Origin of the sequence: Mesotoga sp. H07.pep.5.3 (assembly GCF_002752615.1) — a bacterium.
Classification (GTDB): domain Bacteria; phylum Thermotogota; class Thermotogae; order Petrotogales; family Kosmotogaceae; genus Mesotoga; species Mesotoga prima.
Genome location: NZ_AYTV01000004.1, coordinates 57672 through 115342 on the forward strand (window position 1 = coordinate 57672; position 57671 = coordinate 115342).

Annotated in this window: 59 protein-coding genes (2 of these 59 cut by a window edge); 13 read left to right on the forward strand and 46 right to left on the reverse strand. The window is 43.5% G+C overall.

Translation table 11 applies throughout. The features are described from left to right. The 29 genes from V513_RS02465 to V513_RS02600 form a co-directional block, all read right to left on the reverse strand. Positions 1 to 587 carry the 5' portion of a PseG/SpsG family protein gene (locus V513_RS02465; protein WP_099771556.1) on the reverse strand. The gene continues 421 nt to the left of window position 1, outside the view, so only the first 587 of its 1008 coding nucleotides appear in the window; its start codon is at positions 585 to 587; its stop codon lies off the left edge, out of view. Continuing rightward, positions 584 to 1099: a GNAT family N-acetyltransferase gene (locus V513_RS02470; RefSeq protein WP_180274808.1), complete on the reverse strand. Its 516-nt coding sequence runs from the start codon at positions 1097 to 1099 to the stop codon at positions 584 to 586. Before V513_RS02470 ends, V513_RS02465 begins: the two co-directional genes overlap by 4 nt. Then, positions 1092 to 1772 (reverse strand): PIG-L deacetylase family protein, encoded by a 681-nt coding sequence (locus V513_RS02475; protein ID WP_099771558.1) that lies wholly within the window; start codon positions 1770 to 1772, stop codon positions 1092 to 1094. Before V513_RS02475 ends, V513_RS02470 begins: the two co-directional genes overlap by 8 nt. Then, complete coding sequence (locus tag V513_RS02480; RefSeq protein WP_099771559.1) at positions 1769 to 2476, reverse strand: methionyl-tRNA formyltransferase; 708 nt, start codon at positions 2474 to 2476, stop codon at positions 1769 to 1771. Before V513_RS02480 ends, V513_RS02475 begins: the two co-directional genes overlap by 4 nt. Beyond that, positions 2469 to 3527 (reverse strand): pseudaminic acid synthase, encoded by a 1059-nt coding sequence (gene pseI / locus V513_RS02485; protein WP_099771560.1) that lies wholly within the window; start codon positions 3525 to 3527, stop codon positions 2469 to 2471. Before pseI ends, V513_RS02480 begins: the two co-directional genes overlap by 8 nt. A 1-nt stretch (position 3528) precedes the next feature. After that, positions 3529 to 4665 carry a UDP-4-amino-4,6-dideoxy-N-acetyl-beta-L-altrosamine transaminase gene (pseC, locus tag V513_RS02490; protein ID WP_099771561.1) on the reverse strand — a complete coding sequence of 379 codons (1137 nt, stop codon included), beginning with the start codon at positions 4663 to 4665 and terminating at the stop codon, positions 3529 to 3531. 10 nt (positions 4666 to 4675) lie between these two features. Next, a complete protein-coding gene (locus tag V513_RS02495) occupies positions 4676 to 5617 on the reverse strand; it encodes a dTDP-glucose 4,6-dehydratase (RefSeq protein ID WP_099771562.1) in 942 nt (313 codons plus the stop codon). Continuing rightward, on the reverse strand, positions 5617 to 6657 hold the full coding sequence (locus V513_RS02500; protein WP_099771563.1) for a polysaccharide biosynthesis protein: 1041 nt from the start codon (positions 6655 to 6657) through the stop codon (positions 5617 to 5619). Before V513_RS02500 ends, V513_RS02495 begins: the two co-directional genes overlap by 1 nt. A gap of 1 nt (position 6658) precedes the next feature. Next, on the reverse strand, positions 6659 to 8119 hold the full coding sequence (locus tag V513_RS02505; RefSeq protein ID WP_099771564.1) for a lipopolysaccharide biosynthesis protein: 1461 nt from the start codon (positions 8117 to 8119) through the stop codon (positions 6659 to 6661). A 50-nt stretch (positions 8120 to 8169) separates the two neighbouring features. Further along, positions 8170 to 9513: a surface carbohydrate biosynthesis protein gene (locus tag V513_RS02510; protein WP_099771565.1), complete on the reverse strand. Its 1344-nt coding sequence runs from the start codon at positions 9511 to 9513 to the stop codon at positions 8170 to 8172. Between the two features lie 18 nt (positions 9514 to 9531). Then, on the reverse strand, positions 9532 to 10443 hold the full coding sequence (locus V513_RS02515) for a glycosyltransferase family 2 protein (RefSeq protein WP_099771566.1): 912 nt from the start codon (positions 10441 to 10443) through the stop codon (positions 9532 to 9534). Next, the gene (locus V513_RS02520) at positions 10444 to 11808 is read right to left on the reverse strand and encodes an O-antigen ligase family protein (RefSeq protein ID WP_099771567.1); all 1365 of its coding nucleotides are present in this window, start codon (positions 11806 to 11808) and stop codon (positions 10444 to 10446) included. It abuts the gene before it with no gap. 73 nt (positions 11809 to 11881) lie between these two features. Continuing rightward, positions 11882 to 13204: a UDP-glucose dehydrogenase family protein gene (locus V513_RS02525; protein ID WP_099771568.1), complete on the reverse strand. Its 1323-nt coding sequence runs from the start codon at positions 13202 to 13204 to the stop codon at positions 11882 to 11884. Positions 13205 to 13222: 18 nt separating this feature from the next. Continuing rightward, positions 13223 to 14314: a glycosyltransferase family 4 protein gene (locus tag V513_RS02530; protein WP_180274809.1), complete on the reverse strand. Its 1092-nt coding sequence runs from the start codon at positions 14312 to 14314 to the stop codon at positions 13223 to 13225. Between the two features lie 175 nt (positions 14315 to 14489). Next, positions 14490 to 14807, reverse strand: coding sequence for a hypothetical protein (locus V513_RS02535; RefSeq protein ID WP_143752413.1), 318 nt, complete (start codon positions 14805 to 14807; stop codon positions 14490 to 14492). Continuing rightward, positions 14746 to 15615, reverse strand: coding sequence for a hypothetical protein (locus tag V513_RS02540; RefSeq protein WP_099771571.1), 870 nt, complete (start codon positions 15613 to 15615; stop codon positions 14746 to 14748). Before V513_RS02540 ends, V513_RS02535 begins: the two co-directional genes overlap by 62 nt. Positions 15616 to 15739: 124 nt before the next feature. Then, positions 15740 to 16972 carry a glycosyltransferase family 4 protein gene (locus V513_RS02545; RefSeq protein WP_099771572.1) on the reverse strand — a complete coding sequence of 411 codons (1233 nt, stop codon included), beginning with the start codon at positions 16970 to 16972 and terminating at the stop codon, positions 15740 to 15742. A 46-nt stretch (positions 16973 to 17018) separates the two neighbouring features. Then, positions 17019 to 17996, reverse strand: a complete 978-nt coding sequence (gene fcl, locus V513_RS02550; protein WP_099771636.1) for a GDP-L-fucose synthase — start codon at positions 17994 to 17996, stop codon at positions 17019 to 17021. A 29-nt stretch (positions 17997 to 18025) separates the two neighbouring features. Beyond that, the gene (locus tag V513_RS02555) at positions 18026 to 18391 is read right to left on the reverse strand and encodes a four helix bundle protein (RefSeq protein ID WP_099771573.1); all 366 of its coding nucleotides are present in this window, start codon (positions 18389 to 18391) and stop codon (positions 18026 to 18028) included. Between the two features lie 94 nt (positions 18392 to 18485). Continuing rightward, positions 18486 to 19559: a GDP-mannose 4,6-dehydratase gene (gene gmd / locus V513_RS02560; RefSeq protein ID WP_099771637.1), complete on the reverse strand. Its 1074-nt coding sequence runs from the start codon at positions 19557 to 19559 to the stop codon at positions 18486 to 18488. A gap of 22 nt (positions 19560 to 19581) precedes the next feature. Beyond that, positions 19582 to 20751 (reverse strand): glycosyltransferase family 4 protein, encoded by a 1170-nt coding sequence (locus V513_RS02565; RefSeq protein ID WP_099771574.1) that lies wholly within the window; start codon positions 20749 to 20751, stop codon positions 19582 to 19584. Continuing rightward, on the reverse strand, positions 20741 to 21577 hold the full coding sequence (locus V513_RS02570; RefSeq protein ID WP_099771575.1) for an NAD-dependent epimerase/dehydratase family protein: 837 nt from the start codon (positions 21575 to 21577) through the stop codon (positions 20741 to 20743). Before V513_RS02570 ends, V513_RS02565 begins: the two co-directional genes overlap by 11 nt. Positions 21578 to 21618: 41 nt before the next feature. After that, a complete protein-coding gene (locus V513_RS02575; RefSeq protein WP_099771576.1) occupies positions 21619 to 22614 on the reverse strand; it encodes an NAD-dependent epimerase/dehydratase family protein in 996 nt (331 codons plus the stop codon). A 1-nt stretch (position 22615) separates the two neighbouring features. Continuing rightward, complete coding sequence (locus V513_RS02580; protein WP_099771638.1) at positions 22616 to 24043, reverse strand: nucleotide sugar dehydrogenase; 1428 nt, start codon at positions 24041 to 24043, stop codon at positions 22616 to 22618. Continuing rightward, the gene (locus tag V513_RS02585; RefSeq protein WP_099771577.1) at positions 24043 to 24750 is read right to left on the reverse strand and encodes a sugar phosphate nucleotidyltransferase; all 708 of its coding nucleotides are present in this window, start codon (positions 24748 to 24750) and stop codon (positions 24043 to 24045) included. The genes V513_RS02580 and V513_RS02585 overlap by 1 nt, the downstream gene beginning before the upstream one ends. Beyond that, positions 24750 to 25565, reverse strand: a complete 816-nt coding sequence (locus tag V513_RS02590; RefSeq protein WP_180274810.1) for an NAD-dependent epimerase/dehydratase family protein — start codon at positions 25563 to 25565, stop codon at positions 24750 to 24752. The genes V513_RS02585 and V513_RS02590 overlap by 1 nt, the downstream gene beginning before the upstream one ends. Then, positions 25565 to 26851, reverse strand: coding sequence for a sugar transferase (locus tag V513_RS02595; RefSeq protein WP_099771579.1), 1287 nt, complete (start codon positions 26849 to 26851; stop codon positions 25565 to 25567). Before V513_RS02595 ends, V513_RS02590 begins: the two co-directional genes overlap by 1 nt. 428 nt (positions 26852 to 27279) lie before the next feature. Continuing rightward, positions 27280 to 27405 (reverse strand): hypothetical protein, encoded by a 126-nt coding sequence (locus tag V513_RS14090; protein ID WP_257211900.1) that lies wholly within the window; start codon positions 27403 to 27405, stop codon positions 27280 to 27282. Positions 27406 to 27485: 80 nt separating this feature from the next. After that, a complete protein-coding gene (locus V513_RS02600) occupies positions 27486 to 27734 on the reverse strand; it encodes a hypothetical protein (RefSeq protein WP_257211901.1) in 249 nt (82 codons plus the stop codon). Positions 27735 to 28098: 364 nt separating this feature from the next. Here V513_RS02600 and V513_RS13945 point away from each other — a divergent pair, with 364 nt between their 5' ends. The 8 genes from V513_RS13945 to V513_RS02635 all read left to right on the forward strand — a co-directional run bounded on the left by V513_RS13945 (position 28099) and on the right by V513_RS02635 (position 35361). Then, positions 28099 to 28455 (forward strand): four helix bundle protein, encoded by a 357-nt coding sequence (locus V513_RS13945; protein ID WP_218962684.1) that lies wholly within the window; start codon positions 28099 to 28101, stop codon positions 28453 to 28455. 187 nt (positions 28456 to 28642) lie between these two features. After that, positions 28643 to 28999 (forward strand): four helix bundle protein, encoded by a 357-nt coding sequence (locus tag V513_RS02605; protein WP_099771580.1) that lies wholly within the window; start codon positions 28643 to 28645, stop codon positions 28997 to 28999. 878 nt (positions 29000 to 29877) lie between these two features. Next, on the forward strand, positions 29878 to 30126 hold the full coding sequence (locus V513_RS02610; protein WP_099771581.1) for a type II toxin-antitoxin system Phd/YefM family antitoxin: 249 nt from the start codon (positions 29878 to 29880) through the stop codon (positions 30124 to 30126). Positions 30127 to 30222: 96 nt separating this feature from the next. Then, positions 30223 to 30438 carry a toxin-antitoxin system toxin component, PIN family protein gene (locus tag V513_RS02615; RefSeq protein ID WP_257211902.1) on the forward strand — a complete coding sequence of 72 codons (216 nt, stop codon included), beginning with the start codon at positions 30223 to 30225 and terminating at the stop codon, positions 30436 to 30438. A gap of 1294 nt (positions 30439 to 31732) precedes the next feature. Further along, positions 31733 to 32218 carry a DUF6036 family nucleotidyltransferase gene (locus tag V513_RS02620; protein WP_257211903.1) on the forward strand — a complete coding sequence of 162 codons (486 nt, stop codon included), beginning with the start codon at positions 31733 to 31735 and terminating at the stop codon, positions 32216 to 32218. A gap of 70 nt (positions 32219 to 32288) precedes the next feature. After that, positions 32289 to 33149 (forward strand): hypothetical protein, encoded by an 861-nt coding sequence (locus V513_RS02625; protein WP_099771582.1) that lies wholly within the window; start codon positions 32289 to 32291, stop codon positions 33147 to 33149. A gap of 638 nt (positions 33150 to 33787) precedes the next feature. Then, a complete protein-coding gene (locus V513_RS02630) occupies positions 33788 to 34723 on the forward strand; it encodes an AAA family ATPase (protein WP_099771583.1) in 936 nt (311 codons plus the stop codon). A 92-nt stretch (positions 34724 to 34815) separates the two neighbouring features. After that, positions 34816 to 35361 carry a DUF4435 domain-containing protein gene (locus V513_RS02635; RefSeq protein WP_257211907.1) on the forward strand — a complete coding sequence of 182 codons (546 nt, stop codon included), beginning with the start codon at positions 34816 to 34818 and terminating at the stop codon, positions 35359 to 35361. Between the two features lie 1522 nt (positions 35362 to 36883). Here the strand turns inward: V513_RS02635 and V513_RS02650 are convergent. The 9 genes from V513_RS02650 to V513_RS02690 form a co-directional block, all read right to left on the reverse strand. Further along, positions 36884 to 37414, reverse strand: coding sequence for a hypothetical protein (locus tag V513_RS02650; RefSeq protein ID WP_180274812.1), 531 nt, complete (start codon positions 37412 to 37414; stop codon positions 36884 to 36886). Further along, positions 37389 to 38426 carry an AAA family ATPase gene (locus V513_RS02655; protein ID WP_218962685.1) on the reverse strand — a complete coding sequence of 346 codons (1038 nt, stop codon included), beginning with the start codon at positions 38424 to 38426 and terminating at the stop codon, positions 37389 to 37391. Before V513_RS02655 ends, V513_RS02650 begins: the two co-directional genes overlap by 26 nt. 623 nt (positions 38427 to 39049) lie before the next feature. Beyond that, positions 39050 to 39910: a nucleotidyl transferase AbiEii/AbiGii toxin family protein gene (locus tag V513_RS02660; protein ID WP_099771588.1), complete on the reverse strand. Its 861-nt coding sequence runs from the start codon at positions 39908 to 39910 to the stop codon at positions 39050 to 39052. Next, on the reverse strand, positions 39907 to 40503 hold the full coding sequence (locus tag V513_RS02665) for a type IV toxin-antitoxin system AbiEi family antitoxin domain-containing protein (RefSeq protein WP_099771589.1): 597 nt from the start codon (positions 40501 to 40503) through the stop codon (positions 39907 to 39909). Before V513_RS02665 ends, V513_RS02660 begins: the two co-directional genes overlap by 4 nt. A 973-nt stretch (positions 40504 to 41476) precedes the next feature. Beyond that, entirely contained in the window at positions 41477 to 41845 is a 369-nt protein-coding gene (locus tag V513_RS02670) for a hypothetical protein (RefSeq protein WP_218962686.1), read from the reverse strand. Continuing rightward, entirely contained in the window at positions 41838 to 42587 is a 750-nt protein-coding gene (locus tag V513_RS02675) for an ImmA/IrrE family metallo-endopeptidase (RefSeq protein WP_099771590.1), read from the reverse strand. Before V513_RS02675 ends, V513_RS02670 begins: the two co-directional genes overlap by 8 nt. Next, positions 42580 to 42930, reverse strand: coding sequence for a helix-turn-helix domain-containing protein (locus V513_RS02680; protein WP_099771591.1), 351 nt, complete (start codon positions 42928 to 42930; stop codon positions 42580 to 42582). The genes V513_RS02675 and V513_RS02680 overlap by 8 nt, the downstream gene beginning before the upstream one ends. A 1097-nt stretch (positions 42931 to 44027) precedes the next feature. Continuing rightward, entirely contained in the window at positions 44028 to 44195 is a 168-nt protein-coding gene (locus V513_RS14315; protein ID WP_218962687.1) for a type II toxin-antitoxin system HicA family toxin, read from the reverse strand. Beyond that, the gene (locus tag V513_RS02690; protein ID WP_099771592.1) at positions 44192 to 44401 is read right to left on the reverse strand and encodes a 2-oxoisovalerate dehydrogenase; all 210 of its coding nucleotides are present in this window, start codon (positions 44399 to 44401) and stop codon (positions 44192 to 44194) included. The genes V513_RS14315 and V513_RS02690 overlap by 4 nt, the downstream gene beginning before the upstream one ends. 1015 nt (positions 44402 to 45416) lie before the next feature. On the opposite strand from V513_RS02690, the gene V513_RS02695 reads away from it, so the two are divergent. The 4 genes from V513_RS02695 (at position 45417) to V513_RS02710 (ending at position 48493) form a co-directional block, all read left to right on the forward strand. Further along, positions 45417 to 46496 carry an AAA family ATPase gene (locus tag V513_RS02695; RefSeq protein ID WP_099771593.1) on the forward strand — a complete coding sequence of 360 codons (1080 nt, stop codon included), beginning with the start codon at positions 45417 to 45419 and terminating at the stop codon, positions 46494 to 46496. Positions 46497 to 47056: 560 nt separating this feature from the next. Further along, positions 47057 to 47413, forward strand: coding sequence for a helix-turn-helix transcriptional regulator (locus V513_RS02700; protein ID WP_099771594.1), 357 nt, complete (start codon positions 47057 to 47059; stop codon positions 47411 to 47413). Next, positions 47367 to 48095, forward strand: coding sequence for an ImmA/IrrE family metallo-endopeptidase (locus V513_RS02705; RefSeq protein WP_180274813.1), 729 nt, complete (start codon positions 47367 to 47369; stop codon positions 48093 to 48095). Before V513_RS02700 ends, V513_RS02705 begins: the two co-directional genes overlap by 47 nt. After that, the gene (locus V513_RS02710; protein ID WP_099771596.1) at positions 48095 to 48493 is read left to right on the forward strand and encodes a hypothetical protein; all 399 of its coding nucleotides are present in this window, start codon (positions 48095 to 48097) and stop codon (positions 48491 to 48493) included. Before V513_RS02705 ends, V513_RS02710 begins: the two co-directional genes overlap by 1 nt. Before the next feature lie 1396 nt (positions 48494 to 49889). Here the strand turns inward: V513_RS02710 and V513_RS02725 are convergent. The 5 genes from V513_RS02725 to V513_RS02745 form a co-directional block, all read right to left on the reverse strand. Continuing rightward, entirely contained in the window at positions 49890 to 50072 is a 183-nt protein-coding gene (locus tag V513_RS02725) for a HepT-like ribonuclease domain-containing protein (protein WP_218962688.1), read from the reverse strand. 151 nt (positions 50073 to 50223) lie between these two features. Beyond that, positions 50224 to 50523: a nucleotidyltransferase family protein gene (locus V513_RS02730; protein ID WP_099771599.1), complete on the reverse strand. Its 300-nt coding sequence runs from the start codon at positions 50521 to 50523 to the stop codon at positions 50224 to 50226. Positions 50524 to 50785: 262 nt separating this feature from the next. Further along, positions 50786 to 51148, reverse strand: coding sequence for a type II toxin-antitoxin system PemK/MazF family toxin (locus V513_RS02735; RefSeq protein WP_257211904.1), 363 nt, complete (start codon positions 51146 to 51148; stop codon positions 50786 to 50788). Next, positions 51126 to 51377, reverse strand: a complete 252-nt coding sequence (locus V513_RS02740) for a hypothetical protein (RefSeq protein WP_099771601.1) — start codon at positions 51375 to 51377, stop codon at positions 51126 to 51128. Before V513_RS02740 ends, V513_RS02735 begins: the two co-directional genes overlap by 23 nt. 925 nt (positions 51378 to 52302) lie before the next feature. Beyond that, complete coding sequence (locus V513_RS02745; RefSeq protein WP_099771602.1) at positions 52303 to 53511, reverse strand: ATP-binding protein; 1209 nt, start codon at positions 53509 to 53511, stop codon at positions 52303 to 52305. Positions 53512 to 53988: 477 nt separating this feature from the next. On the opposite strand from V513_RS02745, the gene V513_RS14095 reads away from it, so the two are divergent. Continuing rightward, complete coding sequence (locus V513_RS14095; protein ID WP_099771603.1) at positions 53989 to 54303, forward strand: hypothetical protein; 315 nt, start codon at positions 53989 to 53991, stop codon at positions 54301 to 54303. A 155-nt stretch (positions 54304 to 54458) separates the two neighbouring features. Here V513_RS14095 and V513_RS02755 read toward each other — a convergent pair whose 3' ends face one another. From V513_RS02755 to V513_RS02765, 3 genes are all read right to left on the reverse strand, one after another. Next, positions 54459 to 54884: a HepT-like ribonuclease domain-containing protein gene (locus V513_RS02755; RefSeq protein ID WP_257211905.1), complete on the reverse strand. Its 426-nt coding sequence runs from the start codon at positions 54882 to 54884 to the stop codon at positions 54459 to 54461. Beyond that, positions 54877 to 55179: a nucleotidyltransferase family protein gene (locus tag V513_RS02760; RefSeq protein ID WP_099771604.1), complete on the reverse strand. Its 303-nt coding sequence runs from the start codon at positions 55177 to 55179 to the stop codon at positions 54877 to 54879. The genes V513_RS02755 and V513_RS02760 overlap by 8 nt, the downstream gene beginning before the upstream one ends. Positions 55180 to 57319: 2140 nt before the next feature. Further along, positions 57320 to 57671, reverse strand: partial view of a hypothetical protein gene (locus V513_RS02765; protein ID WP_099771605.1) — the end only. It continues 1364 nt past the right edge of the window; 352 of the gene's 1716 nt are visible here — the last part of the coding sequence; the start codon falls outside the window, past its right edge; its stop codon occupies positions 57320 to 57322.

A 57671-nucleotide genomic window follows, 5' to 3' on the forward strand; every position in this document is an offset into this window, starting at 1 on the left:
CCAGGGCCTACTATAACTCTCTTTTTCAGAGGCAATTTCTCTAAGGCCTCCAGGAATTTTGGAATCAGATCGAAGAAATCCGCTCCACCAGTGGTTATAAGTAGACTCTTCTCGATCTCATCGGAGCTTTCAGGATTCCAGTACTCACTTTTCATCACAAGATATTCCGGGCCTAGCAAGAATCTTGTCCTTTCCTTCTTGGAAAGATAGTTCAAATCTCTGGCATGAATATTGCCGTTGATGAGAATATCTGCGGAAATCTCCCCATAAATGTCGTTGTTGTCATCAAACTGAACGAGAAAATGCTCTTTTGCCAATCCTTCAATATAACTTGAATCAGCAAGATACGAATCAACAACCACAACGTCGGGATCAATAGTTCTTATTCTCTCTATATCTTTGTAGTTGAAGCTTTCTGAGCACATAAAAGCAAATCCATATTCGGAGATCTTATTTTCAGCTTCTGCATTCGCAAGAAAGACACTGTCAATACCGTACGATTCTAGCGCTTCTGCAAGAGAGAGACATCTGAATAGGTGACCGAACCCGATGCCTTTTCCAGCGTTAGTTGAAAAAGCAATTTTCATGTTTCCCTGTTTATCCAATGTTCTTTAAAAACACTCATTCTAACTACATCTTTGAAAGCCCCTTTCTTAAAAATCTCATCTCTAAAAACACCCTCGACAAGAAACCCTAGTTTTTTATACAAGGAGATTGCTTTGTTGTTATCCGAAAATACATGCAGATAAATTTTTCGAATAGGTAAATTACTGAAACAATAATCTAGAAGTAATTTGCTCGATGAAAATGCAATACCTTTGCCTGTGAATTCAGTATGCAGAACAATGCCAAACTCTGCTTTAGAATTGCGATAGTCAATATTTGTAAGATAAATTCTTCCAACCCTTTGGTTGGTCTCAATTATCAGATCAATGGCATTTTTTTCCATCTCATTTAGCCATCTTCTATGAAGAAAATCATAGATTGGGGGATCAGAAAAAAACTGATCTGCAGTATCCAGATTGTTTCTGATCGATAAAATAAACTCTGTATCATCTTCACTTATTGGACGCAAGAGAATTCCTTCACCCTTAATCAAGACCAACCACCTTCCTCACTAACATGAAAGGTTCAACATATTCCTTTCCAACTCTCATACCCCAGTATCTAGAAAAGACTCTAACAGATTCTAAAGATCTTGAATGTGGACTAGTCTTCATCTCCGAATGATACTTTGAGAGAGCATCAGCCTTCATATCGATTGTTCCTTGGACATCAACAAACACATTAGGGACAAAGGGCCTCAAAACATACCCATCAATCCAGTCGGTAGATGATGGAACGAAAAAACTATATATATCTGGATTTTCAAAACCTGGCTGGGGACGACAAGCAGTCATAACAGCCTGGAATGTTATTCTATGATCAATGTTTAAATCATCTCCAAAATGAGTAAATATAATGTTTGGAGAAAAATCTGAGATCTCTGCCTCTACTGTTTTTATAATTTTTAATAGCGGAACGGTGTCCATGGAATTATCCGGAAAATCGTAGAAGTGCACATGATCAATTCCCAAGAATTCATTAGCACTAATCGCATCGTTTCTTAATGACTTCAAGACAGAAGAGTCGACTCCTCTAGAAATCATCCCTTGACCCAGAATAACACTTCTTGCAACTACGCGGTTCTTAACTAGTGCAGCCACAGTAGCTCCACATCCCAGAATTTCATCATCAGGATGGGCAGCGACTATCAAAATCCTTTTCTTCATGTTTTTCTTTCCTTTTTAGTGATCAATACATCAGCACGAACACCATCACTATAAAACGCAGCCCTACTAAATTCTAGAATAACGTTATCAAGCTCGATAAAAGCTTTTGGATAACCTTTAGCGTCAAGCATTCGGATTTTGTGAAATATCTGCTCAAGGCTAAGACTTTCATCAATTAAGCTATCAGCAGGCTTCAAGCGCCTAAAAAACGTCGCAGGTCCAGATTGTTTTTCAAGAACGGTAGTTTCTTCAATGATCCTCGGAATCATTCTCCTGAAAATCGTATTAGAGATTCTAATGAATATCTCCTCAGCAGTACTTCCGTAAAGTGATACCGGCTCTTTGAGATATACTGGGCCAGCGTCGATCTCTTCTACGACTTTCAAAGCAGATATCTTTGTCTCAAAAATGCCTCGGGAAATCAGATTTTGAATTGGGCTTCCACCTCTTCCAAAAGGTAAATCTGTAGAGTGAAACACAACACATTCGTATTCTTCATAGATTTCTCTAGGAATTTTCCAAGACCAGTGAGGGAAAAAAGTAAATAAAGGCTCGTACTCAGCAAAAACCTGTGGTTTGAATTCGTCTTTTGTGGTTATTATATGTATGTTGAATTTTCCACAGTACTTCTTCTTTAATAACTGGGCGTTCTCTATATTCCATGGTTTAACTGTTGCAACAATTATGTTCCTCGATTCACTCACGCCCTATCATCTCCCAGTTAAGAGGTGTTCCCACTTGAAGATCTATAGAAGCCCGTTTTCCTGTTATTTGAGGCAGGTATTTGGGATGCAAGCCATATCCAGGTCTTATGGATTTCACATTTTCTTCTGTGAATATGTCTCCCTTTTTCATGTCTTTCACTACGAAGAGCGATCTTGCCATAAGACGACTTCTCTGCTGTTTCTTGCTTAGTTCATATGTCGTTTTCCCTATTGCCTTTTCGGCTTCTCTAACAGCACTCACCATTGCTTTGAATTCATCTGGCTCGAGAGAAAATGGTGCATCTGGTCCGCCCAGATTTCTATCAAGAGTTAGGTGTTTTTCGATAATCTTTGCTCCAAGCGCAACTGAAAGAACGGCGGTTGTGATCGTACTTGTGTGATCGGATAAGCCAGGGACGACATCAAAAGTCTCTCTAATGTTTTCGATTGTCTTCAAGTTAGTCTCTTCTATCGGAGTTGGATAAGCACTAACGCACTTCAAAATCGCAATATCATTGCTCTCGTGCTTCCTTATTGTTGACAAGGCCAACTCAATGTCCGCTAGCGTGGCCATTCCGATTGAAACTATTATGGGTTTTCTCTTCGAGGCAATATAGTCTATGAGAGGGATATCCGTTATCTCGTACGAAGCCACCTTATGAACAGGGACATCAAGCTCTTCAAGGAAGTCGACTGAAGTCCTGTCAAATGGAGTAGAGAAGAAGATTAGCCCTTCCTCTTCAGCTATTTTCTTGAGTTTTGGCTGCCATTCCCACGGAGTGTATGCTTCCTTGTACAGCTGATACAGATTCTTTCCTTCCCAAATTGTATCATCTAGTCTGAAATATTTGTTGTTGCAATCTATCGTCATAGTGTCTGGAGTGTATGTCTGAAGTTTAATAGCATCAGCGCCTGCATCTTTCGCTTTCTTTATGATCTTAACTGCATAATCGTACTTTTGGAGATGGTTGCACGACATCTCGGCCACAATAAAAAGCGGATGATTGTCCCCTACGAAACGATCCCCTATCTTGAACTCCACGAAGATCACCTCACTTTCCCAGACTCTTTATGGACTCTATTACGTAGTTCACTTCTTCGTCAGTCATTCTTGGAAACATAGGTATAGAAAGCTCATGTTCATAGTAATACTCAGCATTTGGATAATCGCCTTTCTTGAAGCCAAAGTTATCTCTGTAGTACGGCTGCAAGTGGACGGGGATGTAGTGTACCTGAGTAAATATTCCCCTTTCTCTCAGTTTCATATAGGCTTCTTTTCGATCTATCTGGGTCAGCAAAATCGGGTAAAGATGATATGCGTGCCGCGCGGTTTGAAGGATTGGTTTTGGAGGAATCACAAGCCCTTCGATATCTGTGAACGCTTCGTCATACATAGAAGCTATTTCATTCCTTCTATCTAGGAAACCCTCTATCTTCTTTAACTGCGAAAGTCCTAGAGCGCACTGGAAATCCGTGAGCCTATAGTTGAAACCAAGTTCCTGCATTTCGTAATACCATGGTCCATCATTTTTTTGAAGAAGTGCTGGATCTTTCGTTATTCCATGAGTAACAAAGATCTTCATTCTCTTGTAGTATTCCTCATTGTCAGTTGTTATAGCTCCGCCCTCTCCAGTAGTGATATGCTTCACTGGATGAAAGCTGAACATAGACATGTCCGCTTCTGTTCCAACCATCTTGCCATTCCTTTTAGCTCCGAGAGCATGAGCCGAGTCTTCAACAACGACTAAGTTATGCCTTCGAGCAATCTCCATAACACTTTCAATATCCACCGGATAACCGGCAAGATCGACCGGGGCAATCACTTTAGTGTTCTCAGTAATCGCTTCCTCGATTCTTGAAGTATCGATGCAGTAAGTATTCAGATCAATATCCACAAATCTCGGTCTGGCTCCCAAATAGATCGCAGAATTTGAAGTAGCCACGAAGGTTACTGGAGAGGTAATTATCTCATCTCTAGGTTCGATTCCGGCTGCAAACATTGCGCCGTGTAGTGCGGAAGTTCCCGAACTGAACGTAACAACATACTTAGCACCAACATAATTCGCAATAGCTTTTTCGAATTCTTCGATGTCTGGTCCCTGAGTCAGCCAATCACTGCCAAGTACTTCTGCCACGGCCGATATATCTTCTTCATCTATCCATTGTCTGCCGTAAGGGATATTGTTCACGATTCGCCCCCTATAGTTCTGGATTGCTTTCTATCCATTTTTTCGTCTTCTCAACGCCTTTCTCAAGTGAAAATTTTGGCTCCCAGCCAAGTATTTCCTTAGCTCTACTGAAGTTGCACTTGAGTTTCATGATTTCTGCTTGCGGGTGAATATGTGGAACGTGCTTAATTAGTTTAGAAGTTCCTGCAATCATAAGAGCGAGATTATTAATTGCAACATCGTTTCCCGTTCCCGCATTTATTATTTGGCCAAGAGCAAGGTCGTTGTTTCCTGCCCTTATTATAAAATCTACGCAATCTTCCACGTATAACAAATCTCTTGTCTGTGTTCCGTCCCCATATATTCTCAAAGGTTCATTCTTGAGAGCTTGCTTTACAAATATCGCCACTACTCCTCCCTCGCCATTCGTTTTCTGGAAAGGACCATACGTGTTGAATGGTCTGATAACAGTAGTTGGCAACCCGTAGGCATGAAAATATGAAAGTGTGAGCGCTTCGCCGCTAAGCTTGGCCGCTGCGTATGGTGATGCGGGTTTGGTGGGGTGCTCTTCAGTTATTCCTGATTTGTCATAACTGCGATCATAGACCATGCACGTTGACATGAACACAACTCTCGTCTTCTGCTTTCTGCAATGTTCAAGAATATTGAAAGTTCCGAGAATGTCTCTTTCGATTGTCTGAGAGGGGTTATCTATAGAATTCTGTACATTGATCTCTGCAGCCAAATGATACACGATATCGTATTTCTCTTGAAAAAGTTTTTCGAGAGTTCGCTCATTCCTTACATCCCCTTCTGAAAAATGAAATGAGTCTTCCTCGAAAAACTCCTCGATATTCTCTTTTCTTCCATTTGAGAAATCGTCGATGGCATATACAGGATTTCCTTCATCCAGCAATCTCTTTATCAGCCATCGTCCTATGAAACCTGCCCCACCAGTTACGAGAGCCTTCATTACTTCACCCCTTCTCTATCCAGTATATCCCATATCATTTCTTTTACATTAACATAATTGAGGATAGGTTCGTTTTCCGACGAGAACATACCTATTTTGGCCGGTCTTGCCTTTTCTTCATAGTGGTTAACATAATCCTCTCTTTCTCCAAAAAAAGGCAGTACCGCAAACATATCTTCAAGCTCTAATGCTCTCATACTCTCTTCTTCCGTCATTAACTCCTCATACATCTTCTCGCCAGGTCTCTTTCCAATTATCCTCATTGAGTCGTAATCAAAGTACTCCATAACGCTTTTTGCAACATCTCCCATCCTGACAACGGGCATTTTTAGCACGAATATCTCTCCGCCAAGTGATTCAGTAGCAGCTTTCAGTATTAGCTCAACCGCTCTTTCTTTGCTCATAACAAAGCGTGTCATATCTGGTTCTGTAAGAGTCAATGGGGACTTCTTCTTTGCCTGTGCGACAAATAATGGAAGTACGCTACCACGACTCATTAAGATATTGCCGAATCTGACGGACACGAATTTAGTCTTAGAGCTTCCCCTTGAGAATTGGGCTGCACTCATTAACCTTTCGGCAAGGAGTTTAGTAGCACCCATTGTGTTCGTTGGAGAGGCAGCTTTGTCTGTACTTGTATATACAACAGTTTCTACACCAGTCTTCAGAGCAGCTTCGATCACATTCTGCACACCCAAAACATTCGTCTTGACAGCTTCAAAGGGATTGTATTCACAAGCTGGAACGTGTTTCATCGCGGCTACATTGAAAACGACATCTATTCCTTCCATAGCTCTCATTACTCTCTCTTTATCGCGCACATCACCAATTAGAAAACGAACATTTGCGGTACTGGGTATCTCGTTTCCATTGTCGGCACTCTTGATTATTCCTAGCTCGTTCTCCATCATGAACTGTTTATGTTCGTCCCTGGAGAAAAGGCGAATGACTCGTGGGTTTTGCATCAGTAGACTGTAAAACAAGGTCTTTCCAACAGTCCCGGTTCCACCGATAATCAAAATATGTTTCCCAGAAAACAACTTATCCACCTTCCAAATCTTTATTAGAAGTCATCATCGTTCTTGCGGTTTTCAGAATATATGCTACGAGTACTAGGCAAGTTAGACCCAAAATTCCAAACCTGAGCAGCCTTTCAATCAAAGAAAAAGGTCTGAGAAACGCTAACGTTATGTATTGTTGGAACGCTATTACTGAAGCAATTATAGCAGGCGCTATCATTGCTCTGAACTCTACGGTTTTCTCTTTCAATAATACGCTTACATTGAACCAATGGAAAACGAATAGACAAAAGTACGAGATTACAGTTGTCCATGCGGCTATTTCGTAGCCAAAGACAGGTATCATAAGAAGGTTCAAAGCTATATTGATCCCTCCAGCCATTATTGTCCCGATTGAGATTGCGAAAGTCTTTTTCATGTAGAAAGCAAAATTTACGTAGATCGTGTAAGAGAACTGAAAGAAGTAGCCAAGTGCGATAACCGAGATTAGTCTCACTCCTCCAAGATACTCTTGAGGAGCTAAAGCGATTGCCATTTCTGGACCCAACATCATTGTTCCTAGTACAATTAGTAAGAAGGCAAATGAGTAAAGGTTAGCTGCTTTCCTTATCCTCGAATAGTTTCCATGACTTAGCTGTGTGTAAGACCATGGAGCCCAAGCGTGGCTTGAAGCAGTGAGAAATATTAGTGGGATCATTCCAAGGTTGTAAGCAAAACTGTAAAGCCCAGCTTCAGTTGCGCCAACCAAAGATTTAATAGCTACGCGGTCAAATTGAACTAAGATTATGCCTGAAAGACTATGTGGTACCAGAGGAATTCCAATTCTAATAGCATATAACCATGCTTTTGGGCATACAGTTGTTTTGCTCCCTCTGAATATCATGACAAAACAAATCACCATGAAAACCATTGAAATAACGACATGAGAATAGACTCTGCCATAGTACTTTGATTCCACCATGAGCAGAATCATAATTATTGCCAAGGCTACTTCCGAAATGGCTTTGATTAAGTCAAGAAGTGACTTTTGTCTATACTTCCTCATAAAGATCAGATTGTGTTGGTAAAAGCCAAATACAAACGATCCGTATCCAGTAACAAAAGCAAACAGAAGAAGATCGGGAGTCATTTCAAACCATTTGCTTGCTCTTTCCAAGAAGGCAAATAGTAGAAGAATGCCTACCAAAAAAAGGACAATAGAAAGACTCAATACTGAACTTAAGTACTTTTGGTAATCTCTATCGAAATCGATTATTGCCCGGCCTATTCCAATGTGCAAATCTAATCCACTAACAATTGTCATAACTGCAACAATGCTCATATAAACTGAAACGGTACCATAGTCTTCTACCGAAAGCAATCTAGTGAAAATCGGCACAGTTATGAAAGCCATTCCATTAAGCGCGAAATTGCTAATCAAATACCAAAGACCAGATTTTGCTGTTTCGCTCTTCTTCAGAAAACTAACAGTTTTCTTCAACATTTACATGCACAGCCCTAGGGTTCTATCCGCGTCAAATGGAAACATTTTCTTTATCCTTCAGACTTTTCGGAAGCACTGTACAGCTTCCAACTTTGCACCATGTTCTCTACTAAAATAGAATACTTCTCCACATATAAATCTTCTTCTTTCTTTGAATAGCTATCATCGGAAATACTTCGAAGCCGTCCGGGAAGTAAGCTAGGAAGGCACTTTTTGAGAATACTCCTAGGAATGTCTTTGATAACAAACTTTAAGCTTTCGTTAGCAAAATGCTTTTTTGAGATCACCTCAGGCATCTTGAAACTATCCGTCTTTAGTAAATCTCCAATCTTTGACACTATTCGCAAGCAATTGTAGCCGTCAAGAAAACCGTATATTCTTTCTGCAAACTCATCAAGTATTTGGGCATTGAAAGCAAGGGTGTCCAAGTTATCTAATACATCTCGATATGTCTTGGCGAACTGAAAACCCCTTAGGAAAGGAATGTCAAATTCCTTTGGTACGCTCGAAGGTCTTAGTATCAATGTCGGCTTTCCAAAGACATATGAGTCTATCGTTCCTGTAGAAATCCAGGACATGACCAAGTCGCTATTGAAGATTACCTGATTAAGCGGAAATTTTCTCGAAACTCTTATGTTTCTGCAGTCTTTAACCATTTCTTTTATCGAATCGATTGGAGTTGCAGGATGTGGTCTCAGAATAATATACATTTCCTTTTCATGGAGAGGCTTCGAGAGGTTCCTGACTATTTCAATGGTCTCTTTCAGTGCTTTCTTGCTTATCCTAGAAAACTGTTCAGCTTTGGGAAATTCATGTTCGTTTGCTAGGTTTTGAATCTTTTCTTTGCTCCAGTAAGCAGCATTAAAGCTCATAATGAACAAAGCGATCCTTTTGACTTCAGGTATTTTCAACTCTTTCAGTAAAGACCGCTTTGATATATAGGTTTCGGTGAATTTATCTGTAAGAAGATCCGCTCTCGGATTTCCTGTTAGCCAAATATGTTCTCTTTTCGCACCAGCTCCTTCTAATCTTGAAGAGAAATCCTTCGACCATGAGACATGAAAAGCATTCTTTGCGAAGTCATCAGTTGGGTCAAGAAAATTAGAAGAATTCTCGGAGCCCAATTGCTCCCAGTGCAAATTAATGTAAGTTGGTGTATAGCCATAAAGAGATTCGTAGTTGATTCCGTAACTCTGGACGGTATTCAAGGAATAGAGAAACGGCAAAATCGCAATACTCGGTTTACTCTTCAAGATTAGGCTTCTCCTTGAGTAATTTAAGTCAGCAATAGAAACACTTAGCCCCTCTGATCTAAGATAGGTTGCCAGAAGAACCAACGAATCAAACTCCCTCACCTTGTGCTCGTAAAATGCATGGATATCTATCATCCTCATCAAATCCCCCTTAACTGCCTAGAACAGGTGCCTATCAAACCTCAACAAAAACTTCACAGTGTCATTCGTAACTCTCACACTTGAATCGTCTATGCGCTCGTGCACCGATCGTTTCTTCAGAAGTAACACAGCGCGAACAAAGGATATGGGATCCAACGAAAAGTATTTGATCATTCTTAAAGTGAAGTTTAACAAAATCCGTCGTCTATACTTCGTTGGTAGAACAAGAAGGTTTACAACTGCCTTATTAACAATGTTGTTGATTCTTGCCTGCTTCGTGTTAACCCTTTCTGATTCGCTGGGGTTATGAATAACAATTAGTTCAGGCGCAAAAAGAATCTCAACGCCCTGTCCTAATGCTAGGTATGATAGATATAACTCTTCATTACCATAAAATAGGGAGTTTGGATATACTGGAATTACCTTTTCAACAAACAACTGCCTTCTTATGAAGTGTCCTCCGCCTCGAAACGATAAAGCGTTAAGATCTCCTTCCGAGTTACGGTATACCTCTCCCTTTATTAGAATCCACTTTACTGTATCAACTATGTTACATGATACAATTCCTGTTTTCTCTCTGGTTTCAAATATTGCTTTTGCCTTAGCAAAGAATTCTCTGTCAATAATGTATGCATCATCATCTATGAAGAAAAGATACTTACCTTTGGCAAGTGAGATTCCGTCATTTCTTCCACCCGAAACGCCCCTATTCTCAGAATTATGCTTCATTGTTTTGTGAAGAATACTCGCTTTTTCAATAATTACCTTGTTTCTTGAACTTGATTTCTCTTCAGAGTTGTTATCAACAACAATCAGCTCCAAGTTTGAATACCCAGTACGAGTAATTGAATCAACACATTTTCTTAATTCATCAGGCCTATTTCTTGTCACAATTATGATTGAAAAGTCAACCAAGCAAGTATTTTCCATTCAGATCCCCTCTCTTACGCTCCTCTTATATTGGGCAAGGCGCTTCAAAATTAAAAAGAGAATTATCCAAAGCACTCTTTCAGACAGCATACTTAGCGTCATAGTGAAAATAAAAGGAGAAAATATTGCGAACCAACTTGCTCTCTCAAAAGCAATGGAACAAGCTGTTATAGCTTTAATTATCAAGATAATATATAAGATAAGTCCTATGAATCCGATCCAAGAGATTATGTCAAGCCAAGTGTTATGGCTATACTTGTACTTAGCCCCTTCAAGGGAAGTGCGTGTATACATCGGTTCAGCGAACCGCTCCCCAACTGCCAAGATTCCCACATCTTTAGTTTTCAGGCTGTGTAGATAGTCATACCACAAATCAGGTCGATTGGAAAGAAATGTATTCAAGTCTCCCGTACTATGGTAAGCAATTGCGCTACTAATTAATCTTGAACTTGAGATTTTTATTATCATCTCTTCTCCAAACAATAACAAGAATAGAAGAAAACAAACACCAATCAAAGTTAGCACAAGCACTCCTTTTATGCTTAATTTAGAAATCGTTTTGACAACTTGTGTAACAATTAATGAAACATATACTGAACTCATAGCAATCAGACCAGTGTTGCTTCTGGTAAGAAATATCATAAAAGTAGAAGATAGAATCACAAGTAGTGAAGAAATTCGAAAGTCCCTATAGTATTCCAAAAAAACAACTAGTGCAACAAGCAAGTACAACGCATAGAAGTTCGGTTCGTATACACCTGTGATCTGAGTCACCACGCCTCCTGGTGACCACCGATAGAGAGCTTTCCCGTCAATAATCTGCATTAATCCAAACAACAACAGTACAACTGAGTATGTTAGGAAGGACTTACGGATTATCTCGCTGGTTGTTTCTGTCTGGATTACTACATATTCAAGCAATATTAGTGATAGTGTGAAGGTAAATAATGAAAAGCTGGTGACGAAAACTATATCAAGTACAGAACGTAACAACAGGTAAAGAAGAAAAATATCAGCAATTCCAATTTCATAGAGAGCAACTCCTTTTCTTCTTGTGAAGAAAACGTATAAAGCAACTACAGAAAGGACAATCATTACTGGCGAGCTTCCGAGTATCGAAGTCCCTGTGTTGAAAGCAATTGAAAACATGAGAATCGTCATTGGCGGAACAGAGAAGATAAGGCCATAAGCCAAGATCAACGATATAGCAATCAGCGGTAAAACCGTTGCGTCAAAATAGTATTTGTAGATAAAGAAAACCACAGTCGCAATAACGACGACTGAATACCATCCAAAGGAAATTTGTAGATCAGATTTCCACCTATTCATTGAGCAGGAAGAAGAACGATTCCCAATCTTTGACAAAACTAACACCTCTTGCTTATGTAAATTCACCTCACGTGTAGAGACTCCCGTGCACAAAACAAGGCTCAAACAATTACTTCATAAACATCCTTTTTCCAACACCTTCACACCGAAAGCCAAGTTCTCTCGCTCTCTCTGGATCTATAAGGTTCCTTGTATCCAGAATGATATTTCCTTTCATGAGTCTCTTAACCATTTCCAGATCCAGCCCTCTATACTGGTTCCATTCTGTTAGTATCATTATTGCATCACAGTTATTGATTGCTTTGTATTCGCTATCTGCATATTCTATGCTATCTCCAAAGATTGTCTTCGCATTTTCCATCGCCTGCGGGTCATGACCCACAATATTGGCTCCTCTATTTAAAAGCTCTTCAATAATTATAATAGAAGGTGATTCTCTCATATCATCGGTCTCTGCTTTGAAAGCAAGACCAAGGATTCCTATTTGTTTGTCTCTTAATTTGCCTTCAAAGAGACTTTCTAGCTTTAGCACCATCCGTGCTTTCTGCTTTTCGTTTGAGGAGACAACTTCTTTCACAAGCGACATATCCACATTGTTTTTGTTTCCAATATCAACAAGTGCCTTTGTATCTTTAGGAAAGCAACTTCTACCATATCCAGGACCGGGATGGAGAAACTTCGGGCTTATCCTTCCATCCATACCCATTCCCTTGGCTACTTTGTGCACATCTGCACCGACAGCTTCGCAGAGATTGGCAATCTGGTTTATGAATGTGATCTTAGTTGCGAGAAATGCGTTACTTGCGTATTTTATCAGTTCGGCTGTTTCGAGATTACAGAAGAGAAAGGGAGTCTCTATCATGTATAGAGCCTTGTATATATCCTGGATAATCTCTCTGGCTCTTTCCGTTTCATAACCAATTACTACTCTGTCTGGATGAAAGACATCGTGAACAGCGCTGCCTTCTCTAAGAAATTCTGGATTGGAGACTATATCAAATGTATCCTTTCCGGATTCCTCAATTATCGCCTGCTTGATCCATCTATTAGTTCCGACAGGTACTGTGCTTTTAGTGACTATCACTTTGTATCCATCCAGATTCTTGCCAATCGATTCAACAACTGCTTCAACGTAAGAAAGATCTGCTTCACCATTCTCTTTTGATGGAGTACCGACACCAATGAAAACAACTTCCGCTTCTTTGAGTGCCCTGTCTATCTTAGATGTAAATGACAGTCTTCCTTCTCGAACGTTCTTATCCACTAGTTCTTTCAATCCAGGCTCGTATATTGGAATCTGGCCATGGTTAAGCATATCTATCTTTGCCTTATCTACGTCGACACAAATGACTTTATTTCCAAAGTCCGCGAGACCTGTACCAGTCACTAGACCTACGTAACCAGTTCCTATTACTGAGATTCTTTTGGACATTTTGCCCTCCTCATTATTTCAAAGGTTCTTTCGTTTGACTAGTTCTTCAATTGCTGTCACAAGTTCTTCAATGCTATCTTGCGAATACACCAACTTGATTTTCTTCTCTTGAAGGTCCAAGTACTCGTCATAGAAATGTGGGTCAGCTAGTAGATTACTATGCAATCTTGTTACTCTTTCTGCCAGTTCTTCGGGTGAATCAGGATCGAATAGAAAATCCCGAACATTCTCAACAAGAGCGATGTTTTCTGGTATTCTAGAGACTATTGCAGGAATTCTGTAACGCATAGCATCAAGAATTGCGTTTGAAGTGCCTTCGCGTCGAGAAGGGTGAATCAGCCCTTCTGATTGGTAATATACGCTTTCGAGTTCACCGCTATCCAAAAAGCCTAGGTATTCCACATTATTCGCGTTGTCAATCATTTTCATGAGTTCAGCAGAATACGATTTTTCACTAGTTCGGCCAATTATCTTCAAATGAATGCTCTTGTTCTCGAGGAGTATGAAAGCATTAACGGCCATTTCAATGTTTTTTCTTTGAGAGATGTTTGAGACAAGTATGAACTGGCCGCCTGTTGATAATGCAGCCCCTTGGTAATCTTTGCTGACTGAAACGATGTTATTAATAAGCATGGCACGACACCCTTTAGCATTCATCAAAGAGTACTGAGGTAAGCTATTACAGGTTACAAGGTCAATTCTTTTTAGGAAAATACCCCTAGAAAAGTTTATGCTTTCCGGATGGAATATCCTCAGCGATAGTACCTTTGCGAGACTCTTGCCGCATAATGCAATTCCGTAAAGCTGCGCAAAGCTAATTACGACATCGTATCTTCCCTTCAACTCATTCCTTAACTTCCCATAAATTTTGAGATTGCTTAGAATTTTTCCCAGCAAATTTGTTGCTCTGCTTTTTCGAAGACCTAGACCTTGAATGTTAACGCACCCAATATCCATGCTTTCCTTGTTCTTAAGTGCTAGAATTGACACACTGAATCCCCTACGAGATAACTCCTGTGCATACAGTATTGCTTGCCGCTCTGCTCCTCCGAAAGGGAATTCATTAACTATTATTGCAGCCCTCATTCGAGTGCTACTTCTAATTCTCATTGTCATCCTCCAGAAGCTTTGATAACGAGTTCTGGTTAACTCTAGACACTTAGCCACACAAAGAACTGCTTCTTCCACCTTGTCATCGTTACTACTAAATGTTCCGAACTAAACGTCTTTGTCTGCAATTGATCTCGAAGTTCTTAAGGTCACTGAATCAGATAAGTGACCATTGTTACCCAAATGGAGCTTTTGCATTGTCCATAAAAGCGACTGATCCAATTAGAATGCCCATAAACAAGTAGAAGGTAACAATTACGAACACATCGTTTGTCGCCCAACTTACAAAGCAAATACTGAGAACAGAGACAAAGATCATTATGTTATGTAAGACCTTTCTCAGTAATACTAGCCAGAAAGTAAGGTTTAGCGTCAGACCAATTATCCCTTCTTCCATCAAGTTTTTTGTAATCATACTCTTTGACGAAGTATCAATAGCTCCAAAGAGACTGTAGTTCCCAGAGCCATACCCGAAAAAAAAGTCGAAACACATTTCCGTCTCTCCACAGCCTAAAGCCCTCAGCTATCGAAGATTGCCTGTACCTAACTGATGAATCATTAAGAAGATTGATTCTCCTACCAAGAACCTGAGTTAGCAAAGAGAATCTTTCCCTGAGCTCTTCCGAAACAATAAAGAAAACAACTAGAATAAGTACGAACACAATGGCCACTAAGAGTAACCTTCTGGCACCTTTTTGAACCTTTTTAGGATTAGATCCCCGCTTCCGCATTTGCCTCACAATGAGCGAAAGTCCACCAACAAGCAACGCTAAATAGCCGGCTAGACTAAGACTAAACAGGATACATGATACATAAAGAGCAATTCTCAGAGAGTTCTTTCGATCTGATTCAACTTCTGTGAACAAAACCAAAGTAAGAAAGATTGCAAACTCACTTGGTTCAGCGAGTGGCCCAGTAATTCTCAGGTAATCCCTTTTCAGCAATGAAAGAACTCCCATTCCTTGAAATGTTGGATTAGTGGGAAAGAGATACATTACGTGTGTGTTACTAATCCACTGAACAAGCTGGATTAGTCCAAAGCATGCAGCAAAAACGCCGGCGAAAGTTATACCTCTAAGTAGAGCATCACGAAGTTCTTCGACTTTAAACAGAGAAGCAATTGCTAATACTGAAATCCAGAATACTAAGTAGTAGACTAAAGTACCAACAATATCAGCTATGAAATACCCGGGTTCTCCAAGCGCAGGAACAATACTTAGCATTGCAGAAAGCAGTGGCAGCAGGCATATCCCAAGTGTGAATTTCGAAATAGTAGCTCTTCTCTTAGCTAATCTGATCATAAAGATTACGCAAACCACCACAAAACCTAATATGGTAAACGAAAAGCGCCCAACGATGCTTTGTTGATACCATATTACCGAGAAAGCACTAATGAACAGAGCTGTACTCTCGATCTTTGATCTACTACTCATAACTGTTTCGATACTCTTCACTCCAATTACTTTTCCTCGCCATTATCTTAATACGGTCGACTTCCTCGGAAAACATTCTCCATCTATTCTCTAGAAATCCAAGAGCGTGCGTGGACAGCTTTGCTGCAAGTTCTGAGTTGTTCAGGAGGTGCAAGACTTCTTCTGAAAAGGCCTGAGGATTATCTTCAACAATACAGTGAGTGCCGTCAACTACTCCTTCTATACCTTCAATCCCCTTACTGGTAGTTACAACAGGCAATCCGTATGAAAGTGCTTCAAGGAACTTGATTTTTATTCCAGCACCAACTTGCATAGGTAATACAAAGACTGACGCACCATTAAAGTAATCTGAAATATCTTCTACAAAACCTGTTGCAACAACGTTACGGAAACTCCTCGACAATTTGGCTGCGTCTTCATTTTTGTCGTTCCCTGCGAGAATTAGCTTTGCAGAAGGTTTCTTTTCAAGTATATACTTCCAACAATTAGTCAAAAACCATTTCAGACCAACGATATTTGGATACCAAGAAAAACTCCCTGTGAATAAGATTGTGTTCTCTTTTCTTTCACCCAAAGCAGCTTCGTTCTGGCTGTTCTTTTTACGTGGAATCGTTATCGGCAGCACTGAAAGCTTTTCTTCAGGTATTCTCAGCTGCTTCTCAACAATTTCCTTTTCCTTCTGTGAAATCATATATATTAGATTTGCTTTTTGCATCGCTCGATTTTCGAATCTTTCCATCAATTTTGATTGCCAATACCCAAACAGCTTCTTTAGTGGGTTTCCGGAAGAAACACCGAAATGTTCCCACACTCTATATTCCAAATTGTGCTCGAAAATGATCAACGGAATACCAGCCAAAGCAGCTGGTGGAATTCTATCAAGATTATGAAAGACTCCAATATGGTCGACAAATACTAGTTCATATTCTTTGATCCTGGACACTACTTCTCGGAACACTTTAGGAGAGGAATACCGCATCACGGAAGCAGGTTTGCACGAGGCAACGCTTTCAATGATTGCTACGGGCCATGGTTTTCTTTTTAGAGTATATATATCTGCCTTTAGCTCAGGGAAAGGAGTCTCTGGTTTTTCGAAACTGAAGAAGCTGATTTCGAAATCCTTTGCAAGTTCCTGTAATATATTCATCGTAGCTATCTTCCCACCATCTGTGGGAGGAAAGGGCCACACGGATGTTATGAAAAGGATTCTTTGTCTTGATCTCAATATTTCCAGCTCCCAACTTTAGAGTATGGTTTCGGCAAAACTAATCTCAAGCAGGCCTCTTACCAGAGGCAAACCACCCGTAAGTGCTCTCAAGTCCACCTTTTAGTTCAGTTCTGTGTCTCCATCCAGCCTTATGAATCCTGGTCACATCAAGAAGCTTCCTTGGTGTTCCGTCTGGTTTGGAAGTATCAAACTTCAGCTCACCCTTGTAACCTACTACTTCTTCTATAAGTTCTGCAAGTTCTCTTATTGTTACGTCTTCTCCTGTTCCTACGTTGAAGAAGTCATTTCCCGAGTAGTTTTTCATAAGAAAGAGACAGGCGTCTGCCAGATCATCCACAAACAGGAATTCTCTCCTTGGCGTACCCGTTCCCCATATTTCAACATAAGGAGCATTGTTTACCTTTGCTTCGTGGAACTTTCGAATCAGCGCAGGCAAAACATGGCTTGTGTTCGGATCGAAGTTATCATTCGGTCCATATAGATTCGTAGGCATAACGCTTATGAAGTTAGTCCCGTATTGCTTATTGAAGTACTGGCACATCTTCATGCCGGAGATCTTTGCAAGTGCATAAGGTTCATTTGTCTCTTCGAGATATCCGGAAAGAAGATATTCTTCTTTTATCGGCTGAAGTGCCATCTTCGGATATATACAAGAGCTTCCGAGGAACAGAAGCTTTTTTACTCCGAATTCATGAGAGGCCTTTATGACATTACATTCGATCATGAGGTTTATGTATATAAAGTCGGCAGGAAATGTACTGTTTGCCTGTATTCCTCCAACCTTTGCTGCGGCGAGAAAGACATATTCAGGTCGCTCCTTCTCGAAGAACTCGCGTGTCGCTTTTTGATCTGTCAGATCAAGCTCTTCGAACGTTCTGGTGACTATGTTCTTATAACCCTCAGACTCTAGCTTCCTCATAATGGCCGAGCCAACAAGCCCATTGTGACCGGCGACGTAGATCTTGGAATCGGTTGTGAGGCCCGTGGATTGTGACTGGTGTTTGGTGGCTGGTGATTGGATATTGGTTTCTTTCTCATTGTCTGACAATGTTACTCCTCCTTTCGGTTCAGACTTCTTATTAACGAGTTTATCATCTTTGCAATCGTTTCCCCTTTTTCGATCAACTTCTCAAAACTCTCTTCGGAAAGAAAGCCCAGTCTCTTCGCAATTTCTAGCTGAGTAGTTGACTCTGCCAGAGATCCTTTTGCAATATGCAAGAAGTTGATCAATTCTCTCCGGCCTTTTCTTGCAGAACCCTCAGCTATGTTCGAGGGTATTGAAACAACGGCTCTTCTAAGCTGCGCAGATATTCCAAATACTTCGTTCTTCGGAAATGTTTCAGTTGCTTTATACACATCGGTAACGAAATCCATACTTTCTTGCCAAACTCTTAAATCACGATAACTCAACACCATTTCTCTTTATTACCCCCGTACTATCTCACATGTTTGTCTTTCCCTTGTTCCCAGAGTTTAGTTTTGCTCCTCTCTAATCACCAATCACTATCCACTAATCACCGTTGTTATACTGCCTCTTATACTTCTCATACTTTGCGGCTTCGAGATCAGCTTTCATCATTATCTCAACGAGTTCTTTGAATTTGACTTCAGGTTGCCAGCCGAGCTTTTCTCTTGCCTTGGTTGGGTCTCCAAGGAGTAACTCTACTTCTGTCGGTCTAAAGTAATCAGGATCTACTTCAACTACTATCTTTGCCGTCTTTGAGTCGATTCCCTTTTCTTCAACGCCAGTTCCTCTCCACTGAATATCTATTCCCGCTTCCTTAAAAGACAGCTCGACGAATTCTCTTACAGTATGGGTTTCTCCAGTGGCTATAACAAAGTCATCCGGTTCTTCTTGCTGGAGCATCAGCCACATTGCCTTGACGTAATCCGGAGCATACCCCCAGTCTCTCTTCGCGTCCATGTTTCCAAGATATAGCCTGTCTTGAAGGCCATGTGATATTCTTGAAGCTGCCCTTGTGATCTTTCTGGTAACGAATGTCTCTCCTCTTCTTGGTGATTCATGATTAAAGAGGATGCCATTGCTCCCAAAGATTCCATAAGCTTCTCTGTAGTTAACTGTTATCCAGTAAGCGTATAGTTTGGCAGCTGCATATGGACTTCTTGGATAGAATGGAGTCGTTTCTCTCTGAGGAATCTCCTGAACCTTTCCATATAGTTCACTCGTAGATGCCTGATAGAACTTCGTTTTCTTTTCAAGTCCGAGAAAGTGGATCGCTTCGAGTAAACGGAGTGTACCCAGTCCATCCGAGTTAGCAGTATATTCAGCCGTCTCAAAAGAGACCTTGACATGACTCTGGGCAGCGAGATTGTAAATCTCGTCTGGCTGTATCTCTTGAATAAGTCTGATCAGATTTGTTGAATCCGTAAGGTCTCCATAGTGAAGAAAGAGATTCACATCTCTTTCGTGAGGATCCTTGTACAGATGGTCTATTCTCTTCGTATTGAAACTACTGGATCTTCTGATTATTCCGTGAACTTCATAACCCTTATCTAGTAAAAGCTCTGCAAGATAAGAACCGTCCTGGCCCGTGATTCCCGTGATTAAGGCGCGATGCTTCAAAATCCTCACATCCCTGTTTTCATCATAATATACTCTTAAAGCTGGCAATTGCTCTCTCTCTAGAAAATGGATTAACAACAATATCCGTATCGCCTACTGCTTCGTATTCTATAATGCTTTTTATTGAATCAGCCAAAGCGTCTACGTTATAATCGCTGCACACAATTCCGGAATTCGTTTCTTCTATTAAGAGTGCGATCTCTGAATTCTCTGGAAGAAGTCCAAGAATTGGTTTTCTATATTTCAGATAGTGATATGTTTTGCTTGGAACAGATATCCCATAAAGGTCTTTCTTTAGAGATACAAAGAATCCGTCTGCTCTAGATAGATGTTCCTCATACTGCATATCTTCAAGATAGCCAGTGAAAGTCACGTTCTTAATACCTAATTGATTAGTGAGCTTTTCATAGTAATTCTTGAATTTGCCGCCGCCTATAATGTATAGTTCAAAATCAACACCATCAAATTTTCTCACAGCTTGTATGAGGAGCTCTATTTCTGCTGTTTCCCCGAGATTTCCTGCATATACTAGTCTGAAAGATGAATCTCTATTGAATGGTTCAATTTTCCTGAGTGACTCGGATGGGTTTGGAATCCAATTAGGGATAATCTTGATCTTATCATTACTTATCCCATACTTATTATTCAGATATTCTTTTACATCTCTACCTAGGACTACTACACTGTCTGCTAGTTCCAAAGCCTCCTCAGTGGCGCGCTTCATATATTTGAAAACCTTGCTACTCTCAGAAATATATCCGAGCTTTGCCAACACATCTGGATACAGGTCGTGGACTAGATAGATAAACTTCGATGATGCTTTTCTTGCGTGTCTGCCGACTAATACAGGAAGGCTTGGAGGATTTGAGACTGATAAATACACATCAGAGTTGGTTTCTTTTAGTTTATTCCTAATGTTTCTTGAGACAATTGCCGTCAGTATTATCCTAGAAAGCATTTTGTTTTTGTCAAGCCCTGGAACCTTAATTCGATCAATCTTTACGGAGGTTCCTGGCAATTCGTTATCCTCAAGGAATCTTGATGGATCAACATATGATCTGTTTTGACACACAACTTTGACATCAAATTCATCAGCAATGCCTTCTGCGATATCTGTCATAACTCTAGCTGTCGAAATAGTATCGGGATAGAACATCTGCGACACAACTGTGACTTCACGCCTATTTGACATCTGTCTCCGTCACCAATTTCAAAGACTCGTTTAGGCTCCGAAATCTAGGGAGAGAAACGAGCTTAAGGTTATCTGACTTGACGAATACGTCTCTTCCCCTGAAAGCCTTCGAGTCTGTTATTATCAGTCTGAGTTCTTTTCCTGTTATTTTCTCTGCCGTGTCTATTATTTCTTTGAGGCTATATGATTTGCCCATGCAGAAATTGATCTCGGTATTGCCGCTCAGGCTATCTGCCTGCATCATTTCGGTGAGTTTTACAACTCCATCTACGACATCGTCTATCCAGATGTAGTCGCGCTTGCTTACAAGGCTCGATTCCCAGGCTTCGAAGGTTTCTCCGTTTAGAATCGAGTGGACTATCTGGCCTACGAGTGTGTTTGTATTTGGAGCTATGATGTTGGTCGGTCTTACTATCACTGTTGTCTTGTTTTTCAGTTTGGCTTGAATCAGGTCTTCACAGATCAGCTTTGAAAAGCCGTAGAAGTTGTCCGGTTTCTTTTCGCTTTCTTCGGTTATTACTTCGTCTTGTATGCCAAAGACCGCGATGCTGGAGAAGTATATCAGTCCTTTGCATAGCTCTTGCCTGCAAAGATTATCTATCACTAAGTCTGTTGCAAGCACGTTGTTTCTGGACAATGCAGCCGGGTTGTTGGTTTTTTCGCCTGCAACGTGTATTACGATGTATTCTTCATCAAGTTTCAGGTCGGGATACTCCGTCTCTGCGAGATCGAAGTCAGTACAGACTAGCTCGAAGCCTCTGACTTGTAATGCTTCCTGCAATCTGCCTCCAACCATTCCCTCAGAACCGGTAAGAATCATAACCATCTTTCATCTCTTATCATACTTAGCCACTTCTCCCAGCGCTCCTAGTTTGCACTAATGTCGCTACCCATAAATATGTTATCTATATACCAATTAACTGTTTTAGTGACGCCTTCAGTCAGACCAACTGTGGGTCTATATCCGGTTGCTTCTACTATTCGACTTATATCTGGGCAACGTCTGCTCGGAGAGCCAGATGTGGGATTTTTGGCTTCAATGTTCAGGTTCTTTCGTAGTGCTTTGATAACTTCTTCGGCAAGTTGACCTATTGATATTTCCGGTTCTTGATTACCTATGTTGAAGACAAGACCTTCACATTCTGGATTCTCGGCAATGAGCACAAGCGATTTGACAGCATCTTCTACATAGCAAAACGTTCTCTTGTGATTGACAGAGAACACTTCTATCGAGCCGCCATCAGCAGTGTCGTAAGCTTTCTTAGCGAGTTCGGGTATCACATGAGACATTCCCATTCTTGGACCGTAGAAATTGTGCGGTCTGAATATTGTATAAGGAACTCCAGAGTGGTGACACAAAGCCTCGCCGTATATTTTGGATAACATGTAGCTGGTTCGAGGTTCTTCAAGTGCATTAACGGCTAAAGGTGTATCTTCTGAAGTCGGTATTGGAAGCGAGAAGTATCTCAAAGTTCCCGCATAGACTTCGCTCGTTGACGCAAACAGAAAACGTTTGAGATTTCTGCATTGACGGGCGAAATCTAGCATATTCATGAGGAGGGTAACATTGTTCCTAAGAACATCACTTGGTCTATTCAGGACGTGTTTAACACCAATAACAGCTGCAAGGTGATAAACATAGTCGTAATCGTTTTCTAGAGTAGTTATCCCGTTTCTATCAATGAGATCGATCTCAAAAGCTTTTACATTAGGCTTTTCAAGTAAACTCTGTAGATTCTTATCTTTGACTGCTCTTGAGAAGTTATCTACTATATGCACTTCATTACTTGAATTGGACGATAACTCGCATGCCAAGTGATAACCAATAAAACCGGCACCGCCGGTAATCAGTATCTTAGTCAAGTCAGTTTCCCCTCCCTATAAATAGTAGTTCGTTTCCAATTGCTTTTATCTGTTCAACCTGTTCATCCGTAAGTACGTTGTTGGCATCAAGAATAGCAAAGTTTTTCCCGCTCGGCAATTTGGTAAAATCCACATTCCTGTACTCACTATGAGGAACTGCCAGAATAGCGATATCGAAATCTTCAAGATCAGGCATATCGTGCCTGACTTCCGTGTCCATTTCTTGCCAGTATTCCACCAGGGGGTCGTGACATGTCACTTCGACACATCTTCTATTTAGCTCCCTAAGAAGTACTTCGGACGGAGTGTTGCGAGTGTCGCCAACATCCTGCCTATAACTAACGCCAAGAAGCAAGACCTTCTTTCCGGAAAGATTATTTCCGAAAAAGTTCTCAAGCCTTGTTATAACGGCAAGAGGCATCCGATTGTTTATATCAACTGCTCTTTCGCTGAATTGGAAGTCTATCTTCTTTCCAAACAGTTTTTCAGCAGCAACTTTAGCAAACAGCGGATCTTTTGTGAGGCAATACCCTCCGACACCGAAACCGGGTTGTCTAATGTTCGAATGAGTTGGCCTTTTTCTAATTGCATCAACGATTTCAAACATATTTATTCCAATCTCTTCGGCAAACCGCCCCCACTCCTCCATAAACGCAATATTGACTGCTCTATAGCTGTTTTCTAGAACCTTTGCTGTCTCAGAAGCAGTGGTTGAAGATAGTCTAGTTAGAGGGAATTTCTCAGTGTTTATAAAATCTGACAGAAAATTCATGCATCTGTCAGCTGCTTCTTTTGTATGACCAGAATAGACTCTCCAATAGTTTATAATCGAATCCAGGTAATCGGAGCCTGGCATAACTCTTTCATAAGAGTGCGCTACTAAAATCGAATCATTAGGAAGGCCTCGTTTTTCAAGGATTCTAGCTATTTCAGGCACAACTACTTTTTCGCATGTTCCCGGAGGTACAGTTGTTTCTACTATAACTAGCGAATTCACAGATACATTTTCAGCTATTGTTCGAATACCTCTTATAAAACCGTTAAGATCAACATCAGGACTGCTATTTTTCCAGCTGAGATCAAGATTTATATCTACTATTATTATTGAAGCGAGCGATATTGCTTCAGGATTGGTAGTTGCAAAGAGGTTCTTTCTGGATACACTATTCTTAAAATGATCAAGAAGCTTCTTGTCAGTCGATTCGAAGGGAAAAACACCCGAGTTAATTCCATCAACTATCTTTTTTCCTCTTTCATTTGGTAGATCCAGGCCAATGACATTGTATTTTGGATCTCCGTTACTATCAACTGCACTTGATACCGCAACAGCCATTGCTGCACCTACAAAGCCTAGACCTTGAATGCATACAATTGGAATATCCTTTCTTTCGAATGTTGGCAAATCTTTGCCAATATTATCTGAGATCATCAATGGTCTATCCCCTCTCCGTTTCCTGTCAGTGCCATATAGTCTTCCATTCTTCCTACATCGTGCCAGCTTCCAGTGTGCACGTGAACTGCCAGTTTCATTCCGTTATCTTTCATCTTTCTCCAAAGAGATGGCATATCTATATACTGATGCTTTGGTATGTTCTCTCTTATATAGGTTATCACTTTTTGCGAGATGCCGTAGATTCCACCGTTTATTATGTACTTAAGCTTTGGCTTCTCTTCCCAGTCTACTAGCTCGGGGGACCCGTTCATCTTTAGCACGCCAAAGTCAACGGGAACGCTTCTCTCGATCCCTGTTAGAACAAGATCGTACTCTCTCAGGAGGTCATTAATAACAGAATAATCTACATCGCAAATCAAGTCCCCATTTGAGACGATGATTTTGTCATCGAAATCATCCGGGAGGAGAGCAAGAGAGCCTGCCGTTCCTGTACGCTCGAGCTCTTCGATATATGTGATGTTTACTCCGTATCTCGAACCATCGCGGAGAAAGCTCTTTACTATTTCTTTTTTGTAGTTCACTGAAACAAAGATGTGTACTATTCCAAAATCTTTCATGTGTTCGATTATCAGCTGGATTATCGGCTTGTCTCCTACCGGCAAGAGGGGCTTTGGAATAGCTGCGGTTAGTGGTCTCAGTCGCTTGCCCTGTCCGCCAGCCATAATGAAGCCGTACTTGAACATTACTTTCCACTCCTACCAAGTATCCACTGGTATGTAAGAGCAAGTCCTTCTTCGAGGCTTACCTTTGGTTCCCAGCCGAGTTCTTTCTTTATCTTGGTAATATCTGCTACTGCGTAGTCGTAGTCGTATTCTTCACGGAGCTTTGTGGCGTCGAACAAGACGTCGCATTCTCCTCCCGTTATTTCCTGGGCTTTAGTAATTAGGCTGCTGATTGATATTGGGATACCCGAGCCTACGTTCCAGATGTCTATTCCCTTAGGATTCTTCTCAATTAGAAGTGTAAGCAAATCTATGAGATCGGAGATGTAGAAGAAATCACGGACTTTCTCCGAGTCACCGATATTTACCGTGCCGGAGCAGGCGATCTTCTCTAGAACAGTTGGAACCACATATGGAGAAAGCTGGTAAGGACCATAGGGATTGAAGAGTCTGAGAATCGTTAGATCAAGGGAGTAACGATTTGCAAGATAGACGAGAATATCCTCGAGAATAGCGGCCCTTGTTCCAACGAAGTTCTTGGGGCAGACAATATCCGACTCTTTGAAGCTGCTCTTCTTAGGCGCATATACTCCGTATGAAGAGAGGAAGATGATGGTCTTCAGCTTTCCAGATTGTGCCGCCAGATGAAGGACATCACCAAGCGCTCCAACATCTGTGAACTCTCCGATGTATTCAAACCCTATGATATATGGGATCTCTGGATCGAATGAAGAGTAATTCGAATGCTTCAGCTGCTCTGTGTATTTGATATCAAATACTCTTTCCAGATGAGGCGTCAGCCATTTTTCTACGTTGGATACTAGAATCTCCCTCACTATTTTCCTCCCCTTCGAAAGACAAGGACTTCAAGCGTCCTTAAAAGTGTAGCAAAGTAAAGCGTGAAATCGTAGTTCTTAACATAATAAAGATCGTACTCGAGTCTTTTCTCGTATTCTTCTTTTGTATCTGCATATTTGTAAAGGACTTGAGCATGCCCGGTAACTCCTGATGGCACGAGAAAACGACTCCTGTAAAACCTTATCTCTTTACTCCACTGATCATAAAAGACTGGAAGGTCAGGTCTCGGACCCACTAGACTTATATCTCCCTTGATGACATTGAGTAACTGAGGTAACTCGTTCAGTCGAGTCTTTCGTAGTATTCGCCCGCTCTTCGTTATGTGGGCGGTTATAAGAGCTCCGTTTTGCTCAACGTGTTCTTCCATAGTTCTGAATTTGTAGGCGTTGAATCTCTTTCCACCCATCGCAATTCTATGCTGCTTGTAGATAATAGGTCTCCCATCCGTGAACAGTATGAGGAGAGCAGAAAATACTGAAAAGGGGAGCGCCAAAATGAAGAGTGCACAAGACAGAATTAGATCGATTACACGAACTCTTCTAGAGTACCTTGATTCCGAAAACATTACTTCGTAGTACTCTTTGAATACATCGAGTACAGAAAGTGGAATTCTAAACAGGGTCTTCTCTACGATAGACGGTAGGTATTCCACACCGACGTTGTTCATTCTTGCATTTTCAAGAATTTCATCCACTGTGTTAGCCAACTTTGGATCACCTATGAGTATTGCATCGAAGGGCTTTACTTCTTCAAAAGACATTGCCTCTGCGAGAGTCGTTGCCGATGGGTTCATGTAGGAGTAGATTTCGATCTTTCCCATCGAGGCCTTCTTTACTTCTTCAAGTATCGGGCCGAGTTCTTCTTCTCTGCCTAAGACGAGATATCTTCTCGGAGGAAGATGTCTTATGGTGTATCTCATAAGCACGCATGAGACGAAGGGAAATACAAACGCAGAAACGGCAGCCGTTACGAAGAATGTGAGTCTCGGGAGGCGCGGGGTGAAGAATACTATCGGGATGAGAGCAAAGAGAACACCGAGAACGGTGCCGGAAATATATGAGACGATACATGAGTTTAGATAGTAAGTCGTTGAGTTGTCGAAGCCTCTGAAGGCATATATTCCGAGCATTATGGCTACATTGAGAATTAGAGCTTGAAACGCATATCCGGGAGTCCATCTAAGAGTGAACGATTGTATAAAGAAGAGGGTCACGAAGAGAAACGTGGCGATAAGGTACTTCAAGCTCGCTATTCTTCTTAGCATATTAGCATACCTTCTCCCCTCCTGAGTCTACTACGTTAATCACTTGATTCACTACCGAAGAAAGGAATTTCAGTGCAAACTCTGATACATCTTACGGGACCTTAATGTTAACTTTGGGAGCTTTTAGTATCGACTTACTTTTGTTAACACTTCATAATCTGAATATTGTCCCAAATCGAATCTGAGAGGAGCCAGTTACATCTCTTTATAGGTCACGACAATCAATTATAGTGATTATACGCAATCGAGTCAAGATTTAGGGAGAAGAAGATTTGTAAACTTTCATTCAGAACCGAGATGGGGAGTCTGGGGTAGCGGTGTGACAAGAAACCAAAGGAACAACAGACTCTGTTTTAATCGCAATGTGAGTTACGCTCACACATGAATTAGGTATCGGCGATGTGAAAAAAGAGAAGTAGTTGAGAATGTCAAGTTTTGGGTGGAACAATTGGGAGAGAAGCCAGTCTCTGCTTCGCAAAGGCCAGTTCCGACTTCGTCGGGCCATCAAAGATCCCCTGCACACTGAAGGCTTGAAAGAGCACTTTAAACGACACCGACTTGCCGTCCTCCGAAAAAGTTCAAGTTCTTGGTTCCTACGAAGAACCAACAACGACTAAGCACCAACAACTCTTTGTTACCAGTCGGTGCGGCGCCGTTTGCGGTAAGAAATCTCAAGTACCAAGTAATACAGCGCACTTAACGCTGTGAAGATGTATACTCCGACAACAACTATCCAGAGTTTGGGATTTGATTGCAGAATTTCGCCTTTTGTTAGGACACAGTAAGTTGCGTAAGCGGATGCTACCAGCATACCTAATGTAAGAACCAGAAGTCCAAGCTTTAAGTTCTTCAAATCCGATCTTCTTGAAGGAATCAGTTTCATAACCCTTTCACCCCACGATTGCTTATAAGAACAATGGATCAAACGTTTTCTTACCTGACCAAACGAATTATATCAAATGTTGGTCGCGAAACAAACTTGACATTAGAAGCGTTACATATTAGCACCGAGGAACGTCGGTGGACGCAATGCCGGAAAAGAACCTTTGAAGAAGTGATGCTCGCTAGCGCGAGGAAGTGATGCCCGGAAGAGCATCCGGGGAAGTGATGCCGACTCCGTCGGGAAGTGATGCTGGCGCTTACGCGCCAGGAAGCTGAAGAACAAACAAAATGACTGCAAGAAAGTACTTGAATGGAGAATTTTCTGATGATATATTATCCTCAGTTCATTTTGAGGAGGATAGATCATGGAGATCGAAAGGCTTAATATCTGGAATCTCGCTGTTGAGCTTGCAAAGGATGTTTGTATTCTTACAGAGAAGTTTCCTAAGAAAGAGGTCTATAGTCTAACCGACCAAATAAGAAGAGCCGCGGTTTCTGTACCCTCTAATATTGCAGAAGGGAAAGGTCGTTCATCAGCAAAGGACTTCATTAACTTCCTGAGCGTTGCCAGAGGGTCACTCTATGAATTAATAACACAGCTCTATATTGCGCGGGAGATTGGATACCTGACAGAGGAAGACTTTTCCACTTTTCAAAAAAGAATCGAGGATCTTTCACATAAGATTGTTGCTATGACGAAGTACCTTAGGAGCAAGAAGTGAGGCTCGCTTGCGCGAGGAAGTGATGCCCGGAAGAACATCCGGGGAAGTGAGGCCGACTTTGTCGGGAAGTGATGCTGTCGCTTGCGCGCCAGGAAGCTGAAACAAAAGAAAATGACTACAGAAAGCACTTGAATGGAGAATTTTCTGATGATATATTAACCTCAGTTCATTTTAAGGAGGACAGATTATGGAGATCGAAAGGCTTAATATCTGGAAGCTGGGTGTTCAGCTTGCAAAGGATGTTTATATTCTCACAGAGAAGTTTCCTAAGAAAGAGGTCTATAGTCTAACTGACCAAATAAGAAGAGCTGCGGTTTCTGTACCTTCTAATATCGCAGAAGGCAAAGGTCGTTCATCTGCAAAGGACTTCATTAACTTCCTGAGCGTTGCCAGAGGGTCCCTCTACGAATTGATGACTCAGCTCTATATTGCGCGTGAGATTGGATACCTTACTGAGGAAGATTTTTCCTCTATCCAGAAGAGAATCGAGGATCTTTCACATAAGATTGTTGCAATGACGAAGTACCTTAGGAGCAAGAAGTGATGCTGCTGCGCAGGAAGCGTGTCGGGTCAAGCGTCAACGGTTCTCCGTTCTCCGAAAAGAACGGTTTCAAGTTTCATGATGCAAGTTGTAAGAAGAAAGAAGCCCTTTTTCTCAAGCACTATTAAGTAAGCTCGTTTTTGGCATTCAACAAGAGAGCATCATCGAGATTCTGAAACGAGTTCAGAATGACTGGATGTGATATTTTCGAAAAGCCTGCCGAGATGCTGAAACAAGTTCATGACGTGAAGGGCGGGGTGTCGATTAAAGGGTATGGGGTCTAATGAAGAGAACCTGTTATTAATTCAGGGGTTCAATGTAACTGAGAAAGTTATCCGGGCAGCGGTTTTTGGAAGTCCCCCCTATTGTCATCCCGAACTTGTTTCGGGATCCGGTTTTGATCCTCTCTGAGGACGGAGGACCGCTGACGGACAACGTTGTCTTCACAGCGATCAGCGGGTCTTTGATCTTAAGCGTACAGCGGCTCTTAGAACGAGATGCTGAAACTAGTTCAGCATGACGCGATGCGAGGTTTTCGGAATAACTAACACCCTCAAGCCGTCATGATTTCTTAGAAGTCCCCCCTATTGTCATCCCGAACTTGTTTCGGGATCCCGGTTTTGATCCTCTCTGAGGACGGTGGACCGCTGACGGACATCGTAGCCTTCAGCACCGATCAGCGGGTCTTCGTTCTTAAGCGTCCAGCGGCTCTAATGGACCCTGTCAGCCCCTATTTTCGCTTGCATCGTGCAGCGGTTTCTATGATCCGACCTCCCGCCGCTCAGCAGGTTAATCAGAGCGTGGCATGATCAAAAACTTATGTGATACATATGTATCATTATTAAGCACCTCAGTGATACAATAATATTGAGGTGATTGAAATGAAGACGGTTAATGTTAGAGATGTTCGAAACAGGTTCAGTGAGATTGTTGACAGAAAAGAAGAGCTTTTGATTCTTAGGCGTGGGGTTCCGGTGATGAAGATATCACCAGTCTCTAAGGAAGACTTAATGAAATACTATCTTTCAAAGGCACAAGAGGAAGCGAAAAAGATCGGGCTCAGTGAAGAAGAGGGGCTACAAGTTCTAGACGAGTTGAGAAAAGAGATGAAAGATGAAGGTCGTTATTGATACGAACGTTGTGATTTCGGCGGCTCTCGGTTCCAGAACTTCTAGCAAGGCCGTTCTTAAGGCACTAGACCAGGGGGTAATCGAACCGCGGTATTTGTGCAGGAGTTACGAGGTTTCATAAAGAAACTGAAAGAAAAGGAAAAGTACAGACACACTGAATTAGAACACCTTTCCAATTTCATAGACTATTTTATAACGATCGTAGAGATTGCAGATGACTATAAGCTGGTTACTTACAGCACTGATTTTCCGGACAATCATTTCATTTCATTAACGGCAGCGCAAAACGCCTTACTTATAACTGGTGATTAACTTTGTCTTAAAAGTGTGCAGAGTGGGAACGTAAATTGCAAGACGCCAGCCCAATATCTAAGTGATTCTCTTTGATGCTCCTTTACGAGTAAAAGGGACCCAAGGAGCCGGTAAGTCCCTATTTTCGCTTACAGCGTTCAGCGGGGCCTTGCTCTTTAGCGTAGAGCAGCTCTCAAGACCTAGATTCTGAAACAAGTTCAGAATGACTGGATGGGATGTTTTCGGAAAGCCTGCCGGGATGCTGAAACGAGCATGACGGAAAGAGCAGGGTAACGAGTGTAGGGTCTGGGGTGTTGAGAAGAAAAGCATTTCACCGTCTTGGTATCTTCACGTAATAATGCTGAGACAGTTACCGAGGTGGCAACTTCAGGAGCTCCCTCTCATTGTCATCCCGAACTTGTTTCGGGATCCGGGTTTGATCTTATCAGCGCACAGCGGGTCTTCGTTCTTTAGCGGCCAGCGGCTCTAATGGACCCGGTCAGTCCCTATTTTCGCTTACAGCGTTCAGCGGGTTTTTCTCTCTTGAACGTAAAGAGGATCTTAAGTTCCAGATCCCGTGCAGAGACCCTGAACAGGATCACTTTGGGGCAGGCTCTACGGGATGACAAAGTGGCGAGATTTAGGGCAAAAATCAGCCAGTCTGCTGAAGCAGACCAGTCACCTTCGGTGGCCAGTCTCGCCTTCGGCGAGGCCAGTTCCGGCTACGCCGGGCTAAAAAAATATACGGAGAACGATAGACCGTTGACGGACAACGTTGTCTTCACAGCGATCAGCGGGTTCTTGTTCTTAAGCGTCCAGCGGTTTCTAAGTGCAAGATCCCGTACAGGATCATTACGGGATGACAATGTCAGACGATTATGCGATTCTTTTTGTAGGGGCGAACGGCTGTTCGCCCGAAGAGGGGGCCAAAATCTGTTGGCCGGTACCGTCCTCAGAAAAGAACATCGTTGCAAGTTGAACAAAAGATCGGTTACCCGTTGTCGGTCCACCGTCCTCCGATAAGAACTAAAAGCTCCTTCTAGAGTCTCAAGGAACGAGATCCCGTATAAGAGGATTACTGGAAGACAGTGCCTGCACAGAGATTTTATCACTCCGACCTGGCCGACAAGTCCGTCAAATTCTGGACTGCTCCGACAAAGGCGTGAAGAACCGTCCTTGGTCCTTCGGAGCACGGACCCGCCCTTGCGAAACTATAGTGCCGATCCTTGAGGAATAGCAAACACTATTTTCAATTGCACTAGTATGCGAGTTACTAGAGTATTGTATGTGATATACTAAGTGCATGAAGAGAAATATGAGCTTTTCAGATGTCGAAGTTGCTTTGAAGGCTTTGAATTCTCAGTTGAATAGGATTGGTAAGAAAGTCGGTCTTGTTGTTTGTGGCGGTACGGCATTGAACGCACTTGGTTTAGTCCAGAGAACAACTGCTGATATAGATGTAGTTGGTTTCGCGGAGGAAGTCGAGGATCAGATTGTTGTCAGCAGGGCCGAATTCCCGGCTTGGCTTATAGACGCTGCCGGAAAAGTGGCCAGGGATCTGGGCCTTCCCAAAGACTGGATAAACGACGGGCCGGCATCACTCGTAGAACTCGGTTTGCCTGAAGGATTTTCAGAACGACTAACTAAGGTTCAAATTGGAAGCTCTCTTTCTGTCTATTATATTTCGCGAATTGATCAGATTCACTTTAAGTTGTACGCTTCAGCTGACCGTGGCGGGTATCACGTAGATGATCTGATGAAGTTAGAACCAATGGAAAAAGAGATTGTAGAGGCAGCTTAATGGACAATGACTCATGATGTCTCACCGGCTTTTAGAGGAATCATGATTGATCTTTTGCGGAGGCTTGGTTTTGATGATGCATCCAAAGAGCTTTAAGACATTTATTGTAGATAATGCCGTTGGGATGCTGTGGAGTCAGTGGGTGAATCTTGGTGCATGGTCGAGAGCTGAGCAAAGGGTGAAGTGTTTTACTGATCCGGAGAGCGCCATTGCCTTTTCCAGTTATTTCTGTAAATACGAAAAGCGTCTAGAAAGGATCTCTCTGGACTGGAGCAAAGTGAACCTCCAATATATTAATCATTCTCGCTTGAAAAGACTTCGGAAGGCTGTGGCCGATCATATTGAACTACCTGATAATGTTTATGAAGTCCAGGCTGCCACTACTTCCAGCAAGTATATCACTGAGCCCAACGCAAGAGACATGGCGAACTTGCTTATTCGACTGAGACTGATCTTCGGATCTACTACCAGAGCAGACGTGATATTCCATTTACTGACCAGGGGAAGCGCAAATTCAAATCAAATAGCAACCTATCGCTTTCTCAATCAGAAGGCGGTACTTCTGGAACTAGAGAAGCTGGCTAAGGCCGGTGTTTTGGTAGAGAAAAGGTCTGCAAGACAGAGACTGTTTTCAGTCGAAAGAGACTTCGCCAGGCTTTTTGAATTTGAAATTCAGCCGATTAGTTCTCCATGGTTTCTTCTTGCTTCGCTACTGATGTTAGAAGCATGTCTTAGGGATGAGCTTATTGATGATGAATACCTAGTCTTTTCAGCATTCATGGATCATAAAAGAAAACTTTCTGACTATCTTCAGAAGGCTGGCGAATGCAACTTGACTCTCTCAGGATCAACAGCATACGAGTTTTATGAGAATGTTACCGAGTACTACACATGTCTTTGTCCCGTCTGTGAAAGTATTAACGCCCGCTAATACGCACAGACTGGAGCAGGTAGCAATTTCTATGAATATCACCGGATGTGATTCTACCGAGAAATATCAGACGCAAGGCTGCCTTTTACAAGAAGTGAGGCTCGCTGGCGCGAGGAAGTGATGCCCGGAAGAACATCCGGGGAAGTGAGGCCGACTCCGTCGGGAAGTGATGCTGCTGCGCAGGAAGCCTTTCAGGTCAACCGTTATGGGTCGACCGTCCACCGATAAGAGCATAGTAAAAGAGATTAGATCCCGTACAGGAGCACTACGGGATGACGGCACGGGGACAGTCGCTTGATAACAGTGTCACTCCCTTAACGTCATCCTGACAATGCTCCTGGTCAGGATCTCGATTCGTTCTCGGATGTCTCTCACATTGTCATCCCGAATTTAGTTCGGGATCCGGTTTTGATCTTATCAGCGCACAGCGGGTCTTCGTTTTTAAGCGTTCAGCGGCTCTAATCGACCCGGTCAGTCCCTATTTTTGCTCTCGTCCTCTCGTGAGCCGCAGCGAGTGTCTCAAGAAATGTTCTTTCTCGATTGATGTTGACGATGATCAGTAAAAGCTACTAGTGTTCTACCTCACGTAGCATTTGTTATATAATTTATGAGATGGCAGATAGCGTGAGGCGGTTTAGATGAAGATAAAGAAAATCCATATAAGAGATTTCCGAGGGATTGAAGAACTTGAGGTTGATCTTGTTCATCCATCTGGAAATGTTCTTGATTTAGCTGTTTTTGCTGGCCCTAATGGCTCTGGAAAAACGAGTGTTTTAGAAGCCTGCCTTATCTCTCTTGGGAGAAGTGATCTAATTGGGGATAGACCCGATAATGACGTCAGATCAGGAGCGACGAATTTCGAGATTTGTCTGCAGATGAACTCAGGTGAAGAGATTGTCGCTTCTTCAAAGAGTAGAGAAAAACAGATATCTCGCGCTCTTCAGGGTATTGGTGTTGAGTATTTTTCTTCGTGGCGTGAGCCCAAGTTGATCGGCAGTCTTCCAATCACTGCGGGAAAGAAGGGAAAACGTCCAAAAGAAACTGAGCAGAATCGCCTCTGGTTGATTAAGCAGCATCTTATAAACTTGAGAGCAAGAAGGGCTTTTGAATCTCAGCAAATCTTTCCGGAGATTGAACCCGAGGTCTTTAAACTGATAAATGACAGTTGGAGGCAATTCTATCCGGGAAGCGACAGCTGTTTCGAAGTAAGGCCAATCAGCGAATCGATAGATGAAGGCTTCGATCTATTCATAAGGGATATCCCTACCAGCCAGCTGATTCCTGTGGACGCTCTCAGTTCAGGTGAGATCGAAGTATTGACTATGATAGGCTGGTTTGCGACAAGAAAAACGAATCCGCAGTTTCTGTTCATTGATGAGCCGGAATTACATCTTCATTCGACCTGGCATCGTGTGGTGTTAAGGGTGTTGAGAAAGCTCCTGCCAAATACCCAGATTATTTGTGCCACTCATTCCAAAGAGGTTCTTGATTCGGTGCTGAGCTATCAGCGCTTCACATTGTTACCGCCGGACGATCCAAGAATTAAACTGAAAGGGAAGGATTATTTGAAGTGAGAACTGTTTCAACTGAACTCGAGTCATTGTTGTTGACCGCACCTGTTATTCTTCTTGTCAAGGACGTTCTAACGAAGGAATAATTAATACGGATCTGGCAACCAGATGACAAGTACTTCAGTATCCTTGTTGCTTATGGAAGAGAATCTGTTAGAGCTGTTACTCATGATCTTAGGACTGCAGGCTTTAAAAATGTATTTGGCGTTATCGATCGTGATTTTGGAACGAGCAATTGTGATAGGTGGACCCAAGTATTGTCTAATGAAGCAGTCTTTATCTTACCGGTATTTGAAATAGAGAACTATCTCCTTGATTGGAACTCTTTGAGTCATGTGTCAGGTGACTTCTCCCACAAGAGAAACACAGATGTAATTTGCAAAAGAGCGCTCAGATTTGCCAAACAACTTCTCTGGTGGTTCTCTTGCTGCAGGACGATATCAACAATTAGAGGCCATTTGGTAGCTGACTTCCCGTCGTTCCCGGGGCTTAACATTAGATCTAGAAGGGCGGTTCTTGAGTTTATTGAGAATCAGAAGTGGTTCAGGGAAATCGAGAGCAGAGTTCACACTCTCATAGACAGAGAGAAGATCAGAGAGCTGATCGATAAAAGCATTGAAATGAGTAAGGGTTATCTCTAGAGCGGTACTTGGAAGGCTGAGTTCTCAGGAAAGAAGATTTTCAGAATGCTCAGGGGATATCTTGTCAATGAAAAGTACGCATCCCCTGAAGAAATGGATCTCGACTTGGCCAAGAAAATTGGAGATTATCAGTATGAGCAATCTTCTGCTCCGAAAAACCTTCTCGCGCTCAAGCGACTCATTTTGCAGGAAGCTCTTGCTGGTTCAACATCAACGATCCAAGAAGAGTAGTTGCAGAAGCAAGTTGCAAGTCATAAGAGTAGAACAAGCGTCCAGCGGATTCTTGATTTTAAGCGTAAGGCGGCTTTTAGGATTATCGAGATTCTGAAACAAGTTCAGAATGACTGGATGCGATGTTTTCGGAAAGCCTGCCGGGATGCTGAAACGAGCATGACGGAAAGAGCAGGGTATCGAGTGTAGGGTCTGGGGTATCGCAAGAGCAGAAGTGAGGCTCGCTGGCGCGAGGAAGTGATGCCCGTAGGATCATCCGGGGAAGTGAGGCCGACTGCGTCGGGAAGTGATGCTGGCGCTTACGCGCCAGGAGGCAAAATAGAGCCAGTCTGCTGACGCAGGCCAGTCAGGCTCCGCCTGGCAAAAAGAGACGCTTGTATAAGAGACGCTGAAGGCTGTACGCTGGAAAACAAAGTATCGGGTTAGAAGAGCGCGTTAGGTAATACGGGTAACTAGGGGCGGGTCATCAGATCAGGGTTTTGAAGAGAAGGATGCTGAAACAAGTTCAGCATGACGCGAAGGGCAGGGTATCGAGTGTAGGATCCCCGGTGTCGAGAAGAAAAGCATTTCACCGTTTTTGTATCTTCAGGTAATAATGCTGAGACAGTTACCGAGGTGGCAACTTCAGGAGCTCCCTCTCACTGTCATCCCGAACTTGTTTCGGGATCCGGGTTTGATCCTCTCTGAGGACGGTGGACCGCTGACGGACATCGTAGCCTTCAGCAGCGCACAGCGGGTTTTCGTTCTTCAGCGTTAAGCGGATCTTTTACGCGAGATCCCGTATAAAAAACACTACGGCATGTCCCTGAACAAGACCCCAAACGGAAGCCCTAAGCAGAAGCATTTTGCGCCGGCTTTCAGGGCAGGCTCTAGGGGATGACAAAGTGAGTGGATATCGAGACAGACCCCTTGGGATGACAGTGTGGTGACTTTGCGGGTTGATAAAACACGTTTTCTGGACAGGAGGCTCTGCCTTTACGTCATCCTCGTGCTTCAGGCCAGGGTCTCTTTCTCTCGCGAAAATGGGACAGACCATAGAAGCCTGTCAGTCCCTATTTTCGCTTACGGCGTTCAGCGGGTTTTCCTTCTTAAGCGTATAGCGGTTTCTAAGTGCGTGATCCCGTCCAGAGACGCTGAACAGGTTTTTTCGGGCAGGCTCCGAGGATCACTGGTTCGAAAAAAGGTCAGACCCAAGGATCCGGTTTTTCGCTATTTCGCTCACAGCGGCCAGCAAAAGCCGAATCTTCTAGTCTACGACTGTGCTCAGTAGTCTCTAGTAGCCAAATACTTCTTATGTAGGCTTATTTCCCGGCCTACTTAGCTTATAGTTTGGGAAGACTTCATTCCATGTTTCTACTGTCAGAACAAGCACGTCATCAATGTACTTAATTTTCCACGGGACTTCTGTTTCTTTGTTCAATCTCTGCCTTAGACGATCCTGAAAGCTTAGTATGAGAGCAGAATCAAAACTTTTATCATATTCCTCCATTCCGAGAATGACTATATACAGCAATCTTCCCCGAATTTGGTTCATAAGATGAAGATAGGTATAGGAATCTCTTCCTTTTGGGACCAACCTGTCGTTTATAAGTGTGTTTTGCTGAATCTGTCTGAGAAACTCCTGTCTCTCTTTGGGCGTCGCTCCTCTCTGGGAAGGGTCTTTAACCTCGATGAGAATCGTCCTTGATTCTTCGTAGACTACGAAATCAACGAATGACATACCGATAGGCAGAGATCGCCCCTGACGATCCAGTTTTTCTACTTGAACTGCTCCGAAATCCAGTTCAAAACCGCCTTCAAGGAATCGAGTCAACATGAGCACCCATTGTCTTCATAATCTGTTCGTGATACATCTTCTCATATGTAGCCAATATTGAATTCGAACCCAAGTTCTCGTAACTATCTTCACTCTCGCAAACTATCTCTTTAGTCTCTTTTCTCTTCAAGGAGTGGTATCTGATCCTGTCTTCCTCTTCGGCTTGAAGATCGAACTGTTTCAGTACTACATAGTCATGGGTAGCGAGGAATATTTGAACTCCTAGTCTTTGGAGTCTCAGCAGAATTCCCACAACTGAAGCTATCATTTCTGGATTCAAGTTGCTCTCTGGTTCATCCCAGAAGAGGATGGAGCCTTCGAGCAAAGTACCGTTCTGGATTAAGAGCCACAGAAGCGCTAACTTTCTCAAGCCTTCAGCAAGCAGAGAGAACTCTAGGTTTCCTTGTGTGTTCTTCAGGAAGAACTCCTCGTCCTTCACCGTCACTCTTCCATCCATACAGTCCTGAAGCAAAGTCAGAATCTGCTGTCGATCTTGATCGACGCGCCCTCGCAAAATAGGCTTGTAAGCTCTGTCGATAATATCATGATAGATTTCTTCGAAATGAATCTCTCTACTGTTATACAGTGATCTAAAACCGGGTGCGTGCGCAAGCATCTCTTTCACCGGGATGTACGCACATTCAATGGGCGTCTTTAACCACTTTTCCTGCCCCTTCACATTAGCCGACGAAGAGATTTTGACGTGGTTAGAAAAGGAAAGCTCAATCTTGTTCTCTTTCATGTTTTCCAGAACAATTGATGCGCGGCTGCTTCTCTGCTGCCTTCTCACCAGCCTACCAAGCTTCATCCCATAAGGCAGGAAGACTTTCAGAAGTTTGCTTGCAAAATCCTCTTTGGTACGTGTAATATCACAACCCGCATAAATGCACTTCAAGATATGCGTTTTGCCTGTTGCGTTGGATCCAATGAAGATGTTAATTCCAGGCGAGCATTCCAGATCAAGTTTTCGAAATGCCGTGAAATTGGTGAGTGTGAGTCTTTTTATGGCACCTTCCAACTAGCTCACCCCCTTGTGAGCAACTGATTGTATTATAGCAGAAAGACTAACTACAAACGGCGCGGAGAACCTTTGTAGAAGTGATGGTGCTTCGATTGAAACCTCTCACGTTAACAGTCAGCGGTCCACCGTCCAAAGATCCGTCTCCCAAGCGTTCAGCGGATCCTTGATTTTAAGCGTAAGGCGGCTTTTAGGATTATCGAGATGCTGAAACAAGTTCAGCATGACGCGAAGGGCAGGGTATCGAGTGTAGGGTCTGGGGTGTCGAGAAGAGAAGAACTCACCGTCTAGGCATTTTCACGTAATAATGCTGAGTCAGTTATCCAGGTAGTGCCTTCAGGAGGTGCCACACACTGTCATCCCGAACTTGTTTCGGGATCTAGGTTTCGCTCTTCAACGGTGAACGGCTCCTTGGTTTTGCACGGCTGACGGCGGACGTCTCTTCCCAGCGGCTAGCGAGGCCTTGTTTTTAACCGCATAGTGCTTTCTAATTGCGAGATCCCGTGCAGGAAACACTATGTCATGACGGCCTAGGTTATTCAGAAGGCGTTACATACTGTCATTCTGACGAAGCTCGTGATCAGGATCTTGCACTCAGGATCGAAAGAACGTTCCGCTAGAACTCAATGAAAATCCAGACTATCAGAGGTTTTGAGAAGGTCACCGATTATCTTCACTGTTTCAACCACATCGTTGAACTGAATACCTTTGGCATAGCTGTTTTCATTTTGATACTTTTCCCAGAGTCTTTTCTGGTACTTAGAGTCCATGAGTTCGTAGACAACGCTTTCGTAATGAGCGAGTATACTGGATGATCCTCGTCTACGTGCGGTGTTTTCAATTGCTTTCTTTAGTGTGGGGGTGGAGATTTGGTCTTTCTTCAGTCTGAAAAGCGTGTGAACGTCGTACAGGTCTCTAGGACGAGAACTCAAGACACTTCTTCTCAAGATAGTTTCGTATTTCTCGGCGAGTATCGTTTCCAATGTATATGCTTTTATGACGATTACCTCTTCTCCGAAGATCGAGCGATACTGGTAGTCGATTTCTCCGGGAGTTATCGCATCTCCAGTTGTCATGTCAATTCTCATTGGAATTCTGATTTGACCCAATCTAGCTTCCAAGGAAACACGGAAGTTGTTGTATTCGTCTTCCTTGCGTATAGGCGCTATTTGCTCGAACTGAAAACTTACCCCGTCATCTAGAGCCATTTCGGCTATTTCGCTCACTATCTTTTTCAGCGTATCTTCATTCATTGCAATGTTCTTCACCGTGGTGTCCATATCTATTGTCGTTCTCTGCCCGATACCTACAATAGATGCGATTAGAAGCCCACCTTTCAATATGAAGAACTCTTTGTATGAGGACCTAGCCAGTCGCTCAATAAATCTTTCGAACATGAACATGTGAAGAATCTCTCCCGCCTTCAAGTCTTTCTCTGCGGAGATTTTACGAATCTCGTTTTTCAGCTTTTCCGAGTTTATCACAGCAGAACCTCCGTATAAGTGTGCAAGGGATCTTCAACTCCCAAAATGCGTGAGTATTTCGATAGTTTCGCAATATCATGCGTGCCCATGAAGTAAGATCTCAAGGCATTCGAGACGATCTGAATATCAAACTCATCTTTCTCCTTTAGCAGATCGCAGATGGTTCTTTCGGAATCGTAAGACCTTAAAGTGTTTCCAAAAGGCGATTCAACACTGGCCAATCCCAGGTTAAAAAGCGACCGTTTCACGTAATGGAAGACCAGATCACTGCGCTCTTTCGAAAGAAGCGTTACGTTTGATCCCTGAGGAACAGTAATGTGGTATTTGGATGGTGCCCGGTCTGAGAGACCGAGTAGATAGAGGGATGTTGTGTGAGAGAAGACACAGGATTTGCACCTCATCTGGAGAATCTTGTACTCATCTATTATTCTTTCTGATAAGACGTATACTCCCCGCGAGACCTTCTCAAGCTGTCCCAACTCAAGAAGCCGTCTTAGCTTTTCCTTTCTAATTCCCTCTGCTACAACATCACAGGTTTCAACAAAACCATTGTTTTCGGCAGCGATTTGTTTGATCTTTTCAAAATCATCCATCGTTTCACCTTCTGTACTAACGTGCTTTAATAATATCATATTAACGCACGTTGGTACAACCGGGTGCTATTTGACGCCAGGTGAGGCTACTATATGCCATTTGACAAGATGCGCCGTAAATCATCTTCGGATACAAGGCGACGAAGAACCTTTGAAGAAGTGACGCTCGCTGGCGCGAGGAAGCCTGTCAGGTCAGCCAATTGACTAAGGGACGGATGTGAGAGGGTAGAGGATAGAGGTTTGAAGTTCAAAGTCTTTTTGCCTCTAACCAAGCGATGAAACAACGTTAGTCATCAGCCGTTCACCGATAAGAGCATAGTAAAAGAGATGAGATCCCGTACAGGAGCACTACGGGATGACGGCCTTGCCTGTCATCGTGGAATGCTTCTGGCCAGGATCTCGATTTGTTCTCGGATGTCTCTCACATTGTCATCCCGAATTTAGTTCGGGATCCGCTTTTGATCTTATCAGCGCACAGCGGGTTTTCGTTCTTAAGCGTACAGCGGCTCTTAGAACATGATGCTGAAACGAGCATGACGGAAAGAGCAGGGTATCGAGTGTAGGGTATGGGGTGTCGAGAAGAGAAGGACTCACCGTCTAGGCATTTTCACGTAATAATGCTGAGACAGTTACCCAGGTGGCAACTTCAGGAACTCCCTCTCATTGTCATCCCGAACTTGTTTCGGGATCCGGGTTTGATCCTCTCTGAGGACGGTGGACCGCTGACGGACATCGTAGCCTTCAGCAGCGATCAGCGGGTCTTCGTTCTTTAGCGCAGAGCCGGTCTTCGTTCTTAAGCGTTCAGCGGTATCTAAAGTGTGTTGAGGTAATCGGTGAATGTTAGGGTGGGAAGTTTTCGTCGTTTCTTGATCATTTGGCTCCAAATGGTATTTCCTTCAGATTCGTCTACTAGACCTTTGAGTAACGCAGCATGAAGAATAATCGGAGTCGTTAGGTTTCTGAGATGAAACAGCTAAATATAGTACTGAATGTCCTTCAAGTTGTTGCTTGCTAACATTCCTTTGCTTACCTTTGCTAGTGCTATTGCTGAAGCCTCGCCTTTTCCTATACGTTTCTGTCCACACTTCGGGTTTTTTGTCAGCATGTAGTAAAGTTTGAATTCTTCTGTACCGACAAGCATTTCAGCCTTTCTAATTTCATCTTGAGACAGCAGCTGATTAACTTTGCTTGAGAGATGACTTATGCTTGGATTTGAAAGCTCGTCTAGTACTTGTTCTGAAAGAACTATTCTCTTTGGGTAAAGGTTTATCAATATGTCTATCCTATCGACCCACAAGAATGAAGAAATACAGTCGGTGTCAAAGAATATTGGCTCAATCATATCTCTCTTCGTCTTCTTCGGTTCCGTATACGATATCTGACCTGAAAGCTTCAATAAGGTATTGTTCATATAGCCCTTCGGAGATCACTTCTCTTTCCCTCAGTGTTTCGGCAAGTTTCACATACTTGCCGAATGTTGTGGCTTTCTTCTCCCCAGAAGAGGGTCTGTACAGGGATACATCATAACCCTGTTCTTGAGCTGACTTTATAACTCCAGTTTGCATTTTAGCTGCCTTTGCTTTCGTCAAATATCCTTCGCTGATAAGTCGAATTAGTGTTGCATGCCTGCTTAGGCCGTAATATTGTTCAACCTGTACCACGTCTTCCAGCGTTGTTTCTGCTTTTTTCTGAATTCGACGTTCAACAAATTCTCTAAGTGATTCATACGGGGCCAGAAAATACGACGCGAATTTGTTGGCTTCGATTTCAACCGCGTCTTTTTCATCAAATGCTCCTGGACAGACGACTCTGTGGAGTTCTTTATGGAAGTAGATGTGGCAAAGTTCGTGGGCCGCAGTGAAGCGCTGTCTGCCGTATGTTTGCTCTGAGTTTACTGCAATTATCTTGTTGTCTCTATCTCTTAAACACATACCGCTGATTCTTTTGCCTAAAGGGTAATAGACAAGAGTCAAGTCATGTATGCTACCAAGAACAGCGAAGATGTCTATTGGAGAGAAAACATCTTCGCCAAGTTGCCTTCTCATCCGAAGAGCGTTTGCATTTATCTGAATATCATCAAGCATTGTCCGTGTGGACCTCCGCCATTCTCTGCATATCTCTAAGGTTCAAAGCAATTCGGTTTATGACAGCAATTGATTCCAGGTCCTCAGATTCCAATTGTTTAGCTCTCATTGCAAACGGAATCTGCTCTAGATAGAACTCCCCTTCCAGTAACGATTCGACAGGCAGACCAAAAAGATGGGCAAGTTTTTCCAGAGAAAGCACACTTATCTGTCGCTGACCGCTTTCGAATTTCGAGATGTAACTCTGATCTACCCCGAGATAATCTGCCAGTTGACTCTGGGTTATTGAGTTCTTCATTCGTAGTTCCTTCAACCTTCCGCCTAAAGCTTTCCCGTCTAGCATATCGATCCCCTCCCAGAGAATATTATATCATTTGTCATATCAACAATAGTATTTTACTTGTATTCTATGACACATCGAATGAGTTTTTCGATTGGAGAATCGAGCGAAGGTCGATTTTGTCACGAAGCTCTTTCTGGTTCTCCTTCAACGGTCCTTCTGCCCAACATTCAGCGGGTCTTGGTTCTTAAGCGTACAGCGGTTTCAAAGTGCAAGATCCCGTACAGGAGCACTACGGGATGACAGTGTGGCGGCACGATGAGATGAAACAACATGTCTTCGGGCTAGGATAGTCTCCCCTTCCGTTATGCTACTGCAACCTTGGCGTCATCCTGACAATGCTCCTGGTCAGGATCTTGACGCGTTGCGAGGTCCACCGTTGAATGGTTCTCCGTTCTCCGAAAAGAACGGTTTCAAGTTTCAGATGCAAGTTGCAAGAAGAAGAAAGAAGACCTTTTTCTCAAGCGCTATTAAGTAAGCTCGTTATTGGCATTCAACAAGAGTGCATCGTCGAGATTCTGAAACAAGTTCAGAATGACGAATTATTACGCTTTCAGAATCAGCAAACGCTGTCGTGCCCATCATGACTTTTTGGAAGTCTCTCACATTGTCATCCCGAACTTGTTTCGGGATCTTGGTCTTGATCCTCTCTGAGAACGGTGGACCGTAGACTGACAACCTTGTCTTCACAGCGATCAGCGTGATACTTAGCTTTCCTGCGCAAAAAAGATTCTTGGTGAGTTAGAAGTATTTGATGAGATTCAAGGTTGTGACGAAACGAGGAATTCAAACCAGAAGCTCTCCATTTGAAGAAGGCTTAGAGAAATTCAAGCGCGAAGAGTCCTGATCCTTACAAGCTAGTTATTCTTTGCACTGCTTCGAAGATAGAGCACTTGCTTATTTCAGGAGATTTCATGAATTACAGTTGTTAGCCTCATCGGCGGAGCCTGTTGCGAGTACGATGCTCAATCTGGCAAAGAGCACAGCACATTTAGCCAAAGAGACCAGTTCAAATATACCGAACAACTAATCGAAAAGAAACTCAAGCAAGTCTTTCTTTGTCATTTCAAAGTCTGCAGCGATTTCCACAAGTATGGCGTTTAGTGTGCCGGGCTCTGCGTACTGTGATGAGGAATAGTTTTATGATGTTCTTCCTTCCGCTTTGTAGTTAGCCTCACGTGGCTGCCGCTTTGACGTGTGACCTCATACTCTAGCTTTGTGAGAACTTTCAGAAGTTCTTCAGAGCTTATATCTCGAGGGAGTTTCAAAGAGCAATTACCTCTTCCTTAACGAAATGAAGCCTAATTATCCTCGGTAGCTCGCTTTCGTCAAAATGACATCTAATTGCGTCCCTGATGTTCTTCTTTAGCTCCTCAAGAGTCTCAGCTTCAGTAAATATGGGATGACCTAAGGCGCGTGCAAAAAATCCAGAAACGGAATCTTCTTCGACGAGAAAGATTATTTCGGTTTCCAAGTTCCACCTCCGTTCTTTCTCCTAGGTATCGCTCGTCTTGCGGTCTATAACAATAGATATGATTGATTCTTCAGTTGTTCTGCCCTGATCAGTGTAATTTAAGTTGCAAACAGTTACTCAAAAGAATTATAGCATCGTTAAGTGAGTACTCAAAAACCTCATATCCCGCCGCACAGTAAGAGCGGATCTTAGAGAGAGAAGACGGCTTGAGTTTAGACGGAGCTTCGCTTGGAGAAAAACTAAATTCGAGATTAGAAAGAAGCCTCTCAGGTCAACCGTCATGGGTCCACCGTCCTCCGACAAGAGTTGCAAAATGCAATGCGCCGAAGAGCATCGGTGATCAATTAAGAAGTGATGCTGCTGCGCAGGAAGCCTGTCAGGTCAACCATCAACGGTTCTCCGTTCTCCGAAAAGAACGGTTTCAAGTTTGAGATGCAAGTTGCAAGAAGAAGAAAGAAGACCTTTTTCTCAAGCGCTATTAAGTAAGCTCGTTATTGGCATTCAACAAGAGTGCATCGTCGAGATTCTGAAACAAGTTCAGAATGACGAATTATTACGCTTTCAGAATCAGCAAACGCTGTCGTGCCCATCATGATTTTTCAGAAGTCCCCCCTATTGTCATCCTGACAATGCTCCTGGTCAGGATCACGGCCCTTCGAGAAAAACAGGACAGACGGTAGGAGCCGGTCAGCCCCTACTTTCGCTTAGCTATCTAGTTGAGGAATCTATGGGCTTATTCGGAGGACGGGGCACCGTTGACGGACAACGTTGTCTTCCCAGCGACCAGCGAAAGGCGGCTCTTTGTGGGTACATTGATTTGAGGACTTGTCAGTCGCTCTTTTTAACTCTTCACAATCAACTTCGAATGCATTTATTAGCTCCTACCCAAAACTTACTACGCGCAACAGTCCACTCACTAGGGCTCTTGAAGGTTTCTCGCCTTTTCCTAAAGCGTATGCTAAAATTGTTCTGATATCAGAACTGGTTCTGAGGTCAGAACTGGAGGTGCAATACTATGTTGCTCGATCCAAAACCAAAGAGCAAGGAAGCCGATCTTTTCTCGAGAGGCGAAGAACTCAAAGAGCTCCTGTCATCATTGAGAGACAATCCGATCACACTGATCACAGGTATAAGGAGAGTCGGAAAGTCTTCCTTAATGCGAGTTGCCATTGCAGAAACGGAGCAAGATTCAATAATGATAGACGTCAGAAGGATCTACTCGGATTCTTCCGGTTCAATGGGCAGGGCGGATCTTTCATATGCTATACAGGGAGAGCTCGAAAAGAAACTCAAGAAAGAGAGAATAAAGGCTCTGTTGAGCAAGGTGAAGGGAGTTTCATTTATGGGCAACTCTGTAACCTTCGACTGGAATGATATAACTCTTAGCTCGCTTCTAGAGAAGCTGAACGATCATCCAAAGCCGTTTATTATTGCCTTTGATGAGGCTCAGTACTTTCGGTATTATGGGGGCAAAGGCGGCAAGAGCATACAGAATCTAATTGCCTGGGCTTTCGATAATCTCCAAAACATTAGGTTTCTGCTTACTGGTTCGGAAGTTGGTCTAATTCACGATTTCACTGGAACGGACGATTATGAAAGTCCGTTGCACGGAAGATATATGTACGAAATAGTTCTCAAGCCTTTCTCAAAAGACATTTCTATAGAGTTTTTGAAAGCCGCATTCGCAGAGAGCGACATGCAAATTCCAGTTGAAGAAATAACTGCAGCGCAGAACCTTCTTGACGGGATAGTGGGACATCTTGTCCAGTACGGTCTTAATCGACTCAGAAGAAGCCACGATGAGGCGCTATCTGAAACCTTCAGGACAGCCAAGATGCTTTTTATCAGTGAGCTCAAAGAGCTTGAGAAGCGGAGTCCAAGATACAGAAAGGTACTAGAGTTTATTGCATCCGGTGCCACGACCTTCACTGCAATACTACGGTCCTTTCAAGCCAGCGGTGATTCCGCTTCTAAATCGAGAGTTGCAGATGCTCTTCGAATACTTGAGAGATCAAGCTGGATAAATAAAGAGCACGGGAAATATTCGATCATTGATTGCGTGCTTGCAGAGTTAATAAAGAATGGCGGGTTCTAAGAGAAACATTCGCGAAGAAGATTGGAACTCCATTCTTTGTAGGAAGACCGGTCCGGCATCCCTGGTCCAAGATCGTTAATTTTTTTTTAAAATCAATTGAAAGACGCAATGCGCGAAGATACTTCTCAGAAGTGATGCTGCTGCGCAGGAAGCCTGTCAGGTCAACTGTCAACGGTTCTCCGTTCTCCGAAAAGAACTAAAACCCGATTCTAGAGTCTTGAGGACCGAGATCCCGTGCAGAGGCCCTGAACAGGACCTTTTCAGGGCACGCTCTACGGGATGACACTGTGGCAGGCTCTACGGGATGACAGTCCTTCTTTCTTCCCTTCATGCCGGACTCACTTAATGTCATTCTGAGCTTGACTCAGAATCACGGTTTTCTAAGGAGGGGATCCCGGATCGGGGTCCGGGATGACAGCTTGGGAGTACATCAGGGCAGGCTCCTTAGGGCAGGATTCACGCGGGCATTACGGGATGATAGCACTTCCATTCTGTTTGTGCGTAATCATCACATAACATTATCATGATGTGATATAATAACACATGAAGGAGATGGTGTAATGCTTCACTTAAGAGAATTCAGGGAAAGGAGTAGTCTTTCCCAGGAAGAAGCTGCCTCTAAATTAGGCTTAGATAGGACTTCGCTTTCCAGGATAGAGAACGATAAGCAGAAGATTGATCCTGTTCTCCTGTTTAGAATGGCAAAGTTATACAATGCTTCGCCCGAGGATCTGCTTGGAATCCAGAAAAAGGAAGAGTTCTCGCTTTCTTTCAGGGACAAGGATAATCTGGATGTTGAGAGCAGAGAGATACTTGAAAAGATCGAGAGGATTGTGAAGAATATCATTTTCCTTGAGGGAGAGCTGAATAGTGAGGACGCCCAGAGAAATCGAAGCCGTTGCATTGAAAGCGCGTAAAGAACTTGGGCTTTGCTTAGGTCTCAACGAGAGTTTACTCAGGAAAAACCTGGAAGACAGAGGTTACTTTCTTTTCTATTATCCATTCGGCGAAAGTGGTATTTCGGGAGCCCTGTTTAGTAATGTTCAAGCGAGGATATTGGTCATTAATTCATCACAATCTATCGGTAGGCAAAATTTCACAGTGGCTCACGAATTAGGTCACATCTATCTACACAATACCGAGAGTCTGGTCGAAATGCCCGGCGTTGAGTCTTCTACCAAGGAAATGGAGGCAGATAGCTTCGCTTCTATGTTTCTCATGCCGGCCAATGATGTCTCTTCAATAATACGGACAAATGGAGGGATCGAGTTTGACGCGGTGGAAGTCATGGAGATCTCGCAGATGTTCAGAATGAGTTACAAAGCCACTCTTGAACGCTTGAAGGAGGTTTTTGGCCAGAGAGCGATTCCACAGTCTTTATGGGATAAAAAACCCCTTCAACTGGCAGAGATGTTGAATATGGATAGAAGACTGTACGAACCGAGCGAGGAGAAATACTGGTCGAACAGCAAATATGTGTCAACGGCTTTCAGGGCACTCAAAAAAGAAAGGATCAGCTTCAGCAGATTCCTCGAGCTGATGAAAGAGATAGGGCTTGATGGTTACGATGTGCTGGAAAACATGAAGGAGAACAACTAGTGTTTGTTCTGGACAACACGGTACTGTCGAATTTCACTGCAATCGAAAAGATGGATACTCTCGTAAGAATTCTGAAAGAAGAAGCGGTTGTTCCAGAGCCCGTCGCAAATGAGTTTCATGAGTGCAAAAGGTTTTCAGGATTAGAGATAGGTTTACCAGTGGTACAAATTACGGTTGAAGATCTAGAGTTATTTGCGGATTCAGTAAAGAGTTTAGGCTTCTCGGGATTGGGAAAGGGAGAACTATCATGCATCTTCACTGTGAGTATCGAAAATCTCGCCGATACAATTCTTACCGATGACAACCTCGCTAGAAAATACTGCAGGGAATACAAGATTGAATTCCACGGAAGTGTGTATATTCTCGCTCTCGGTGTGAGAAAAAAGTGCATTCCCTGAGTGAAGCCGAGAAATTGCTTTCAGTGATGAAACGTTCTGGCTTCTGGCTGAAAGACAGAATTACAGTTCAAGATGCGCTAAGGTTTTTCGAGTAGACAACTTTTTTTGGCAGAGGAGTGTTAAGAGCTGTCCAGCCCCTCGCAGTATTGACCCGTCGTTGTAAGAACGTTGGGAGCGAAATTAGCAGCGGGTCTCGGGTTTTGGGTCGAGGGTATCGTAAGAGCAGAAGTGAGGCTCGCTGGCGCGAGGAAGTGATGCCCGTAGGATCATCCGGGGAAGTGAGGCCGACTGCGTCGGGAAGTGATGCTGGCGCTTACGCGCCAGGAGGCAAAATAGAGCCAGTCTGCTGACGCAGGCCAGTCTTTGCTTCGCAAAGGCCAGTTCCGCTACCCGGGAGATGAGATCCCGTACAGGAGCACTACGGGATGACAAAGTGAGTGGATTTAGGGCAAAAAATCAGCCAGTCTGCTGACGCAGGCCAGTCAGGCTCCGCCTGGCAAAAAGAGACGCTTGTATAAGAGACGCTGAAGGCTGTACACTGGAAAACAAAGTATCGGGTTAGAAGAGCGCGTTAGGTAATACGGGTAACTAGGGGCGGGTCATCAGATCAGGGTTTTGAAGAGAAGGATGCTGAAACGAGTTCAGCATGACGCGAAGGGCACGGTATCGATTACAGGATATGGGGTCTCGTGAAGAGAACCGGCAATCAATTCAGGTTTCAATGCAACTGAGGAAGTTATCCCGACATGACTTTTTGAAGTTCCTCACTTTGTCATCCCGAACTCGTTTCGGGATCCGGGTTTGATCTTATCAGCGCACAGCGGCTCTAATGGACCCTGTCAGTCCCTATTTTCGCTCAGTGATTCAGAAGACGGATTTCTGGGCCGGAGAACGGTGGACCGTTGACTGACAAGCTTGTCTTCCCAGCGTTCAGCGGGTTCTTGTTCTTTAGCGCAGAGCGGTTCTTAGAACGAGATGCTGAAACGAGTTCAGCATGACGCGAAGGGCGGGGTGTCGATTAAAGGGTATGGGGTCTAGTGAAGAGAACCGGCAATCAATTCAGGGTTTCAATGCAACTGAGGAAGTTATCCCGACATGACTTTTTGAAACTCCCTCTCCTTGTCATCCCGAACTTGTTTCGGGATCTTGGTGTTGATCTTATCCAAGGACGGGTCCATGATCTTGGACGGGCGACGAAGGACGGTTTTTCACAGCGTTCAGCGGCTCTAATGGACCCTGTCATTCCCTATTTTCGCTCGGGTCTTCTCGTGCGCGAAGCGAACTCTCGATGCTCTTTCTCGGCTCTAACCTACAGTGCACAACCCACCACGGCTCACAATGTCTACGAAGAGATACTGGCAGAGGCGAACGATCATGGTTAACAGAAGAATGTACTTCAGTCGTCAATTATCTTTTGTGCCGCATTTCTTAAAGGCAGCAACTCTTTTTGAATCGTGTTCCAAACAAGATTCATATTAACCCCAAAGTATTCATGAATCAGTATGTCTCTCATTGCCGCAATGCTTTTCCAGGGGATTTCCGGGTAGTTGTCGGTTATTTCTTTCGGTAGTTTTTTCACTACCTCGCCAATTATTTCGAGGCTTCTGATTGTTCCCTGACAGTTTTTTTGTCATTCAGAAATTCGGAAGGGTTCTTGATTTCCTTACAGAAATCGAAAATAAGATCGATTTCAGTTATTATGTCTTTAAGATAGTCCGAGTATACGCGCTTCAAATTTCAATGGCCTCTCTTAGAATATTTTCTCCGATTAAAGGTTTTAGAGTGCTTTCGTCAACGAGATCTATCTTCATTGAAAGGAGGTTCGACAGCTCATTTCTGAGGTCTATGTAGTCAATCAGCGTTAGCTTCGTATTTTCTTCAAATCGAACAAGAAGATCTAGATCGCTTTCTTTGTTCTGCTCACCGCGAACATAAGAACCAAAAACTCTCAGCGATTCGATTTGATAGCGCGATCTGAAGTAAGGCATTTCACCTTTCAGTACGCTTAGAATCTCATCAAGGCTCTGCATCAGTTCTCACCTCACAAAAATTATATCATTGCATGTCATGGCCCAGAATGAGGAGAAATTGCAGATAAATATAAAAGGGTTTCTTTCACGAAAGAGCGGAAAGAGAGAAAAATTAGCAGCAGGTCTTGGGTTCTGGGACGAGGGTATCCCAAGAGCCACCAGAAAATTGAGACTCCATCTTCATGAAAGAGCGGTCCATCGTTGGTTAGGATCGAGGAGCGTGAGAGCGGGGAGGCTAACAGGACGTATCCTAAATCCCCTATTACGTTATATCAAGTAGTATTTTTATGACATCAAGGACTTGTGACATTACTTCTTCCGAGACTCTGCCGATTCTCTTTTCAAGCCTTTCTCTCGATATGGATCTTACGTCTTCGCTCTTGATGTAGCTTGTGAGATCAAGACCGGTTTCTTTGCCGGATATCTCAACGTGAAGAGGGATGGATTTGTTTTTTGATGTAATTGGAACTACGATCACGAGTTCCGCCGGCCCGTGATTGAACTGGTCAACAGAAATTACCAAGCATGGTCGAAAACCGGCCTGTTCTCTACCTCTGACCGGGTTCAGGTTCGCCAGCCAGATTTCGCCTCTGGAAGGTAGATTATTCATCTTTCTCCAGTCCATCAGCAAGCGCCGTTTCCCATTCTTCTCTCTCGTTCTGTTCGTCTTTCCAGAGTTCTTTCCTTTCTTTTAGTCTTGCGAAGGCCCTGTTCGCATCGTTAAGAACCATTTTCCGCCTGTAGACATCCACCGCTTTAGCAAGAATCTCTCCTATTGTTTCCCCGCTGGCCGAAGCCATGGCCTTAAGCCTGGAATGAGTTTCGGATGAAATTCGCACGATCTGTGTCTTCAAGATATCACCACCAAGTAAACATATTTGTATACTGATAATATAGCATACTTCATATCAAAACCGATCGGAAAAATGGAACGGCGAGAAGAGCCGTTTTTCGATCACCGCCCACCGTTCTCGAAAATGAGTGCAGAACGCCAATTTCGCATCACATCCTTGTCACGGTCTAGGTTAGTCAGAAAGCATCGCTTCACGTCATCCTGACAATGCTCCTGGTCAGGATCTTGACGCGGTGCGAGGTCCACCGTTGAATGGTTCTCCGTTCTCCGAAAAGAACGGTTTCAAGTTTCAAGATGCAAGTTGCAAGAAAAAGAAAGAAGACCTTTTTCTCAAGCGCTATTAAGTAAGCTCGTTATTGGCATTCGACAAGAATGCATCGTCGAGATTCTGAAACAAGTTCAGAATGACGCGATGTGAGGTTTTCGGAAACCCTGCCGAGATGCTGAAACGAGCATGACGGAAAGAGCAGGGTATCGAGTGTAGGATCCCCGGTGTCGATTAAAGGGTATGGGGTCTAGTGAAGAGAACCGGTTGTTAATTCAGGGTTTCAACGCAAATGAGAAAGTTATCCGGGCAGCGGTTCTTGGAACTCCCTCTCATTGTCATCCCGAACTTGTTTCGGGATCCGGTCTTCCATCCTATTGAAGGACGGCTCTTCCCAGCGTTCAGCGGGTTCTTGTTCTTTAGCGCAGAGCGGTTCTTAGAACATGATGCTGAAACGAGTTCAGCATGACTGGATGGGTGAGTTTCGGAATAACCGCTGGTTGTCATCGCACAGAGCTTGCCCTGAAATGCCTCTGTTCAGGGTCATCCCGACAGTGCTCTTGGTCAGGATCTCGATCCGGACCAAAAAATGCCAAGAATGAGTTTTGCTTGGCCTATACGGGCGAACTAGAGTGCACAGAACCTGAAACCAATGTCTGTTCTAATAGAGGAACCCGAAGAGAAATAGCGGGATAAACTTTCCAAACCCGATTTCGATACCATCACGTACGACGAATCCGTTTGGAGAATTTTTTACCTGACGTCTTCCCTTTTCTGACCCGCCAACTTCAAAAGTTATCTCCTTGTTTTTTTCTTTCAGGGTAAAGTCACCGCTGGATGGGACGCAAATCCCCAGATGACTAACTTGCGAAACGAAGAAGGCTTTGCGTATTGTTCCCATGTTTGCCTCAAGATTCCATTGCGAAAGCCCAAGCGCATAATAGAGATTGGTCTCGCCGAGAAAGACCTTCGATCCGCTGCGCATTCCTTTTACTCCTCTCCCACATGGAAGAACTCTTCTTAGTACTCCTGCCCTCTCCAGGGAATCCAGATAGCTGTAGAGAGTGACTTTGGTTATTCCTAACTCCTTGCAAAGCGATTCCGGGGAAATCGATGGAACAACGCTAGTGGCTACAAAGGCAATGATTTTCTTGATAATTGCTGCAGCCTCGCCTCTCAGTGAGTCTTCCTCAACAACATCCTGATAGATCGATTTATCTAAAGTGTTAAGTAGTCTCTCATAGTAAGACTCGTACGAAAGCCGGAAAGGATATGAACCAATTCTCAAATACTCACTGAACAGTTCCAGCGGTTCTAGCTTCTGAAGCTTACTGCAAAACTCCATGTGATCCTCGAGGAGCTCACTAAGTTTCAATGGTGGAAAGCTTTCGCCTTTCTCGAGATTTACGAATTCCCTAAATGAGAGATGCCTGAGCTCGTTCAATACAGCTCGCCTTGACAGATCCGCTGTACCCTTCAATACGGAGTATCTCGAACTACCAGTGAAGTAGATCTGCTTTCCCGGATGCGAGTCATGCAAGGCCTTGATGTCATTTGCCCATCCTGGCTGCCTATGAGCTTCATCTACCACTAAGGTCTTTCCGCCAAGCTTGAAGAATGTGTCTCCAATGTCATGAATTCCCTCTCTTAGGACTAATGGGTTATCTCCGGAGATGTATAAGAAACCTTTTTCTCCTTTCTCAAGGATTCTCTGCAAAAGCAAAGTCGTCTTACCACAGCCCCTCGCTCCAACGATACCCAGAAGCGGCTCATCCCAATTTATTGAGGCATACGCGTAACGCTTGAACTCAATAGGAACAGAGCTCAACAGTCTCCCCTGAATTTCAAAAAAAGGTTGAAGGTCTACCATGCCACACCTCTATACAGTCATTTATATTATACCATATTCGTTATTATAGTATACTATACTCTACTATATTACCTTTTGGAAGGATTTGTTTCAGGGTAGACGGAAGGGCGCGAGAAAGTGATGCCCTTATAAAACATTAGACGCTTTGCCTGCAGAGATCGTGCCGGGACGCAAGGCCGGTAAAGAACCTTTGAAGAAGTGATGCTGCTTCGCAGGAAGTGATGCCCGGAGAAACATCCGGGGAAGTGATGCGCCGATGATCATCGCTGGAAGTGAGGCTGCTTCGCAGGAGGCCTCTCAGGTCAACCGATTGACTAAGGGACGGATGTGAGAGGGTAGAGGATAGAGGTTTGAAGTTCAAAGTCTTCTTGCCTCTAACCAAGCGATGAAACAACGTTAGTCATCAGCCGTTCACCGATAAGAGCATAGTAAAAGAGATGAGATCCCGTTTAGGCACACAACGGGATGCCGGCATGAGTGCACTTCGGGATTACAATGTGGCCACTAGGGGATGACCCTGAACAGGAGCACTTCAGGGGAGGTTTTCCTTCTCGTCATCCTGACAATGGTCCTGGTCAGGATCTCGATTCGTTCTCGGTTGTCTCTCACATTGTCATCCCGAACTTGTTTCGGGATCCGTTTTTGATCCTCTCTGAGGACGGTGGACCGCTGACGGACAACGTAGCCTTCAGCAGCGATCAGCGGGTCTTCGTTCTTAAGCGTATAGCGGTTCTTAGAGGCGAGATCCCGTACAGGAGCACTACGGGATCACGGTCCTTCGCCTTCTCGTGAGCGGAGCAAACCCCTCGAAATGATCCTTCTCATCTTAGCTCGATCTCATAGGTGAACGGATGCTTGGTCCTGGTTGGCTGACACGCGACCTCTCTTAGAGGCGATCAGCGAAGAACTTGTTACGGAGCGTGTAACTTGGCCTTCGAAAACCTGTCTCATTCGATTTGGATCATTTTTGCGCTTCTGACGAGACAAACAAGCTTGGACAGGCGAAGATCGAGATTGTTATTCGTGTGAATTTCCTCACTTTGAAGTATTTCAATCAACCTCTCTCGAAGAGAAGGTAAGTCATTTACAATGACCGCCCACACTATGTCATAGTTGACACCTGAGTAGTCGTGAATCAGTCGGTCTCTTGTTCCAGCGATTGCTTTCCAAGGAATATCGCTGTGGGCTAGTGTGAAGTTATATGGAAGTTGTTTTGCTGCTTCTCCTGTTATCTCGATGTTTCTGATTACTGCGTCCTGTGTCTTTAAATCAGCCATGAATTCATCATATGACATATTGTCTGCATACGCTGTGATTCGTTTTATGCTTTCGACTATATCCTCAAGGATCTCAGTAGTTTCTCTCTTAGACATATCTTATCGACTGCTCGATATCCTGCCTAATTCGAGCGTTTCGTATGCTTTTTAGCCCAGAAGGAGTTAGTAAATCAACCCTCTTTCGTACGATGCGTTCAAGCCGTTCTGTCAGCTCCATGAATTCCAAACCAGGTACCTTGTCAAACTCTATGTAGATATCTACGTCGCTATCGTCGTTCTGATTCCCCTTCACATACGAACCAAAAACCCCTATCTTCGAAACAGAAAAGAGATCCCTTAGTTCGGGTAAATTTTCACGCAATGCTTGCATAAGGCTTTCTAGATCTTGCATAATATCACCTCACGGAAATTCTATCACACCCGCCGGAACAGTGGGGCAGAACTGCGAAGATCCTGCCGCGCTTGAATGCTGCCTTCGGCAGCAACTGATGCCCTAAGAAACAACCGCGGAAATGAGACCGGTATAAAACATTGGTCGCAGGGCTGCCTTTTACAAGAACCGAGGCTTGCTGGCGCAAGGAAGTGATGCTGCTTCGCATAAACCCTCTCAGGTCAACCGATTGACTAAGGGACGGATGTGAGAGGGTAGAGGATAGAGGTTTGAAGTTCAAAGTCTTCTTGCCTCTAACCAAGCGATGAAACAACGTTAGTCATCAGCCGTTCACCGATAAGAGTTACAAGACGCAATGCACTGTGGAGCATCAGTGGACGCAAGGCTGGCTTCGCCAGGTCGCAATACCCGCTTCGCGGGGAAAGACCCGCTTGGATAAGAAACGCTGAAGGCTGTACGTTGGAAACAAAGCTTCGGGTTAGAAGGGCGCGTTAGGAAATACGGGTTACTAGGAGCGGGTTATCAGAACCGGTTTTTGAAGAGCAAGATCCCGTGCAAAGGCCCTCAACAGGAGCCCCAAACAGGATCCCTGAACAAGAACATTTCAGGGCAGGCTCATTGGGGCAGGTTCTGGTGGATGACAGTGCGGAAAATTTACGGAATGATACAACATGCTTCAGGGCAGGCCGCCTTTCCTTCAGGTCATCCTGAAATGCTCCTATTCAGGATCTGGTCTGACGCGAAAAATAAGACAGACATGTGGAGAATCGTCAGTCCCTATTTTCGCTCAGTCATTCAGAAGACGGATTTATGGGCCGGAGGACGGTGGACCGCTGACGGACAACGTTGTTTTCACAGCGTACAGCGTCTCTCAAGGCCTAGATGCTGAAACAAGTTCAGATGACGATTTATTGTGATTTCAGAATCAGCAAACGCTGTCGTACCCATCATGACTTTTTGCAAGTCCCTCTCATTGTCATCTGAAATGCTCCTATTCAGGATCTGGGCTTGGGACTTACGAGGGACGGACGCGATAAATGGGACCTTAGGAGAAGTCGCAATGCGCCGAAGATCATCAGCGGAAGTAAGGCCGCTTCGCAGGAGGCAAGAATGTGCCAGTTTTCTGATGCAGGCCAGTCACGTTCGGTGGCCAGTCTTTGCTCCGCAAAGGCTTGTTCCGCTAGGCCGGGTCGAAATAGGCGCTGAGCAGTGCGCTAACACTGTTTGACGATTCTGGGATTCTTTTGTAGGGGCGAACGGCTGTTCGCCCGAAGAGGTGGCCAAAATCCGTTGGCCGTTACCGTCCTCAGAAAAGAACATCGTTGCAAGTCGAACGAAAGATCGGTTACCCGTTGTCGGTTCACCGTCCTTCGAGCTTTGGAGAACTTTCCTCACAAAGCTCTTCTGTAGAAATCTGGAAATGTATTCAACTCTCTGGTATGAAAGCTAATTTGTGGGCAGAGACTGAAAATTCAATAATCTTGACATGAAAGAATGCGAAGAGCTCAAGCAGGCAAGTCTCCTGGTGTTGCTTAACTCCACAGGAAGTGTGGTCCGAAACGCCTTGTAGCAAAGCATTTTTGCTCTTTACGCAAGAAGCGAATTGACCCTCTAATACACATCATTTTGATATATTCGTTGTGAACATGAAGTCATCCTATTGCATGGTTTGCTATTACAAAGATCGGCGAGTTCGCTCCTTTCGATTACTCTGCTGTATTTTACTCAGGCTAGGTCAAATCGTATACGTTGAGATGACGTGCCTTCTGTGACGAGAACCTTGAAGAGAGTTATACCCGGTTCCTCCAAGAGTACTTCTATAAAGAAACTTTCTTGCAGGAATGTCCATTACTATGACGTTGTTTTCCAAAGCGATTACCATAGCGATAGGATTCGATACAGGCCGTTTAAGCCTGTGGGATGCCTGCCTTAACCTCTCGTAGCGCGTCTTGAAGCATTGTGAACAAAAAAGTCTGTAACCAGCCCAGAACCTCTGTACTAGAATCCCGGGGCGCACTCGCGCAACATTTTCAAAAGAAGATCCAGAAAGACAACGCACTAAGAACTTATGAACCGCTTGCTCCTATAGACTGTTCTTAACCCTATACTAGATTGAACAGCATACAACGACGGTATCGTGTTACAGTTCTTTCTCGTATAACTGCTTTGTGTATTCAAAGACTTTGCCAAACTTCCATGTATGATCATAGAACTTCACATCCAGCTTCATCTGCATATGTCCCTCAACAAGAAGATCAAGGTTAAGTATGTTGTTTTCGAGACTACCACGCAGGGCGAAAGGAGTCTCCATCTCTGGTCGAAGAACACATGCGATTGTCACTCCAGGATAGGCCTTGAACCCAACCTCGCTTGTCAGACTCGGACATGTGTCGTATTCATAGTCAAGATCGATGCCTTCAGAATGGCTGAATATGCCAGACGCATGACCCCAACTATGAACTCCCTTCGGTATTATTTTGTACTCATATTCA

What these genes read in the sequence shown, in the direction of transcription:
- V513_RS02475 (WP_099771558.1), bottom strand. Translation starts at nt 1,772, where the DNA reads ATGAAGAAAAGGATTTTGATAGTCGCTGCCCATCCTGATGATGAAATT.
- V513_RS02495 (WP_099771562.1), bottom strand. Translation starts at nt 5,617, where the DNA reads ATGAAGGCTCTCGTAACTGGTGGGGCAGGTTTCATAGGACGATGGCTG.
- V513_RS02505 (WP_099771564.1), bottom strand. Translation starts at nt 8,119, where the DNA reads ATGTTGAAGAAAACTGTTAGTTTTCTGAAGAAGAGCGAAACAGCAAAA.
- V513_RS02510 (WP_099771565.1), bottom strand. Translation starts at nt 9,513, where the DNA reads ATGAGGATGATAGATATCCATGCATTTTACGAGCACAAGGTGAGGGAG.
- V513_RS02515 (WP_099771566.1), bottom strand. Translation starts at nt 10,443, where the DNA reads ATGGAAAATACTTGCTTGGTTGACTTTTCAATCATAATTGTGACAAGA.
- V513_RS02525 (WP_099771568.1), bottom strand. Translation starts at nt 13,204, where the DNA reads ATGTCCAAAAGAATCTCAGTAATAGGAACTGGTTACGTAGGTCTAGTG.
- V513_RS02530 (WP_180274809.1), bottom strand. Translation starts at nt 14,314, where the DNA reads ATGAGAATTAGAAGTAGCACTCGAATGAGGGCTGCAATAATAGTTAAT.
- V513_RS02535 (WP_143752413.1), bottom strand. Translation starts at nt 14,807, where the DNA reads ATGTGTTTCGACTTTTTTTTCGGGTATGGCTCTGGGAACTACAGTCTC.
- V513_RS02540 (WP_099771571.1), bottom strand. Translation starts at nt 15,615, where the DNA reads ATGATCAGATTAGCTAAGAGAAGAGCTACTATTTCGAAATTCACACTT.
- V513_RS02555 (WP_099771573.1), bottom strand. Translation starts at nt 18,391, where the DNA reads ATGGTGTTGAGTTATCGTGATTTAAGAGTTTGGCAAGAAAGTATGGAT.
- V513_RS02565 (WP_099771574.1), bottom strand. Translation starts at nt 20,751, where the DNA reads ATGTCAAATAGGCGTGAAGTCACAGTTGTGTCGCAGATGTTCTATCCC.
- V513_RS02570 (WP_099771575.1), bottom strand. Translation starts at nt 21,577, where the DNA reads ATGGTTATGATTCTTACCGGTTCTGAGGGAATGGTTGGAGGCAGATTG.
- V513_RS02580 (WP_099771638.1), bottom strand. Translation starts at nt 24,043, where the DNA reads ATGATCTCAGATAATATTGGCAAAGATTTGCCAACATTCGAAAGAAAG.
- V513_RS02585 (WP_099771577.1), bottom strand. Translation starts at nt 24,750, where the DNA reads ATGTTCAAGTACGGCTTCATTATGGCTGGCGGACAGGGCAAGCGACTG.
- V513_RS02595 (WP_099771579.1), bottom strand. Translation starts at nt 26,851, where the DNA reads ATGCTAAGAAGAATAGCGAGCTTGAAGTACCTTATCGCCACGTTTCTC.
- V513_RS02600 (WP_257211901.1), bottom strand. Translation starts at nt 27,734, where the DNA reads ATGAAACTGATTCCTTCAAGAAGATCGGATTTGAAGAACTTAAAGCTT.
- V513_RS13945 (WP_218962684.1), top strand. Translation starts at nt 28,099, where the DNA reads ATGGAGATCGAAAGGCTTAATATCTGGAATCTCGCTGTTGAGCTTGCA.
- V513_RS02605 (WP_099771580.1), top strand. Translation starts at nt 28,643, where the DNA reads ATGGAGATCGAAAGGCTTAATATCTGGAAGCTGGGTGTTCAGCTTGCA.
- V513_RS02610 (WP_099771581.1), top strand. Translation starts at nt 29,878, where the DNA reads ATGAAGACGGTTAATGTTAGAGATGTTCGAAACAGGTTCAGTGAGATT.
- V513_RS02620 (WP_257211903.1), top strand. Translation starts at nt 31,733, where the DNA reads ATGAGCTTTTCAGATGTCGAAGTTGCTTTGAAGGCTTTGAATTCTCAG.
- V513_RS02630 (WP_099771583.1), top strand. Translation starts at nt 33,788, where the DNA reads ATGAAGATAAAGAAAATCCATATAAGAGATTTCCGAGGGATTGAAGAA.
- V513_RS02665 (WP_099771589.1), bottom strand. Translation starts at nt 40,503, where the DNA reads ATGGATGATTTTGAAAAGATCAAACAAATCGCTGCCGAAAACAATGGT.
- V513_RS02670 (WP_218962686.1), bottom strand. Translation starts at nt 41,845, where the DNA reads ATGATTGAGCCAATATTCTTTGACACCGACTGTATTTCTTCATTCTTG.
- V513_RS02675 (WP_099771590.1), bottom strand. Translation starts at nt 42,587, where the DNA reads ATGCTTGATGATATTCAGATAAATGCAAACGCTCTTCGGATGAGAAGG.
- V513_RS02680 (WP_099771591.1), bottom strand. Translation starts at nt 42,930, where the DNA reads ATGCTAGACGGGAAAGCTTTAGGCGGAAGGTTGAAGGAACTACGAATG.
- V513_RS02695 (WP_099771593.1), top strand. Translation starts at nt 45,417, where the DNA reads ATGTTGCTCGATCCAAAACCAAAGAGCAAGGAAGCCGATCTTTTCTCG.
- V513_RS02700 (WP_099771594.1), top strand. Translation starts at nt 47,057, where the DNA reads ATGCTTCACTTAAGAGAATTCAGGGAAAGGAGTAGTCTTTCCCAGGAA.
- V513_RS02730 (WP_099771599.1), bottom strand. Translation starts at nt 50,523, where the DNA reads ATGCAGAGCCTTGATGAGATTCTAAGCGTACTGAAAGGTGAAATGCCT.
- V513_RS02735 (WP_257211904.1), bottom strand. Translation starts at nt 51,148, where the DNA reads ATGGACTGGAGAAAGATGAATAATCTACCTTCCAGAGGCGAAATCTGG.
- V513_RS02745 (WP_099771602.1), bottom strand. Translation starts at nt 53,511, where the DNA reads ATGGTAGACCTTCAACCTTTTTTTGAAATTCAGGGGAGACTGTTGAGC.
- V513_RS02755 (WP_257211905.1), bottom strand. Translation starts at nt 54,884, where the DNA reads ATGTCTAAGAGAGAAACTACTGAGATCCTTGAGGATATAGTCGAAAGC.
- V513_RS02760 (WP_099771604.1), bottom strand. Translation starts at nt 55,179, where the DNA reads ATGCAAGATCTAGAAAGCCTTATGCAAGCATTGCGTGAAAATTTACCC.